Below are 45710 nucleotides of genomic sequence, written 5' to 3' on the forward strand. Positions count from 1 at the left end.
CAATGCGTGCGGGGCTCACGTATTAGGTACGGGGAAATCCCGTATCACATCGCCAGGCCACTTTGCCGCCGGCAGACGCAAGCCACGTAAAGGTGATCCCGGACATTCGCGGCGCCGGTGCTACGCTCTTTCGAAACACGGAGAACCACCATGACGGATACCAAACTGATAGCCCGCCTGTTCGACCGCCTCAATCAAAACCAGCTCGCCCTGGGCGCAGCGGTGGAGGAGCTTTCCAACTGGGTCGAACAGCGCGGATCGGCAGACATTGCAAACAACGTTCGCGGCGCGCTGGAAACGCTGGACGAAGACCTGGTGTTCATTCGCCGGGGCATTGCTGAGCTTACCGTCGCCGGCAGCCTGGGGCAGTCATGAGGAGGCAAATAATTCTGGACAGGCTCTGGACGGCTGGAGAGGCCACAACTCATCCGACTCGGCCCGCGGGCCAAAGCCAGCAAAGGCTGGCGGCAGATCGGGCATGCGGCCGGATTGCTACCTCGTCCAGAAACAGGGGCAAACCACGGCAGTCAATTGCGGGACAAGTAGCACACGATCGAACCCGGCAAACGCGGCCATAATCCTTGACGGAGCCTTGACGAAATTCTTGACAGGTCTTGACGGATTTATCCGGCGCCATCAAAGGCTGGATCGCTGAAAGCCAAGCAGCGCAAGGCTTTGCGAGCATTCGGGCAGCCTGACCAGAGCCAGCCTCGTCTAAAATCCGAGAGGTGGCCGTCAAGGTGACTGCTCGATCAATATCAAGGCCATGTGGGCGGGATGGGGCTAGTGAAATACCGGGCCATACAAATCCTTAGCGCGCCAGGCAATACTAGTAAGGCACTAGTCGAATGTATTACAGGAAGTACGTTCAAGTGGCCCGTAGGCAAGGCGGCGTGTTGCTTCCAGCGTGAAGATCCGCGGGTTAGCAATAATGCTCGTCAAAACTCTTCGAGGGCTAACATTGATCAGACAGATAAAGCGGCAGCTTGGGCTTGCCCTGTCCTTTATTCTGCGACGGCTCCTTAGCAAATCACTTTCGGAAACCCGATGACCGGGCAGCATTATTGAAACGCAAGAATAGCGAAAATTTGGGTTCATTGACGTTGACTGCCACGTCAAACGTAGGGGAAGCTAGGTTGCTTGAGAAAAAGTAATAACTGCCTCAGCGGCAAAAAGTGCCTAAGAAACCTAAGCCGTTCTAACATTCAACTTTCACGTATAAGGATATTGGGGAATTTATGTCTTTTTTAGGCGTTGATAAAAAAGTCTTCGACGAATTTCGAACAGATGTAGAAAAAGGTTTCGAAATCCTTCGACTGGAAATAATAACAAAAGCAACTGACTCGGAACAGGTCGCTAACACGGCTGCAAAAAATGCAAAGTCGATCGAAGAAAAAATTAACGCAACCAAATCAAATATCGACATAGCACTAACAGAGCTCATAGCTCTCAATGCTGATGCCAAAGCAGAGCTCATTAAAATACGAACGACCAAAGAGGCAGTAGAGCAAGATCAAGCGCTAATACAGTCTATTGTGATCAGCAACCAAGCAGCATACGCAGAGCTTTTAACTATTAAGGAAGCAGCTGAATCACAAGCCAGCGAGATCACGTCGAACTACGCAATAATAAAATCAGCACTGACCGAGAGTGAGCTACTTCCCGACCAGGTTGAACTCATAAGCAAGCTCGTAGAAAACTCCAAAAAAATCAGTGAAAACATCGACAGCCTACTTACTCACTCAATTAAAAGAAAATCAGAAATAGATGATTTGTACGCAGTAATTTTCGGTAAAGAAATAAAGTCCACTGACGGCTCGGTAGAGCGGGTAGATGGACTAATAGATGAGTTGAAGGTCAGCTACGATGGTGTGGCAAATCAGACAGTAGAATTACATGAAACGATCCAAAACCTAACAACAACCATTACTGAAAAACATGAAAAGCAATTAAAATCCGATAATGAAAGCTTTGAAAAATTGGTTTCAGATTCAAAGGATAGAGTTCTACAGATAGACAAGCAGCTCACAGGACTGCTACCTGGAGCAATGGCTGAAGGTTTAAGTGCTGCATATGAAAAGAAGAAAGAGGACGAGATAGTTTCTCAAGAAAAATATGAAAACAGCTTCGCAATTGCAATTGCATTAATGGTAACCGTTTCATTGATCCCTTTTTTCGTTGACATCTACCTTCTTGGGTGGAAAGGCTCCGACCTCGTACAGGTCATAAAGGATACTCCAAGCCTCATCATCTCCATTTTACCGCTATACTTTCCCGTACTATGGTTCGCATATTCGTCAAATAAAAAACTAAACCTGTCTAAACGACTAATCGAAGAATACACACACAAAGCCGTTCTTGGAAAAACCTTCTCCGGACTATCTAACCAGATTGAATCGCTGCCTCGTGAAAGTTTAGTTCGAGACGAGCTCAGAACTAGGCTTCTATTCAACCTTCTTCAAGTTAGCTCCGAGAACCCTGGAAAGCTCATCACCGACTACAATAAATCAGATCATCCCCTGATGGATGCCTTAGAGAATAGCGCAAAGCTTTCTGACTCGATGGACGCCCTATCTAAAATTCCAGGTTTCTCAGCGATATCAAAAAAGCTTGCTGAAACTTCAGAAAGGATTCTCAAGGCCGAAACTCAAAAAGTAGAAAATGGACTTGCTGTGCAAGCGGCGATAGAAACGCCACCTACAAAAACAGACTTATAAAATCCGAGTACAAGGGGCAGGCTTAAAGTCTGCCTCTTCAGTATTCAGTGGCTATCTACCCGTCGATATAGCAATTTTTCGCTGGATCTTGCGCTGCTGTTGCCAAGAAGGCCGGTGGAATAGCGGCAGTATTCGATGAGCAAGCACTCGACCAGCTCACCAAGGACGTCCGGCGCGCCATTTCACGGGAAGCTGAGCCAAGGAGAGTCATCAGGGAAATGCGTTTGTAAGGGGGGGAAGGAACTGGCTGGCCTTGGTAGTTTTTCCTGTACCTGCCATACCGGAATGGGAGCCCAGGACGAGGTTTCAAAGGCCGACGGTACCGCCCTCTATCCGCCCCAACAACTAAATAAGGCTTGCTCAGATGGTTAAAGGCACAAATACCCATGACTTGGTGAAGGCCATACTCAGCTCGAATCGCGAGGCAACCAGGGAGCTAATTTTTGAAATAGGCGACAGACAAGGTGAGTGGGCCTACTTCATCACTAGACTTTTGGACGGCGTGCCGGTGACCGATGAAGCAAAAAATCAATTCCACTCGGTGTGGATTGAGCTCGGTCGGCGAATTCGGGACCAGGTTGGTGATGACAAGGCTCTTGCTCTGATCCTGGGTTCGCTTCTACCCAAATATCGGGGCGAAACCATCCGGCTTTACAGAGGGGAAAACTCCGAACGATATGAAGCTGGCAGAATCGGTTTTTGTTGGACGCCTCGTATTGATAAAGCCGAAATGTTTGGAAGCGGCCTGAATGCGTATCATGGTAAAGGGGGAATGCTGCTCACGACTATTGCCGATCCATCCTCAATACTCGCAGGTCCAAATGATCACAGTATTCGTCTCGGAGAGCATGAGCATACGGTTGATCCGTTCTCGCTCCGTGACATTGAAATTTTGAGCACCTATCCGCTCCGACCATCCGATCGGTAATCACGGTATTTGCAAACCACACAATGAATGGCCACTACCCCGATCCGGGGTAGTGCTGGCGCCCAGGATGACAAGAACTCCTCAGTGTGGTTTACATGCCACACGGCACCAGTGCAATCACCGCAACAGTGTGGCGATTGCTCCTCAAAAGTGAGGAGCGAGATAATCGGGCCACTTTTGGACTGATCCATCAGAGGAATGGTGGTGACGGCCATACCTTTGCGCTTGTGACGGCTTTATCACGATGACGATACCGTTCGTCGGGGGAAGCAACGAACCTCGCCAGGTTTTTCAGCCAGCGAAAAACCGACCGAAAACACTCCAGCAGCCAGCGCCGTGTATCCCCTGGTGTATCCCTTTAAAAAAATAACACATAAATAACCTATAAAAGCAGCAACTTAGATATCCAGTTCAAATGTCTGTGTACACCAAGTACTAAAAACGGCTTACCGAAAGGTAGGCCGTTTTTTTATGCCTCCAGAAAAGCCCTGAGGCATACTCGCCCCCACCCCCAAGGAGGCGATACGTGAACCCTCAATTCCCCACCCGCGGCATCACCACCGAACGGCTGTTGCTGCAAGCGGCCCACCCCTCCCACGCGGGCACCCTGCGCGCGCACCTTGTGGCCAACCGCGCGTTCCTCCAACCCTGGGAACCCTCGCGCGACGACGAGTATTTCGAACTGGCTGCGATCAGCCAACGCCTGGCAACCATGGCCGAGAAAACCGCCAGCGGCGAAGCCTTGCACCTGCTGATGCTGCGCGACGGGCACATCATCGGCAGCTGTAACTTCACCACCATCGTGCGTGGCGCATTCGAAGCGTGCCATCTGGGTTATGCACTCGACGAGTCGGCTCAGGGCCAGGGGTTGATGCACGAAGCACTGAACGCCGCGATTGCCTATGTATTCGACGAGATGAAGCTTCATCGCATCATGGCCAACTACCGGCCGGAGAATGAACGCAGTGCGCGCTTGCTCAAACGGCTGGGGTTCGAGCGCGAGGGTGCAGCGCGGGCCTATCTCAAGATTAACGGCGAGTGGGCGGACCACGTGTTGACGTCGCTGATCAACAGCGCAAACCGCGACGCATGAGCCTCACCGTCTTCGCGATCATCCTGCTGGGTGCCGCACTTCATGCCACCTGGAACGCCGTGGTCAAAGGCGGCGTCGACACGCTGTTGACCACCTGCATGATCGCCGCCGTCGCCTCGTTGATCGCGTTGGCGGCCGTCCCTTTTCTGGTGCTGCCGGCGAAAGAGAGCTGGCCGTACCTCGGCGTATCGGTGCTGTTCCAGGTGCTGTATTTCGTGCTGGTCGCCTCAACGTACCGCATTGCCGATATGAGCCAGACCTATCCGATCATGCGCGGCAGCGCGCCGCTGCTGGTGGCGACGGTGAGTGTGTTTGCGCTGTCTGAACCGCTGTCGACGTTCGCCTGGTTTGGGATCGCAGTGATCTCACTCGGCATCTTGAGCATGGCCGCCGCGCCTTCGGCAGGGCACAGAAAAGGTTTGGTCCTGGCACTGATCAACGCCGGTGTGATTGCCGGTTACACCCTGATTGATGGTTTGGGCGTGCGCACGTCCGGCGCGCCGGCGGCTTACACCCTGTGGATTTTCCTGCTGACCGGCATCCCGCTTGCCACGTGGGCGTTAGTGACGCGGCGTGCGGTGTTTTGTGATTACGTCGCGCGTCATTGGCGGCTTGGCATCGTTGGGGGCGCAGGCACTGTGGCGTCATACGGCCTGGCCCTGTGGGCAATGACGCAGGCACCGATCGCCAGTGTTTCGGCACTTAGGGAAACGTCGATCCTGTTCGGCGTGGTGATTTCAGCGTGGGTGCTCAAAGAGCCTCTCACGCGAGTTCGCATCGTTGCCGCGTGCATCATTGCCGCCGGGGCGATGGTGTTGCGCCTGGGTTGAGCGCGGCTCGTCGCTGCGCAGCTCAGACTCATGCGCTGAAAAAAAGGCGCCATCTGTACTTTGACGCTCCCGCGACCCCACTGCTAGTGTCCAGCCTCCCCTCACATGGAGCGCCTGCGATGAAATTGGACATCTACCAAGTCGATGCTTTCAGCCAACAGGCCTTTGGCGGTAACCCGGCGGCAGTCTGCCCGCTCACCGAGTGGCTGCCCACCGAGCAATTGCACAACATCGCCGCGGAGAACAACCTCTCGGAAACCGCGTTTTTCGTGCCGCGTGGCGAGGTCTATGAGTTGCGCTGGTTTACACCGGAAGTTGAAGTCGACCTGTGCGGCCATGCCACGCTGGCAGCGGCGTGGGTGTTGATTCACCAGTTGCCGGGCGCACCTGAAGTGTTGCGCTTTGCCACCCGCAGCGGCGAGCTTCGCGTGACGCGCAATGGCGATGAGTTGGCAATGGACTTCCCGGCCAAACAACCCCAGCGCTGCGAACCGCCAGCCGGCATGTTGAGCGCATTGGGGCTTGAGCACGCTGAGGTATTTGCCACCGATGACTACATCGTTCTGGTCGACGACGAAGCCCAGGTCGCCGCCCTGACGCCGGACTTCGCACGCCTCAAGGGCCTGCCCAAACGCGGGATTGCGGTAACGGCCAAAAGCACGCGCTTTGATTTCATTTCCCGCTGGTTTGGCCCCAACGTGGGTGTCAACGAAGACCCGGTGACCGGGTCTGCCCACACCTCGTTGGCGCCGTTCTGGAGCGAACGTTTGGGCAAGTCGCGATTGACCGCCGAACAGGGTGGCAACCGCCGTGGGCAACTGCGTTGTGAGCTCAAAGGCGACCGGGTGATTATCTCCGGCCACGCAGCGCTCTACCTGCAAGGCACGATTTACCTGTAAAAAGCACTTTCCCAAGGACAACAGATCATTCTCAAAATGAACGGAGTTCAACGCGTGTTTTCGATTTCCCGCCGTCAACTGTCGATGATTGCCGCAGCCCTCGCCCTGGCTGGCTGTCACACCCCTGTCAATGAACAGCCGCCGGCACCGGAGTTGGGTTCGGGTTATCGCACCGACCTCACCACCCGCCACGCCGAGCGCCATATGGCCGCCGCCGCCAACCCACTGGCGGCCGAAGCCGGGCGCGAGATGTTGCGCCAGGGCGGGTCGGCGATTGATGCGGCGATTGCGATGCAGGCTGTGTTGACCCTGGTGGAACCGCAGTCATCCGGCATCGGCGGCGGCGCGTTCATCATGCTCTGGGACGGGAAAACCGTGCACGCGTATGACGGCCGCGAAACGGCACCGGCCGGTGCAACTGAGCGCTTGTTCCTGAAGGCCGACGGCACGCCGATGGCGTTTACCGATGCGCAGATTGGCGGGCGCTCGGTCGGTACACCCGGGGTCTTGCGTGCCCTGGAGATGGCACACAAGAAGACCGGGCACTTGCAATGGGCCAAGCTGTTTGAACCCGCGATTCGTCTGTCGGAGCAAGGCTTCGCGATTTCTCCACGCTTGCACGCGTTGATCGCCGCCGACCGTTTCATCCCGCAATCACCCGACATGGCGGCCTATTTTCTGAATGCCGATGGCACGCCTAAAGCCACCGGCACGCTGCTGAAGAACCCGGCGCTGGCCGCCGTGTTCAAACGCATTGCCAAGGAAGGACCGGACGCGCTGTACCACGGGCCAATCGCCGACGAGATTGCGCGCAAGGTTCAGGGCAACCGCAATGCGGGCAGCCTGTCGCAAGCGGACCTCAAGGCTTACACCGCCAAGGAACGCACGCCGCTGTGCACCGACTACAAGCAATACCAGGTGTGCGGCATGCCACCGCCGTCGTCAGGCGGAATTGCGGTGGCGCAGATCCTCGGCACGTTACAGGCCGTAGAAGCCCGCGACCCACGCTTGGCCATCGCACCAATGAAACCGGTCAAGAGTGCCTCGCCTGCCGGCCTTGAGCCCACCCCCGAAGCCGTGCACCTGATGGCAGAAGCCGGCCGCCTGGCCTTCGCCGACCGTGGGCTGTACGTGGCCGACGCCGACTTCGTACCGGTGCCGGTCGCCGGCCTCGTCGCTCCCGACTACCTGGCCAAACGCGCCGCGCTGATCGGCGCACGCAGCATGGGCATCGCCAAACCGGGCCAGCCTGCGGGCATCCAGGTGGCGTACGCGCCGGACCGCTCGCCGCTGCGCATCTCCACTTCGCAAGTAGTCGCGGTGGATGACCAGGGCGGCGCCGTGTCGATGACCACCACGGTGGAAGCGGCGTTCGGCTCCCACGTAATGGTCCAGGGCTTTTTGCTGAACAACCAGATGACCGACTTCTCGTTCATCCCCGAAGAAAACGGCCAACCGGTGGCCAACCGTGTCGAGCCCGGCAAGCGCCCACGCTCGGCCATGGCGCCAACGCTGGTGTTCGACCGCAAGAGCGGCGAGTTGCTGGCCACGGTGGGCTCACCGGGTGGTTCGCAGATCATCGAGTACGTGAGCAAATCCCTGGTGGCGATGCTCGACTGGAACCTCGACCCGCAAGCCGCCATCAGCCTGCCCAACTTCGGCAGCCGCAACGGCGCGACAGAACTGGAGCAAGGTCTGTTCAGCCCGGCGTTGAAACAGGCACTCAAGGACAAGGGCCATACGCTGAGCGAAATCGATATGACCAGCGGCATCCAGGCCATCGTTCGCACGCGGGATGCCCACGGCAAGGTGTCGCTGAGCGGCGGGGCAGACCCTCGGCGTGAAGGCGAAGCGGTCGGCGACTGAGTATTTATCCAAGGGAGCGCGCGCGGTGCAGCAGGCAGATAATCTCGACGCCATCCCCGGCGTCGAACACGGCTTTTGTTCGATCAATGATCCACTGCGCCCGGATGACGTGTTCATCTGCAAGCAGGTACACAGTGCGTCGGTGATTGAATGGCAGGCGGATCAGGTGGCCAATACGATCGAGGCGGATGGCGTGTTCACTCGCGAGCATCAGCCGATCGCAGTGATTACCGCTGATTGCCTGCCCATTCTGATCACTGCAAAAAGCGCTGCCATGGTGGCGGCGGTGCATGGCGGCTGGAAGGGGTTGCAGGGCGGGATCATCGCCAACGCCGTGCAGCAATTTGCCGCTCAAGGGATTGCGGTGGACCAGTTGCAGGTGGCTATCGGGCCATCGATCAAACCGTGCTGCTATGAAGTGAGCGAGGGGTTTATTGCGCAGTTTCAGGCGGACCAGGGTCACTTGTGGCATGCCGGTCAGGCACCGTGGCGCTTCGAGCAACCGGCGCCGTTGCTGGCACCGGAGATTGCACCGCCCTACGCGAGGCAAGCGGGAAGTGCCTGGTTTGACTTGAGCGGCTATGGGGTGATGCTGTTACACGCTGCGGGGGTGCAGCGTGAACAGATCGACGTCAGTGAGGTGTGCACTTATTGCACATCCCCCACCTTCGCCAGCTACCGCCGAAGAACTCATCACCCGCAAGAGGCGAAGACCTTGATCTATTCGTGGATCGTTCGTAGCCCCTGAAGAACACGCGACTCTTGTGGTGAGGCAAGCCCGCTCGCCACAAGGGACCGCGTCAGGCCTTGAACACTCAGCGGCTGATCTTCAAGCCCTTACGCCCCGCGTGCCGCTCCAGCGCCAGCTCAATCAACCGGCTCACCAAGTCGCTGTAACTCATCCCCGCCGCCTGCCACAGCTTGGGGTACATGCTGATCCGGGTGAAGCCGGGCAGCGAGTTGATTTCGTTGATCAGCACTTCACCGTCGCCAGTGAGAAACACATCGACCCGCGCCAACCCGGCGCAGCCCAATACCTCAAACGCTTCGATGGCCAGGTGGCGAATGCGCTCGCTGGCTTCAGGGCTGATATCGGCCGGCACCACCACTTGGGCGGCCTGGCCGTCGATGTATTTGCTGTCGTAGGAATAAAACCCGTTGCTCACCACGATCTCGCCGCAGCCGCTGGCGACAGGGCTGTCATTGCCCAGCACGGCGCATTCGATTTCGCGGCCCTGGACGGCGGACTCCACCAGCACTTTTTCATCAAAGCCCAAGGCCAGTTCGACGGCGGCGTGGTACTCAGCTTCGTTGCCGACTTTACTCACACCCACCGAGGAACCCTGATTGGCGGGTTTGACGAACATCGGCAAGCCGAGGGTGCTCACAGCCGTATCAAAGGACGTGCGCGCCGCGTTGCGACGGGTCAGGGTGATGAACGGGCTGACGGCAATCCCGGCGTCGCGCAGCAGGCGCTTGCTGATGTCCTTGTCCATGCACACCGCCGAACCGAGCACGTCGGAGCCCACAAACGGCAGGTCGGCCATGCGCAGCAGGCCTTGCAGGCAGCCGTCTTCGCCAAGGGTGCCGTGGACGATGGGGAAGATCACGTCGATGTGTTCCAGCAAACCCTGACCGGACGTCTCCACCACTTGCTGACTGGCCTTGCCTGGCACCACCGCCAGTTCACGATTGGATTGGTTCAGGGCGATCAAGGCCGGGTTTTCCTGGTTGATCAGGAAGTTTGAGGTGTCGTTGAGGTGCCAGTGGCCGGCCTTGTCGATACCGATCAGGATGGGCTCGAAACGCGAGCGGTCCAGTGCATCGACGATATTGCGCGCCGATTGCAGCGAGACCTCGTGCTCGGCCGAACGGCCACCAAAAATAATACCTACCCGCACCTTGCTCATGACTCGGCCTCACTGTTGAAAGTAAGGCTTCTTACCATGAGCCGTCAGCGATTCGCTACCAGATGTGCGCCGAACAGCACATAGCAACCACCGGCAAACCGGTCGAGCCACTTGCGCGAACGGCCATAGACGTTGGCCATCCGTTCACTGGAAAACACCAGGGCCACGCTTGTGTACCAGCTGAATGACAACGTGGCCATGGTGATTACCGCCAGGGCCAACAATGTGGGGGACGGTGAAGGCGGCATGGTCGAGGCGAAGGCCGTGGTGACGAACAACGCGGCCTTGGGGTTGGACAAGTTGCCCAGCAAGCCGAAGCGCCAGGCGGAAAACAGCGAGCGCCGGGGTTCGGCAGGCAATAGCGTCTGGCTCATCGAGGGCGCCGAACGCCTGAACAGTTTCAGCCCCAGGTAGATCAGGTAGCAGCCGCCGATGAGTTTGAACGCCAGATAGAGCATGGGCGCGGCGGTGAACAGCGACTTGATGCCCAAGCCGCCCGCCAGCCCCCATATCACCGTCCCCGTCGCCACCCCGGCCGACGCCACCACGCCATGCCGACGCGAGCAACTTGCGGCCAGTTGGGCGGTGTTGAAAAAGTTGGGCCCCGGCGTCACCACCGCGACCGTCCAAAGCAGCCCCAGCGCCAATAACGGCGCGGCATACGGCAAGTCGAAGAACTGCATTGGACGATCCCTCTTGGCAAGTGGTTAAGCCTGTTCGGCCGCCGGCTCCGGTGTGTGCACCAACAGGTCGCCGGGCTGACAGTCCAGATAGGCGCAGATCGCATCCAGCGTACCCAGCCGTATGCCCTTGACCTTGCCTTGTTTGAGCAACGACAGGTTCTGTTCGGTAATCCCGATAGCGGCTGCCAGGTCTTTGGATTTGACCTTGCGCCGGGCAAGCATAACGTCCAGTTCAATCACAATGGGCATGTCAATCTCAAACAAAAGTGCGGTTTTCAGAATCCACTTCACTGGCCTGCCACAGGATACGCGCGATTACCGCGATACAGGCAGCGAGAAACAAGGCGACGAAGCTCGGCGCGGTGACACTTAACGTGATAAACCGCTGGCCGACCGGCTCATTCATCGTGACCCAGACACTGAGCAACGGCTCGCATAAAAAGTCCAGCAGTACCCACACCGCAACCGCCCGCCCCACCTTGCCCAAGTGCTGCGCCGCCGCACGGGAGAAATACTCGCCACGGGCGTAGTTCTGGAACAATAGACGAAGATGGTTCAAGCCCCCGCCAAGGGCCAGCAACGGAATGCTGGAAAGCACAATAGCGCCCAGGATTTGCCACCAGGGCAGCAGCGCTACTTGCGCGCTGCGTGCCTGGATCAGGCGGTCACTCAAGGCAAAGCCAAACCCCAGGCCATCGGCAGAAGAACTCAGTACCGGGAACAGCCATACGCAGGTATTGAGCACCAGCATGACGACAATCAGCAAAAGGGTAAGCAGCGACATGCGCTGACTGAGCCGGGCCAGACGTTGGGTATTCATAAGCAACCTCAATGGGTGATGGAGGACGCAAAAATAATAGATAAATTATCGTAAAACAATCATTTTTTAATGCTATGCAGCGTATTAGCTGAAAAATACACTGTCCAGGCGCTACCGCCAGCACGCACAATCGTTCAAGACCCCGCCAGACAACCCACGCCAGACTGGGTTAACGTGTTTCCACCTCAATTTGTGACAAACCACCATGGGCCAACCCACCTCCGCACTCGACTGGCTGCACCGCGCCCCGCACGCCAGCGGCCTGGATCGTATCGAGGCGTACTTTGCCGGCTTCGCGTTCGACCCGCATCGCCATGACACCTACGCCATCGGGCGCACGTTGTTTGGCGTGCAAAGCTTTCATTACCGCGGCTGCATGACCCACAGCCTGCCCGGTACGACCATGGTGATTCACCCCGACGAAACCCATGACGGCCGCGCCAGCAGTGTAGAAGGCTTCAAGTACCGCATGATTTATGTGGAGCCGGCGCTGATACAGCAGATCCTGGGCGGCCGGCCGCTACCGTTTATCCACAACGGACTGTCGACTGACCCGAGACTGTTCCGCGCCAGCGAGGTATTGCTGCAAAGCCTGGACTGCCCGATTGACCCGATGCAGGAACAGGACGCGCTGTACGACCTGGCCCAGGCGCTGAGCGCTGCGTCGGGCGTGATCGTCAGCCGTAAATCCTTCGATTACGTGGCCGCCGAGCGTGCCCGGGAATTTATCCACAGCGCCTTGGGCCGCAGCATCACCCTGGATGAGATGGCCGACCATTGCGGCCGTGACCGCTGGGCATTGTCGCGCGATTTTCGGTTGTTGTTCGGCACCAGTCCCTACCGCTACCTGACCATGCGGCGTTTGGACTTGGTGCGTAGCCTGCTGGCCCAAGGCCAAGCGCTGGTCGATGCAGCACTGACCGCCGGGTTCACCGACCAGAGCCATATGACGCGGCAATTTCGCAGCACCTACGGCATGCCACCGTCGCGATGGGTGAAGATGCTCGGGCGCTGACTGGCTGAGGGGAAATGCAATAAAAAATGTGGGAGCGCGCAAGCTCCCTCCCACACTTGATCCAGGTTGTTTCCAATATCGGCCCCACCGTGCGCAATGTGCGCAGCCGCCGCAGAGAGGCCAGGCTTACAGCTGGCGCCCGACAACCGGCTCGCCGATGCTCAGGAAATTCCCGCCCGCGATATGGTGCAAGGTGCGCAACGCGTCATGCCCTTCGAAGTGCCAGTGCCCTTCGCTGAATACGCGTTCGTCGGCATACGCCGCGAGCACTTCGCCGAGGAATAAATCGTAGGTCTGCTGATTGTGAGGCTCGGGCAACAGGCGACATTCCAACCATGCCACGCAGCCCTCCAGCAACGGCGCGTCGGTGTGTTCACCGTGGAAGGTTTGCAGACCGTAAGCGGCGAATTTGTCCGTGTCGGCGCCCGTGGTGTTGCCGACCGTCTGCACCAGATCGGCCTGCGCCACGCAGGGCACCTGGAGCACGAAGGTGCCGGCGCCTTCCAGCAATTGCCGGGTCCAGGTGGCCTTGTCCAGCACCACCGCGACTTTCGGCGGTTCAAAATCCAAGGGCATGGCCCAGGCAGCGGCCATGATATTGCGTCGACCGTCGTGGGCTGCGCTCACCAATACGGTCGGCCCGTGATTGAGCAAGCGATAGGCCTTGGACAGTGGAACGGGGCGACAGTGAGTAGGGCTCATGGAGGGTCGGCTCTTCAAGCAAGAAAAAACCTACGATACCTCAAGCACAAGCCCGACGGGTCAGCTCGACAGCTGATTGGCGAACTGCCCGACTGCGCTCACCACTTTTTGCGCACCGTCCTGGATTTCCACAATCACGGTGCCGGCCTCAGCCGCCAGCGCCAAGCCTTGCTCGGCCTGCAGACGCCCCTCGGTCATCAGGGACACCGCATCGCGAGCCATGTCCTGGTTCTGACGCACCACACCGACGATTTCCTCGGTGGCCTTGCTGGTGCGCGACGCCAATTGACGCACCTCATCGGCAACCACCGCAAAACCACGGCCCTGCTCACCCGCGCGCGCCGCTTCGATGGCCGCATTGAGCGCCAGCAGGTTGGTCTGTTCGGCAATGCCGCTGATGGTCTTGACGATGCTGCCGATCACTTGCGACTGGGCATTGAGCGCCTCAATGCCGTCACCGGCCTGCTGCATGTGCTTGGCCAAATCACGCATCACGTCCACCGCCTGCGTCACCACAGTGGTGCCACGTTGGGCACTGTTGTCGGTTTGCAGCGAGGTGCTGTAGGCAATGTTGGCGGCCTCGGCCACCGCCTGTTCCTGGCTGACCTGGTCGGTAATTACCGTGGCGAATTTGACCACCTTGTACAGGCGATCATTGGCATCCAGCACCGGGTTATAAGTGGCTTCCAGCCAGACCACGCGGCCATGGCTGTCGACCCGCTTGAAACGCGCGGCGACAAACTCACCGGCATTCAAACGCTTCCAGAAGTTCTGGTACTCGGCGCTGTTGTATTCCTGCGGCTCACAGAACATCCGGTGATGTTTGCCCTGAATCTGCGCCAGGCTGTAACCCATGCCGCTGAGGAACCGGTCATTCGCCGTCAGCACATGCCCGCCGAGGTCGAACTCGATGACCGCCGTAGAACGCACCAGCGCGGTGATAAGGTTTTCATGCTCGCGCGAGGCCTCGATGGTGCGGGTGAGGTCGCTTGAGTAAATCGAAAAATGCTTGATGCGCCCATCCGAGCTGCGCACGGGTTGCAGGATCGAGCGCAACCACGCTTCCTTGCCATTGCCGCGCATCAGCCGCACGGTGCCCGCGAAGTGTTCGCCGCGCACCAGGGCATTCTTGAAACGCAGCTGGAATTCGTCCTGACGCACGTGTGCCGGCACCAGATCATCAATGTGGCGCCCCAGGATATTGGTAGCCTGGTACGCCAGTTCCTGCAGGAAGTTGGCATTTGCCCACTCCACCCGGCCTTCAGCATCCAGCGTCAGGCACAGCATTTCACTTTCCAGGCTCTCCTTGACCTGTTGCAAGCTCGACAACTCTTCGCGAAGAGCCGACAGCTCCTGCTTCAAACGGGTGTTGAACATGAGGCACCGATGATATTTGAGGAGATGAATCTGACCTGCATCGGCGCTGCCGGGATTTTCTGAAGCGCTTTTTAGCCCCTCGCCCAACTGTTTTTCTGGCTCGGTTAACCACCATTATTTCGGCAGACGCCCATCACTTGATATTCAAGGGTATTGAGCTTGCCGCTGGAGTCTTCATAGGTCATGCGCGACGGCACCGGGTTGCACGAACGGATCGGCGGCGTGACGTTGACCACCTTGGCAATGTCCAGCGCCATGCCATAGCGGTAGGCCTGTACCTCGGGTGCCGGCTGCCCCTTTTTTTCGGCGTAAGCCGCCATGGCTTTCTCATTGCGTTCCATCATCAGGGCAAAGGTGCGATCACCGCCGCCTTCGGCCAATGCACCCAATGACAGGATTGCAGTAAATACACCCAGGCCAATTTTATAAAAGTTCATGACAGGTTCCTCGTCTAAGAAGTTCAGTGACGAGCGTAATGAAGTAACCCTGACGGAATGTTCACCAAACCATTACTTATTTGTTAGGTGGCCGTGAGTTTCCAGAATTGTAATGTTCACGCCATGAAGTCGTTATCCGCTGTTTGCAACTATCAGCCCGGGCCAGATCAATAAAAATGCCCACTTCTATAAGAAGCTGAACACTGCCAACACCGAGGAGCAAACCATGAGCATTGCTTACTACACCCTTCCCTTTTCATTGCTGGCCGCACTGCCCCTGGCAGCCGTGGCCGTGGAGGACAAGCCCGAAGGTTTTATCGAAGGCAGCAGCGTGAACGTGCTGGCGCGCAATTTTTACTTCAACCGCGACGACCGCAAGGGACAGTCCAGCCCCACGGGCAACGGCTATTCCGAGGCCTGGGCGCAGGGTTTGATCGGCAAGTTCGAATCCGGCTTTACCCAAGGCACCGTGGGGTTTGGCCTGGATGCGTTTGCCATGTACGGCCTGAAACTCGACTCCGGCACCGGCCGCAGCGGCGGCAAGGGTTCGTTCGGCATGCTGCCGGTGGACAGCAATAACCACCCCGAAAGCGGCTACAGCAAATTCGGCGGCGCCGCAAAATTGCGCGTGCTGGACACGGTCTTCAAGGCCGGCGACGTATTCCCCGCCACGCCGGTGGTGGCCGCCGGCGACTCACGCCTGTTGCCGCAAAGCTTTCGCGGTGTCACCGCGCAGAACACCAGCCTTGAAGGCCTGAGCCTGCAAGGTGGGCGCCTGAGCGGCATGAGCCAGCCAAGCGAAAGCGGCATGGACAAAGGCTTTGCGACTTTCTATGCGGGCAAGGTCGACTCACCCTGGATCGGTTATTTCGGCGGCGACTACACCGTCAATAAACACCTGAGTGTCAGCCTCTACAGCAGCCGCTTGAAGGACGCCTGGGATCAGTATTACGTCGGCAGTGCCGCCACGTACCCGCTGACCGACGACGTCTCCTTGTTCGGCGACGTCAACTATTACAAGGCCGTGGACGAAGGCAAAAAACTGCTGGGTGAATTCGATAACAACATCTGGAGCGCCAGGCTCGGGGTCAAGGTCGGCGCCCACAGCCTGGCCGTGTCGCACCAGCGCAATAATGGCGACGACGACTTCGATTACCTGCGCCAATCGGACTCGATCTTCCTCAACAACTCTATCCAGTACAGCGACTTCAACTCGCCCAAGGAGCGCTCGTGGATGGTGCGTTACGACCTCGACATGCAGACGTTCGGCATTCCCGGCTTGTCGTTCATGACCCGCTACGGCAAAGGCACCGGCGCCGATTACAGCAACGCCAACGCGGTGTACATGCGCCGCGATGCGGCGGGTAATCCGCTGACGGATCAGCGTCGCTGGGAGCGGGACGTCGAGGTCAAGTACAGGGTGCAGAGTGGCAGCCTGAAGGATTTGTCATTGCGTTTGCGCCAGGCCACCGTGCGCTCCAGCGCTTTCGAATCAGACCTGGAGGAAATTCGCTTGATTGCCGAATACCCACTAGTGGCACTTTGACAACTGCTTACATTCGTTCGCCATTAACTAACATCTGCTCACAAATTGATAACTATCAAAACTGTAACATTGGGTTCAGCTTCCCGTTAAGTTGAACTTCCTATACTCGCTTCAACTTAATTGCACCGAGCACATTCATCTCTGAAGCTTTTGTGTAGCTCCTTTGGAAAGAGATGAATTTTTAACGCCCCTCTGGGGCGTTTTTTTTGCCCGCAAGCTAAGTCGCGACCAATGGTCGCAGTTGACCCTGAAGCTACTTCAGACTTCAGAATTTCCCTACTCTCAAAACACCTGATTCCATAGGGAAATGGACCTCTTCTCTTTCAGTAAAAGGTAAATTTCTATGCGTATCCTTGTGGTTGAGGACGAGCAAAAAACCGCTGACTATTTGCAGCAAGGCCTGAGTGAAAGTGGCTATGTGGTCGACTGCGCGTCCAATGGCATCGACGGCCTGCACCTGGCCGGGCAGCACGCGTATGAGTTGGTCATTCTTGACGTCAACCTGCCGGGCAAGGATGGCTGGGAAGTGCTGGAGCAATTGCGCCGCAACGGCACGCAACGGGTAATGATGCTGACCGCGCGTGGCCGGCTGGCCGACAAGATCAAGGGCCTGGACATGGGCGCCGATGATTACCTGGTCAAACCCTTCGAGTTTCCCGAATTGCTCGCACGGGTCCGCACCCTGCTGCGACGCAGCGAGCATATCCCACAACCGGAAGTATTCAGCGTGCAGGACCTGGAGCTGGACCCACGCCGCCATCGCGCGTATCGCGGCTCCCGACGGATCGACCTGACCACCAAAGAGTTCGCCCTGCTGCAGGTATTGATGCGCCAAACCGGCGAAGTGCTGACCCGCACGCAAATCATTTCCCTGGTGTGGGACATGAATTTCGACTGCGACACCAACGTCGTGGAAGTCTCCATCAGCCGCCTGCGGGCCAAGGTGGATGACCAGAGCGAGGTCAAGCTGATCCACACCATTCGCGGCGTGGGTTATGTGCTGGAGGCGCGCGGATGAAGACCGGCAGTTTGTCGATGCGCCTGGGCCTGACGGTCAGTGTGATGGGCGCAGGCCTGGTGCTGTTGCTGGCAACCCTGGCGTACCTGGCCCTGACCCACGAACTGGAAAAGCTGGCGCGCAAGGGCCTGGAAAGCAAGATGGAACAGATCCAGCACAGCGTGGCCCAGGGCATGGACGTGAACACCATCCGCGCCCGCCCGCATTCACTGATGGACCTGGTGATTGGCCATGACAACTTCTACCTGACCATCGTCGGCACCGCACCCGACGAAAGCGTGCTGCTGAGCACCGGGGCCAAGCCTCAGACACCTTTGCTCACAGACTTCACCCCACGGGAAACCCTCGGTTACCTCAACTGGACCGACAGTGTCGGCAACCAAGTGCTCAGCGCCTCCAGCCTGATGCGCCTGGCCAGCGGCGAACGTGTACGCGTGCTGCTGTCCCTGGACCGCACCGACGATCAAGCGCTGCTCAGTGCTTACCTGCGCGCTACGGTGATCGCCTTGCCCATGCTGCTGCTCTTGATCGGCATGGGCGCCTGGTGGCTGGTGCAGCGCGGGCTGGCGCCGTTGAAACAGTTCAGCCATGTGGCGGCCAAAGTCACCACTCAGGACCTCACGCATCGTCTTTCCGTCGACAACCTGCCCCAGGAGCTGGGCGAGTTGGCGCAAGGCTTTAATGTGATGCTCAATCGCCTGGACGCTGGGGTGCAGCAACTGTCGCAATTCTCCGATGACCTCGCCCACGAATTGCGCGCGCCCCTGACCAACCTGATGGGCAAAGCCCAGTTGACGCTGTCGCGCCAGCGGCCGCCTGACGAATACAAAGCCGTGCTGGAATCCAACACCGAAGAGCTGGAGCGCCTGGCGCGTATCGTCTCCGACATGCTGTTTCTGGCCCAGGTCAGCCACCCGGCGGCGCGGGCTTCCTTCGCGGCGGTGTCGCTGGCGGCTGAAACGGCTCGGGTGATGGACTTGTTCGCCCTCAGTGCCGAAGACAAACAACTGACCCTGACCCTCAGCGGCGATGCTCACGTGCACGGCGATCGCCTGATGATCCAGCGCGCCCTGTCGAACCTGCTGTCCAATGCCATCCGCCACAGCCCTGCGGGCTCGCATATTTCGCTGCTGGTGGAGGCCTACGGGAACACGGCGTCGGTGTCGGTCAGCAACCCCGGCCCCGGCATCGAGGCGCACCACCTGCCGCACCTGTTCGAACGCTTCTACCGTGTCGACAGCAGCCGCGCTCGCACCGAAGGTGGCACCGGCCTGGGCCTGGCCATCGTGCGGTCGATCATGACCCTGCACCAGGGGCAGGCTGACGTGCGCAGCCTGCCCGGTGGTTTCACACTGTTTCGCCTGGTGTTTCCTCTTCCTTGCGGTGCGCCCACTGATAAAGCGCCGGCAGCACCAGCAAGGTCAGCAGCGTAGAAGAAATAATCCCGCCAATCACCACCGTCGCCAACGGGCGCTGCACTTCGGCGCCGGTGCCGGTGGCCAGGGCCATCGGGATAAACCCCAGGGACGCCACCAGCGCGGTCATTAATACCGGGCGCAAACGGGTCAGCGCCCCTTCGTTGACCGCCACCGATAACGCGCGACCTTCCTCACGCAGGTTGCGGATGAAGGCAATCATCACCAGCCCGTTAAGCACCGCGACGCCGGACAAGGCGATAAAGCCCACGCCCGCCGAAATCGACAGCGGAATATCGCGCAGCCACAGCGCCATGATCCCACCCGTCAATGCGAAGGGAATCCCGGTAAACACCAACAGGCCGTCCTTGAGGTTGTTGAACATCATGAACAACAGCCCGAACACCAGCAGCAATGCCACCGGCACCACGATGCGCAAACGCTCGGACGCTTCCTTCAACTGTTCGAACTGGCCGCCCCAGGTGGTCCAGTAACCGGCGGGGACTTTCACCTGAGTGCTGATGGCCGCCTCGGCCTCTTCGACAAACGAGCCGATATCCCGCCCGCGCACGTTGGCGCTGACGATCACCAGGCGCTTGCCGTTCTCGCGGCTGATCTGGTTGGGGCCGAGCACCAGGTCCAGGCTCGCGACCTGGGACAAGGCAATAAAGCCCAACTGCCCAGCCGCACTGCCGGCCAGCGCCGGCACCGGAATCAGCAGCCGTGACAGCCCGTCGATATCGGTGCGTAACGCGTCGGACAAACGCACGACCATGTCAAAGCGGCGATCACCTTCGTACAACGTACCGGCCTGACGCCCGCCCACGGCAACCGCAATGGTGTCCTGCACATCGCCCACATTCAGGCCGAAACGCGCGGCCTTGTCGCGGTCGATATTGATGGTCAGCACCGGCAAGCCGGAAGTCTGTTCGACCTTGACTTCCGAGGCGCCTTCCAGCTTTTGCAGGGTCTCGGCGATTTCCCCGGCGGTCTTGTTGAGCACCGCCATGTCGTCACCAAACACCTTCACTGCCACATCACTGCGCACCCCGGAAATCAGCTCGTTGAAGCGCAGCTGGATCGGTTGCGACAGTTCATACGCACTGCCCGGCACAATCGCACTGGCGCGTTGGATGTCGGCAATCAGTGTCTCGCGGGACTTGTTTGGATCGGGCCACTGCGCCTTCGGTTTAAGCATCACGTAGCTGTCGGAAATATTCGGCGGCATCGGGTCAGAGGCGATTTCCGCGGTGCCGGTGCGCGCAAAGACCCGCTCGATTTCCGGCACCTGGGTCTTCAAGGTTTTCTCAAGCTGCTGCTGCATCTGCACCGATTGCGTCAGGCTGGTACCCGGCACGCGCAGGGCCTGTTGGGCGAAGTCGCCTTCACTGAGGCTGGGGATGAATTCACTGCCCATGCGGCTGGCCACCGCCCCAGAGGCGACAATGGTCAACACAGCCAAGCCAAATACCCACGGGCGGCGCGCCATCACCCAATCCAGCACCGGCGCATAGACGCGACGCGCCGTGCGCATCACCAGGTTTTCTTCTTCCTTGACCTTGCCGGTGACGAACAGCGCAATCGCGGCCGGGACGAACGTCACCGACAGAATCATCGCGCCCAGCAGCGCGATTACTACGGTGAAGGCCATAGGGTGGAACATCTTCCCGGCCACGCCAGTGAGGGCGAAGATCGGCAGGTAAACCACCATGATGATCAGCTGCCCGAAGATCAGCGCTCGCCGCGCCTCTTTGGCCGCCGCGAACACTTCATGCAGCCGCTCGCTACGGGTCAACAAACGGCCGTGGCGCTGTTGCGCATGCGCCAGGCGGCGGATGGCGTTCTCGACAATCACCACCGCGCCGTCGACGATAATGCCGAAGTCCAGTGCGCCAAGACTCATCAGGTTGGCGCTGACTTTGTTGGTAAACATCCCGGTAAAGGTGAACAACATCGCCAGGGGAATCACCATCGCGGTGATCAACGCTGCGCGGATATTGCCCAAGAACAGGAACAGCACCGCAACCACCAGCAGCGCACCTTCGAAGAGGTTTTTCTTCACGGTGGCGATGGCTTTTTCCACCAGGTTGGTGCGGTCGTAAACGGTGACGGCGACCACGCCGGCGGGCAGCGAGCGGTTGATCTCTTCGAGTTTTTTCGCCACCGCCTGGGACACAGTGCGGCTGTTTTCGCCGATCAACATGAATACCGTGCCCAGCACCACTTCACGGCCGTTTTCGGTGGCGGCGCCGGTACGCAGCTCACGGCCGATTTCGACCTGCGCCACATTGCGCACGCGGATCGGCGTGCCATCGGAAGTGGTGATCACGATATTGGCGATGTCATCAATCGACGCCACTTGCCCCGGCGCGCGGATCAGCAACTGTTCGCCGCTGCGCTCGATGTAACCGGCGCCGACGTTGGCGTTGTTGCGCTCAAGCGCCGTGACCAAATCGGTCAACGTCAGGTTGTAGGCCGCGAGGCGCTTGGGGTCCGGGGCAATCTGGTATTCCTTGGCAAAGCCGCCGATGGTGTTGATCTCGGCCACACCCGGCACGTTGCGCAGTTGCGGCTTGATGATCCAGTCCTGGATCACGCGCAGGTCGGTCGGCGTGTAGGGCGTGCCGTCCTCTTTGAGCGCGCCGTCCTCGGCCTCGACGGTCCACAGGAAAATTTCCCCGAGACCGGTGGAAATCGGCCCCATGGCGGTTTCGATGCCGGTGGGCAATTGTCCACGGGCGACCTGCAGGCGCTCATTGACCAATTGGCGGGCGAAGAACAGGTCGGTACCGTCTTTGAAAATCACCGTCACCTGGGACAAACCGGAGCGCGACAGCGACCGCGTCTGCTGCAGACCCGGCAACCCGGCCATGGCGGTTTCGATGGGAAAGGTAATGCGCTGTTCGGTTTCCAGCGGCGAAAACCCGGCCGCCGCCGAGTTGATCTGCACCTGCACATTGGTGATGTCGGGTACGGCGTCGATGGGCAATTTCTGATAGCTGGCGATGCCGACACCGGCCATCAACAACACGGCCAGCAGCACGATGATGCGCTGCTCGATGGCAAATTGGATAAGGCGCTCAAACATGGGGAATCACTCGCAGGATCAATGGGCGTGCTCGGCCGAGCCTTTACCCAGTTCGGACTTGAGGATGAAGCTGCCGACAGTCGCCACCTGCGCCCCGGCGTCGAGACCCTGGCGCACTTCGACGTAGCCGTTTTCACTCACGCCCAGCTCAAGGTGGCGGGTGATAAAACCGTCCGGCGTGCGCACGAACACCGAGGGTTTGTCCTCGATGGTCTGGATCGCGGTTTGAGGCACGGTGACCTTGGCCTGGTAGGTGTCAGTGGCCAATTGCACGGTGACAAACAGCCCGGGGCGCCAGGCGTCGTCGGGGTTGGGCACGTTCACGCGCACGGTGGCGGTACGTGTCTGCTCACCGAGCAAGTTGCCGACGTAGGCCACAGTGCCGAGCACCTCGGTGCCCATTTCCGTAGAGCTGACTTTCACCGGTTTACCGACGCGCACCTTGTTCAAGTCCTTGGGAAATACACCGAAGGTGACCCATACCTGGGACAGGTCCGAAAGGGTGAACGCGTTGCTGGTTTCGCTCACGACCTCGCCGACTCCCAGGTGCTTTTCCACCACCATGCCGGCGAAGGGCGCACGCAGTTCATAGCGATTACCGCCGACCAGGACTGCGCTGCCGCTGAGGGCGGTCATTTTCTGGCGGGCGTTGTTCAGGGCGATTTCCGCTTCCTGCAAGGCCTGGCGCGCCAGCAGGTAATCCTGCTCGGCGGAGATTTGGTCCTGCCACAATTGGCGCTCACGCTGGAAGGTGGTGCGCGCCAGTTCGACCCGACGCTCACTGGCTGCCAGCTCACTGCGCTGGTCGGAAATTTGCTGGCTGGCGATCACCGCCAACAGCTCGCCCTTCTTAACCGATTGGCCGAGGTTGACCTTCACAGCCTCCACCACACCGGCCGCGCGCGGGACGATGTGCGAGGTGCGATCCTCATCAAAACGCACTTCTCCCGGCAGTGTCAGCAGGGTGCTGATGGCGCGTGGCTGGGCCTGGGCGAGTTGAATACCGGCGGCCTGGATCTGCTGCTCAGTGAGTTCGAGTGTGCCCTCCTCTTCTTCGGCGTTTGCAAAACCAGACAGCATCAGGCCCAGGGCGACGGCCAGCGCCACACCGTGTTTATGCTTCATAAAAGACTCCAGAAAAAATCAAAACCGGGCGAGGTCGCCGTAAATCCGTTCGATGCGTACCCAGGCGTCGGTGGCCTGGGCGGTCGCCGTGAGGTACTGCGTGCGCGCGGCGATCAAGGTGCGCTGGGCGTCGAGCACGTCGAGGAAGTTGAACTTGCCCATCTCGAAACCCCGGGTGGCGCTGTCCACCGCGCTTTGGGCGGCGGGCAGGATCTGTTGGTTGAAGGCGCGCACTTCGGTATTCGCGGTTTGCCACAGGTCCAGGGCCTGGCGGGTTTCGGTGCGCAGGCGCAACTCAGTGGCATTGCGCAAGTCACGGGCCTGGTCGGCGCGGCGGCTGGCGGCGAGCACGTTGCCCTGGTTGCGGTTGAACAGCGGGATCGGCATCGACACGCCCACCAGGTTCACCCGCTCGCGCACGCTGGCGTCGTACTGGCTGCCGATCGACACGTCGAGGTCGGGAATCCGCTGGGCTTTTTCCAGGCCTACGCTGGCTTCGCTTTGCTGGATTTGCAGTTCAGCCAGGCGCAGCTCCGTGGTTTGCTCAAGACGCGCGAGCAACGGTGTGGAGGCCGGTAATGGCGGAGCGGATTGGCGTTGTGTGGCGACCGCCTGGAAATCAGGCGCGGCGCTGCCGGTAATGGCCGCAAGGCGGCGATAGGCGTCGCTCAGGCCGATCTGCGCCCGGTTCAGTTCCAGGCGGATCTCCGAGACCTGCACCTGCGCGCGAGTGGCTTCGACCGGCGACGACTTGCCGGCCGTGACGCGGCCGTTGGCGACCACCAGCCCGCGCTCGGCCAGGGCCATAGAGCGTTGCGCCAGGTCGAGGCGCTCCTGGGCACGCAGGGCGCCGTAATAGCTGTCGATCACATCGGCGCGCAGGCCATTGCGACGCTGCTCCAGGGTCAGTGCGGCAGCGTCCTGGGCCCGAGTGGCCAGGTCAATCCGCGCACCGCGTTTGCCGCCCAGTTCCAGGGTCTGGCTGAGTTTGACGGTGGTGGTGCGCGTACTGCGGCGGGTGTCTTCAGCATCCCAGGAGGCCACCGGGTTGGGGATCAAGCCTGCCTGCTGGCGACCGCCCTGGGCGATGTCGATTTCCCACTGCGCGGCAGCCAGGTCAGGGTTGTTGGCAAACGCGGTTTGCAGGGCTCTATCAAGCGTGAGGGTTTGCGCCTGGACAGCACTGGCCGCCACCCACAACGCAGTCGCCCCCAACAGTGTTTTAACGGAAATTGCCATAACGAAAGTTCCACGCCCATGAAGTCGCTGAGGTTTCCCAGCGGGGGCAATGTAGCTTTCGGTACTTATCAGGGCGGTGGGCAGAACATTACAAATCCGTTAGCGAGGATCAGGCGTGCACGTCGTCATGTTCGTCGTGATGAAACCCTTCGCCTTCAACCTGCAAGGTGACGTGGGAAATATCGAATTGTTCGTGCAGCAATTCCGTCACAAGCGCGAGGATCTGCTGCTCCGTGCCGAGCGACGAGTCCGCCACCAAGTGAGTGCTCAGCACATTCTTGCCGCTGGTCAGGGCCCAGATATGCAGGTCGTGCACGTCCTTGACCCCGGGCACCTTGCGAATGGCCTGCTCGACCTGATCGATATCAACCCCGTCCGGCACACCTTGCAGCAGCACGTTCATGCTTTCCTTGAGCAGCGTCCAGGTGCGCGGCAACACCCAGAAACCAATCGCCGCCGCCACCACGGAGTCGATCCAACCCCAGCCGGTGAACATGATCACCACCGCCGCGATGATCACGCCGATAGAGCCGAGCATGTCGCTCCAGACTTCCAGGTAAGCGCCCTTCACATTAAGGCTTTCGCCGCTGGCGGCACTGAGCAGGCGCATGGAAATCAGGTTGACGATCAGCCCCAGCACCGCAATGACCAGCATACCGGTGGACTGGATTTCAGCCGGTGCCTGGAGCCGTTGATAGGCCTCATACAGGATGTAAAACGCCACGGCGAACAGCAATAGCGCATTGAAGGCGGCCGCCAGAATCTCGAAACGCGCATAACCAAAGGTGCGCTTGCGGTCGGCTGCGCGTTTGGCAACCTGGATGGCTACCAGGGAAATCGCCAGGGCCAGGGCGTCGGTCATCATGTGCGCGGCGTCGGACAACAGCGCCAGGCTGCCGGTGATAAACGCGCCGATCACCTCGGCAATCATGAAGCTGCTGGTCAGCCCGAGGGCGATCCATAGAAGACGCTCGTGGCCGGCGCGTGCTTGGCCGTGGTTATGTCCTGCGCTCATGAAATATCCTCAAAGGGTGTGGTCCGTTGATCATAGAGCTATAGGCCAAATACTCGGGCACGGGTTGCAAATTTGTCATCCGCGCGACAGCCCGCCGTTACATGACGCGCACCAAAATCGCACATGGACGCTCTGGCACAGTTCTATCAGGTATGCTTTTCGAGCAGGAAACAAAAAGAAACATATTAGCCAACCTGTTCGATAAGGAGTCCCGTTTTGGAGTTATCGACTGCCGCGTGGATGGTTCACGACACCCGCCTCATGTTCTGCGTTCTGCTGGCGATCGCCAGCATCATTGTGTTGATCAGCGCGACCAAGCTACCGCCGTTCCTGTCAATTTTGATCGGTACGTTTATCGCGGGTGTCGGCGCCGGGTTGCCCCCGGAGGAAGTCGCCAAAGCCTTCAGCAAAGGCGCCGGGGCGATTCTCGGTGAAGCCGGGATTATCATCGCGCTGGGCTCTATGCTCGGTGCGCTGATGGCGGAATCCGGCGCGGCCGACCGTATCGCCACCACCCTGCTCGGGCTGGGCAAAGGCAAATCACTGCCCTGGGTAATGGCGCTGGTGGCCATGGTGATCGGCTTGCCGCTGTTCTTCGAAGTCGGCCTGGTGATGATGGTGCCGATCATCTTTGTGATGGCCAAACGTTCGAACCAGCCCTTGTTGAAAATCGCCATCCCCGCACTGGCGGGCATGACCACCCTGCACGCCCTGATGCCGCCGCATCCGGGACCGCTGATTGCGGTGAGCGCGCTGCACGCCGACCTCGGCCTGACCATGTTGCTGGGCTTCTGCCTGGCAGTGCCGGCAGTGATTCTGGCCGGCCCGCTCTATGGCAACTGGCTGTCCAAGCGCATGCACGTGGATGAACCGGCCGACATCGGCGCGCTGTTCAGCGCACCGCCAAAGGCGCCGCGCCAGCCGAGTTTCGGCGTGTCGTTGCTGATTATTTTACTGCCGGTGATTTTGATGCTCGGCAGCACCTTGGCCAAGGTCGCCATGTCGCCGGAAAACCCGCTGGCGCTGACCTTGAAATTCCTCGGTGAACCGCTGATCGCCCTCGGCCTGGCGGTAATCGCCGCGGTGGTTTGCCTGGGCTGGGCCGCCGGCATGCCGCGTGCCGAAGTCGGCAACACCCTGCGCAAAGCCCTCGCGCCCATCGCCGTGTTGTTGCTGACCATCGGCGCCGGCGGTGGCCTCAAGCAAACCCTGCTGGACGCCGGCGTCAGCCAGACCATCAGCAAGGTCGCCGAAGGCGCGCACATGCCGTATCTGCTGCTGGCCTGGCTGATTGCCGTGGCCCTGCGCCAGGCCACCGGCTCGGCGACGGTCGCCACCACCACGACGGCGGGCATCCTCGCGCCAATGATGGCCGGGCTGGCGGCTACGCAGAGTTCATTGGTGGCATTGGCAATTGGCGCCGGCTCGGTGTTCTTCTGCCACGTCAACGACGCCGGGTTCTGGATGGTGCGTGAGTACTTCGGCTTGCAGCTCAAACAGACGATCTGGGTGTGGTCGGTGTTGCAGACGATTGTTTCGGTGGTCGGGCTGGTCGGTACGCTATTGCTCTGGCACTTTCTGACCTGACCCTCAGGTCGCCAAGGTGTGGCGCTTGCCAAACAGCGCCACACTCGCCCCCCCCACCGCCCCCATCACCACGCAATAGCCCACGCAGATCCACGGGCTCGTCGGCATCAACGCAATCAACAACAGCGGTGTGGTACTCGCCCACAGCGCGTAGGCAATGTTGTAGGTGAAGGAAATCCCCGAGACCCGCACCGGCGCCGGAAACAGGCCGACCATCACCGACGGCACTGCGCCCACTACCCCGCAACTCAAGCCCGCCACCGCATACGCCGCCCCTAGCCACACACCGCCGCTGATCAGGCTGGCATACAGAACCGCAATGCCCACCGGCAGCAACAGGCTATAGACCAGCACCGTGCGCCAGGCACCGATGCGGTCCACCAGCAGGCCGGCCAGTACACAACCGATATTCAGAAAAACAATGCCCAGCGCGCTCAAGGCGAAGGTGTGGCTGGGGCTCATGCCGAAGGTTTTTTGCATCATGGTCGGGGTGATGACCACCAGCACTACCACGGCCGAGGTGAGCACGCAGGTGAGGATCATTGCCGGCAGCAACACGGCGCGATGGTCGCGCAGCACGGTGCGCAGAGGCAGTTCGGCGGCGGCCTGGCGGCGGGCCTGCATTTCGAGGAACACCGGGGTTTCGTTAAGCCAGCGGCGCAACCACACGCCGATCACACCGAAGACGCCGCCGAGCAGGAACGGGAAGCGCCAGGCGTAATCGAGGATTTCGGCGGGGGTGAAGAGTTGCGCCAGCAATGTCGCGGTGAGTGCGCCGAGCAGGTAGCCGAAGGTCAGGCCGGCTTGCAGGAAGCCCAAGGCATACCCACGGTGATGACGCGGCGCGTGTTCGGCGACGAAGGTCCAGGCGCTGGGCACTTCCCCGCCCACCGCAGCGCCTTGCAGCACGCGCAGCACCAGCAGGATCAGCGGCGCGAAATAACCGATTTGTGCGTAGGTGGGCATGATCCCGATCAGCAGGCAGGGCAACGCCATCATCAGGATGCTCAGGCTGAACACGCGCTTGCGCCCCAGGTGGTCGGCGAAGTGCGCCATCAGGATGCCGCCCAGCGGGCGCGCCAGGTAACCGGTGACGAAGATGCCGAAGCTTTGCAGCAGGCGCAGCCACTCGGGCATTTCCGGTGGGAAAAACAACTGGCTGAGGGTCAGCGCAAAGAATACGAAAATAATGAAGTCGTAGATTTCCAGGGCGCCGCCGAGGGCGGCCAGGCCCAGTGTTTTGTAGTCGGAGCGGGAAAAACGCTGCGCCTGTGGGGAAAAGGTGGCAGTCATGTGGAGGCTCGGCAGACAAACAAAATGGCGTGCAGGTTATGAGCTGAGCCCAATGATGGCAATCGCGACAGATATATTTGTTTTACTCATGGATCAATGAAGATAACTACATTCCCAAAACAATGGGCGTAGAGGAACATGCCGTAAAACTGCCAAAACCCATAATAAATACAAGAGGAAAGACTCGTGGCCGATGCTATCGAAGAAAGCCGCTATGCCCGATTTGCCCTGCGTTGCTCCAACTTCGCCGAACGCTGGTTTCCTGACTCCTGGGTATTTGCCGCCCTCGCCGTGATTATCGTCGCCGTGGCGACCCTGGGCATGGGCGCCGCGCCGACCGAGGCCGCCAAAGCCTTCGGTGATGGGTTCTGGAGCCTGATCCCGTTCACCATGCAGATGGCCTTTGTGGTGATCGGCGGTTATGTGGTGGCCAGTTCGCCACCTGCGGTAAAACTGATCGATCGCTTGGCGCGCATCCCGAAAAACGGCCGCTCGGCCGTGGCGTGGGTGGCGTTGATCTCGATGGTCGCCTCCCTGCTCAATTGGGGCTTGTCCCTGGTGTTTGGCGGTTTGCTGGTGCGCGCACTCGCCCGCCGTACGGATTTACGCATGGACTACCGCGCGGCCGGTGCCGCCGCTTACCTGGGCCTGGGCGCGGTGTGGGCATTGGGACTGTCGTCGTCGGCTGCGCAACTACAGGCCAACCCGGCCAGCTTGCCGCCGTCGATTCTGTCGATTACGGGGGTGATTCCGTTCACTGACACGATCTTTCTGTGGCAATCCGGGGTGATGTTGCTGGCGTTGATCGTGGTCTCGCTGATCATCGCTTACGCCACCGCACCAGGGCCGAACAGCGCCCGTGATGCGAAGGCCTGCGGCGTCGACCCGGCCTTCAACCTGCCCAAGATTCAAGCGCCAACCCGCCCGGGTGAATGGTTGGAACACAGCCCGCTGCTAACCATTCTGCTGGCATTGCTGGCGGCCGGTTGGTTGTTCCATGAGTTCTCGACCAAGCCGGCAATCAGCGCCATCTCGGGGCTGAACACCTATAACTTCCTGTTCATCATGGTTGGCGCGCTGCTGCACTGGCGCCCGCGCAGTTTCCTCGATGCGGTGGCCCGCGCCGTGCCGACCACCACCGGCGTGCTGATCCAGTTTCCGCTGTATGGCTCCATCGCGGCGCTGATGACCGTGGTCAAGGACGGCGACGGCCAGACCCTGGCGCACCATATCTCGACCTTCTTTACCTCCATCGCCTCTCACGACACCTATGCGTTGTTGATGGGCGTGTACTCGGCGGTGCTGGGTTTCTTTATTCCATCGGGCGGCGGCAAGTGGATCATCGAAGCGCCTTACGTGATGCAAGTGGCCAATGACCTGCAATACCACTTGGGCTGGGCGGTGCAGATCTACAACGCTGCCGAGGCGCTGCCGAACTTGATCAACCCGTTCTATATGCTGCCGTTGCTCGGCGTGTTGGGGCTGAAGGCGCGAGACCTGATTGGTTTCTCGTTTGTGCAACTGCTGGTGCACACGCCGTTGGTATTGTTCCTGCTATGGGCGCTGGGCACGACGCTCAAATACCTGCCTCCCGTGATGCCGTAAACGCTTCTGTCACATTGCCTGCTTAAGCTTCGCCCTCAGGCCCGGCAACGCCTCCTGCACCTTGATCGGCCTTCAACCGATCAAGGTGCACACGATGCGTTGCAGCGCGGCCCCGTTACGAAACCCGATAGTCATCATCAGAACCCTTATGCCCTAAGGCCTCGCCTTATAGACTGAAGCGTTTAAGCTTTGCCATATTTGATGCCCTTTCAACGAAACATCCAGCAACAAATAAACCAAAAACAGCAGTGAGAAGCCTCGGATGACCGAAGAAACCGAAGACCAGAAAGCAACCAAAAACGCCGCCGACACGCTCCCCGATTCAAGCCGTCGGCGCTTTTTAGGAGGGGTTGCCGTACTGGGCGCCGGGGCGACCTTGAGCGCCTGCGGTGGGCCCGCTGAACCGCCTGGCCCGGTGGTCACCCGCGAACTGTCGCCTGCCGAGCTGGACAAGGCCTTGCACGACAACGTGAAGAATGTGGTGGTGATCTACGGCGAAAACCGCAGTTTCAACAACCTGTTTGCCGACTTCCCCGGCGTGGAAAGCCCACTGTCCGCTCTCAAACCCGCCGACTACCAGCAACGCGACCGCGACGGCAGCCTGCTGGAGACGCTGCCGGAAGTCTGGGGCGGCGTGACTCAGCTAGGGCCGCAAACAATTGACGGGGTGCTTTACCCCAGCGCCACCCAATATCAGGAACACTTGCCCAACGCGCCCTATGCACTGAAGGGGCCGAACGGCGAAGACCTGCCCCTGGGCCTGGTCACCCGCGATCTGTGGCATGTGTTTTATCAGAACCAGATGCAGATCAATGGGGGCAAGAACGACCTGTTTGTCGCCTGGGCCGACTCCGGTGCGCTGACGCTTGGCCATTACCCGCAAACGCGTTATTCGCTGCGCCTGTGGGACGTCGCCAGGGAGTTCGTGCTGTGCGACAACTTCTTCCAGGGTGCCTTTGGCGGTTCGTACCTCAACCACCAATACTTGATCAGTGCTCAAGTGCCGTTTTACCCGGACGCCGCCAACTCGGTGGCTAAATCGCAGATCGCCACGCTGCAGAGCGACGACCCAACCGACACGCGCCTCAAGCCGTTGGACAAGTCACCGGCCAGCGCCATGACCGGCCCGCCGCAGTTCGGGCCCAGCGCGCTGACGCCGGACGGCTATTCGGTAAACACCATGGCGCCACCGTACTGGCCCACCTGGATCCGCGACCCGGAGCGCCCGGACTACGCCAAGCCCGACCTGCCCAGCGTGCTGGTGCCGCAGTCTCACGAACACATCGGCGACAAGCTGTCGAAGAAGAACGTCGATTGGGCCTGGTACGGCGGTGCCTGGCAGGCAACGATCGACGAGCACAAGGATTCGCTGGCGATTCCGAAGATCCCCAGCTTTCAGTATCACCACCAGCCGTTCAACTACTTCAAGCAGCAAGGTCCGGAAAACCCGGCGGAGCGCAAGAAACGCCTGCGCGACGGCGGCCTGGGCGATGAGCCAAGCACCAATCACTTCCTGGCTGATGCCCAGGCGGGAACACTGCCAGCGGTGAGTTTCTACAAACCCCAGGGCAACCTCAACATGCACGCCGGTTACGCCGACGTGGCCTCGGGCGACCGCCATATCACCCGCGCCCTGAAAGTGTTGCAGGAGAGCCCGCAGTGGAAAAACATGGTCGTGATCATCACCGTCGATGAGAACGGCGGCTGGTGGGACCACGTCGCACCGCCTAAAGGCGACCGCTGGGGCCCGGGCACGCGTATCCCGGCGTTGGTTATTTCGCCGTTTGCACGCAAAGGCACGGTGGACCATACGGTTTACGACACCGCGTCGATCCTGCGCTTGATCACCCGGGTGTTCCAGCTGGAGAAACTGGACGGCCTCAAGCTGCGCGACGACGCAATGATTGCGCGCGGCCAGAAGCCCATGGGCGATCTGAGCAACGCCTTGCAGTTCAAGGTGTAGGTTTTCTTATCCAATAGCGACATGCCCAGCGATTTAGCACGCGGTTTTCCTGGTCAACCGCTACTGTGTGGAAGTGGGCTTTCACCCCGAGCAGACGGGCTTTCGCTGACAAGGAAACAACTATGTTCAAACCGACCAGGCTGTCCTTCACCCTGGCCGCACTGCTGGCCAGTGCGGTCGTACAGGCCGACATCGAAGTACCATTGGGCAGCACGCAACGGGTCACCCAGTTGTTTGCGTTCCCCAATAACTGCAACGTGATCTGCTTTCGGCCATGGACGCTGGAGCAGACCGCCGAGCATTATCTGAACCAGAGCCTGCAGCGCGACGGGTACAGCCGCGCCAAGGTCAGTGTGAAAACCCATGACGGCCAGGTCTCAGCCACCTTCAGCGGCGTGCCCGACCACTACGGCCAGCCGCTGACCACGCTGCTCAATACCGCCGACCTGGCCTACCAAGGCGCCAGCAAACTCAACAGCGACGGCAAGTGGGCTTACAACTGGTACCTGTTCCTGCCGCTGGGCATGGCCCTGGAAAATCGCAAGAGCATCGAACTGCTGCACTTCCCGCCGGACTATTCGCTGACCCAGGCCCAGGATTACCTGGAATCGGCAACCACCGACCGCTGGGCCACGTTGCTCACCGACAATGGCATCCCTGCCACCGAAACGCCGGCCTACCAGACCATCATCGATATCGCACCGATCGCCGCGCCCTCCAATGCGGGCAAGGACCTCGAAAACGTTTACAGCTACTTCGCCGATTACCAGACCCGCATGGTCAAGGAGTTGAGCCTGCGCGCCAACGGCTCGTTGCCGATGGTGGCGTTCGGCGCACCGGTGCGGAATTGGATCAAGCAACAATACGGCCAGACCGTGGGCGTGCTGGGCCTGGCGCAGATCAGCCCGACAGCGGGCAAGACCGTGTCGGTATTGGGCGCCAACCACCCGAGTTACATCTGGTATGCGGCAGACCCTGCAACCTACGACGGTAATGAACAGAAAGCCGATGAGGCCGGCTTGAAGGTGATGGGGCAGGACCTGAGCGCCGCCTGCTGGCAAGCCGGCATGGGGCAGAAACCCGCCAGCGATGCGAATGTACTGCTCAAGGCTTGCATGAATACCTGGCAGGTCACGCGCAAGGAACAGACCTGTGAGTTGTTCTATACCTCGGTGCGCAATCTGACCCCGGAACAAGCCAACGCCAAATGCGCCACCCCCGTCATCAAGGCTCAGTTGAAACAACTGAAGGACGCTGCTCCAACCCCGGCGGTCATGGCCCCGGCGCTGTAAGCCGAACAGGCTATAACCGATTTCTACTGTCAGAGTTGACAGTAGAAATCGGATCCAATATCAGCGAGTCTTGAGTGGCACCCATCCGCTGCAAGACTGATAGTCAGCCCCCACTCGCAGGTCGATGCAGCCCAACCCAGGAGAGTCATGAAAACTCAAGCCATGGATAAGGCTAACACCGCTGTGAGTGACGGCCTTTACCCCTTCAAGACGGTGCTCGTTGAACAGGGTTACCCCTCGACCAAACACTTCCAGATCGCACAGGACGCAAATGGGCCAGGCGCCGTCATCAAGGCGTGCATTGCCTTTGACAGCCGCCTGCGCATTGCCAGAGTCTCCGGTTACGCCCTGAGCGAGCGACGCTTGCATACCCTGCAACTGTCATCACGCATCCACTTGTATGACCCGTGGTTCAGCGGCCTGCTGTCGCATTCCTGCAACCCGAACGTGTTTTTCGATGCCACTTACCTGGAAGTCTGGACGGTGCAAGCCATCGCTGCAGGCGACCTGCTGACGATGGATTACGCCAATACCGAGGACGCGGTGTTCCGGCAGTTCGCCTGCCAATGCGGCGAGCTCAACTGCCGGGGGTGGATCACCGGCAGTGCAGAGCCCTTGAACGCCGACGGTCAGGCCTTCATGGCCCAATGGCGGCTGCGCAAACGGCCTTAGACCTCGCCCAATGGCCGCAAGCGATATTGCGGTGGCAGTTGCTCGAAACCACTGATGGTGGTGTTCAAGCTCTTCCAGCGGCCATCCTTGATGCCATAGATACAGCCATGGATCGACAGGCTCTGCCCACGGTGCCAGGCGTTTTGCACAATGCTGGTGTGACCCACGTTGGCCACCTGTTGAATCACGTTCAGCTCGCAAAGGCGGTCGACACGTTCTTCTTCGGTCGGCAACTGGGCCAACAGTTCGCGGTTTTCGTAGTAGAGGTCACGAATGGTGCGCAGCCAGCCATCGATCAGGCCGAACTGGCGGTCCTGCATGGACGCGCGCACGCCGCCGCAGCCGTAGTGGCCGGTCACGAGGATATGTTTGACCTTGAGCACGTCGACCGCGTATTGGATCACCGACAGGCAATTAAGGTCGGTATGCAATACCACGTTGGCCACGTTGCGGTGCACAAACAGATCACCGGGCAACATGCCGACGATTTCGTTGGCCGGTACACGGGCGTCGGAGCAGCCGATCCACAGGTATTCCGGGGTTTGCTGGCGGGCGAGCTTGGCGAAGAATTCGGGATCTTCCTGTTTGATCGCATCCGCCCAGCGTTCGTTGTTATCAAGCAGGTCTTGTAGTTCGTTCATCAGGGAAAGCCTCAGGAATGATGCGCAGCTTTGACAGACGACCGCTCGTCCGGGTCACGCCCGGTTTAAAGAATAGACCGGCGTTAATTAGCTTGAATCTTTGGGGAGCCATGCCTGTCCACACACTATAAGCCCCACAGCATGAGGATTGGCCATGACAGATTCACGACGTCCCTACGGCGCTACGCAGCCGGAACCCATTGATGACAAGGAAGACCGCATGGGCTCGATACATGAGCTGGATTTTGACGAAGAAGCGCCGACGGCAGAAATCGGCGATGAAATCCCACCGGGTGAGCGTGAACACCTGATGCCCGACGAGCGGGTACGTGAAGCCGGGATGACCGGCGCTTCAACGGATGACCACGAACCCACCGATGATGACATGAGCCCGGAAACGCTGATTCATGAGGACGGCGCACGGGATGCTCGGGAAGAAGGTGAAGACAGCCCGGCGGATTACGATTTGAGCATCGTCGATGAAGATGAGATCGGCGGCGGGAATGGGCTGGATGAAGCCGAGTTGGCGGATATCGACCCGGTAGACGGTAACCGCTGACATACCACCGCCCCTGTTGGAGCCGGGCTTGCCCGCGATGCTGGTGCCTCGGTGTCTCAGTGAGACCGAGGGGATGCTATCGCAGGCAAGCCAGCTCCCACAGGGGTTTTGTGTCTTAGTCGACTAAGGTGCAAGCCATTACGACTGCATCTTCGCGCCCACCCACGGCGGGGTAGTAATCGCGTCGACGGCCGATCTCGTTGAAACCGTAGCGCTCATACAGGCGGAACGCGCCGGTATTGCTGTCGCGCACTTCCAGGAAGCATTCCCGGGCTTTGGCGGCATACGCGCGGGACATCAAGTGTTCCAGCAGCGCCAGGCCCAAACCACGGCCCTGGTTTTCCGGCTTGACGGTGATGTTCAGCAAATGCGCTTCATCAAGGATGATTTGCACCACACCGTGGCCCACCTGCTGCTCGCCCTCGAACATCAGCCAGATCTGGTACTTGCCCAGCCCATCGAGAAAAATCCCGCGGGTCCAGGGATGGCTGAACGCCGCGTATTCAATCTTCAGTACAGCGTCGAGGTCCGCCTCGGTCATCGGGCGAAAGGATAAAGCTTCACTCATCGGTACTTTTCCAGCGCGCCATCAGCCGGCGCATGGCTTGCCAGACATCAGCCTTACGCTGTGGCTCTTCCATTAATAATTCCAGGCCCGGCAGGGCCCAAACCGAGCCCAGACCTTCGACCTGCAGTTCGCGGTACCAGGCTTCGGCATTCGCTTCGCCGGCAAAACGCACAGCGGGCAGGCCGATCAACCACAGGCACACGCAGGGTTCGTCTTCCAGGCGCGCCGACACAAAACCTTGTACAAAATCCCGCGCGGCTTCCGGGCCCTGGTCCATGGTGCCGCGCACCAGCAGCGGCCAGCGCACCGGGTCGCCGACGATCTGCGGGCTGTCGGGCAGGCCGGCGGCGCGCAGCATGTCCTTGAGCAGCATGTAGGCCGGGTCGCGGGTCTGGAAGCGTTCGCCAGTGGGCAATTCCACCAACAGCAGGCAACGCCCGGCCCGCAGTAATTGCAGGGCAAAGCGTGGCGGCGGCACCACCGGGGCCTTGACCACCGGCGCGGCCTCTTCGGCCACCACGGGTTTGGCTACGGGTGAAGGGCGCGGTACTTCGATCTTCGCCCGCTCGACCACAGGACGCGCCTCGGGAACGGGCTTGACCACCGCCACCGGCGCCGCCGCCTCCTCCCCTGAAACCTCGAACGCCTCATAAGGCTCAGGCGCCTGCAGCAGCTCGGGCCGCGACGGGGCGGCAAACGGCAGTTCGGTGCGGGGCAGCCAGTTGACCACCTGCATGGCGGTCAAGTAAGCGCGACGTCGGGACTCGATAAGCACAGCTCGGCCACTTGTGGATAAGTAAAGAGCGGGGATTCTACCGCTGTTCGGTAACAATCGCCCACTGCGCACTGACCGGCTGTGGATAAATCCCGCGCCTGATGCAGTACAATCGCGACTTTTAATCGCCAACCAGCCGGCCATTCCCATGATCGAACCCAAGCGCGTCCTGCGCGCCCTCGCCGAACACTGGGCCTTACTTGAGCCACTGTGCGAACACTTCGACCAAGGCACCTTGAGCCTTGGCGAGCTGCGCGCACAACTGGCCGCCCAACAACTGGACAGCACGCCCCAGGACATCACCAGCCTGCTGGACGTGTGGATTCGCCTGGATATCCTGGTGCCTGTCGCCAAGAGCCCGAACCGTTTCGAGCTCAATGCACAGATCCACGACTTCCTGGCGTATCTTCGCAAGGAGCACCGGCTTGGCCTGTGCCTGGAAATCGAAGCCTACCTGCGCCACCTCGAGCGTCTGGCCGGCTATATCCAGGACGCCTTCGACATCCGTGACGGCCACGACCTGGCCCGTCAACTGCGCCTGCTGGATATGCGCGTCCGCGATGTGCTGAAAAAACTCGCCAACGACGAACAGGCCCTCGCTGCCGTGGCCGACCGCGCCAAGACCAGCGACCGCCAGATCCCGTTGCGCCAGCGTTATGCCGAGGTATTGGCAACCTGGGACGAATACGTCGAACCGATGATCCAACTGGTGAACGCCGACGGCGCCTTCGAACAAGGCGTGCGCAAGGTCGAAAACGTACTGTTGCGCATGCTGACCGAGCAACAGCGCCTCGGCCACCTGGTCGACGACGACATGCTGTTGCGCACCCACGCGCGCATCCTCGAAATGCAGACCAGTGCCCAGTTGACCTTGCGTCATGCCCGCGAACTGCTGTTGCCGTTGCGTGAAGAAGCGCGTCGGCACAATGCCGTGACCCGTGGCGCGGCGTTGGCGCTATCGGCCATCCGCCGTAAAGGCCTGGACGCGGTGCCACAGGCAGCAATGCCGATGTTCACCCGGCCACAAAGCACCTTCCTCGGCAGCGCCAGCCAGGTCGAAGCGTATGTGTATGCCCTGGCGAATTTCGAGCCGAAACCGGCGCGGTTCCCCAAGGCGCACAAATCCCACAAGGGCGAAGCCCAGCGTGCACCGCGCACGGTCAAGGAAATGCTCGAGCGCTGCGAAGACGCGTTGCCGATGCAGGACCTGATGACCTGGCTGCTGGAGCAGGAGCCGGACGGAGCCACCGACGAATTGCTGTACTGGTTCTCGCGACTCTCACGCGAGAAACGTTTCAAGCGCGAACGCCTGGAACGCCGCGACTACCACACACACGAGCACCAGGTCAGCCTGCGCTCATTCGCCCTGCTCCCGGCTGGCACTGACGCCGTCGAGAATTCTGCGAGCACCCCTTATGCATCTTGATCTATCCGAACTGTCCCAGCTGGCGCCGATCTTTCGCGAGCTGTTCAAGGGTTATCACGTCAGCCGCCGTGACCCGGAGCTGTATGCGCAACTGTCGAACTTCCAGGACCAGTACCGCACGCTGTTCAAGGCCCTGGGCTTCGAGCTGGTATGCGATACGCGCGGTTTCTACTACTTCGTGCCGGACTCCGCCATTGCCAGCGCGCAGGTGAACAAGACCGCCCAGCGCCTGGCGTTGTTCACCTTCATCATCGTCGAGCATTTGGCTGACCAGGGTCGCGACCCGATCGCTGTGCTCGACGGTGGCAGCCTGGGTCGCGATGAATTGCCGTCGTTGCTGGAGAAGTACCGCGACCTGTTTATCCAGGCCGAAGTGCAGACCCAGGAAGAGCTCGAAGAAAAAATCATGCGCCGCATGACCCAGCTGGGTTTTGCCAGCGAGGACAACGGCATCTATCGCTTCCTGCCGCCGATGCACCGATTCCTCGATGTGTGCCTATCGGTGCAGCAGGACCGCGACCTTGCCGCCAGCGTGCACAGCGTGTTGCCATTGCCGGCGCCGGTGATCATCGATGATGACAGCGATGAAAAACTGCTCAAGACCGATGACCCCCTCGACCTGAGTGACTTCTCGGAAGAAAGCGAAGAAAACGCCCTGGCCCGTGCCATTGCCGAAGAACAGGAGACCGACGCATGAGTAAGGAACGCTACGGCATCCGCCGCTTCGCCCTATTGAACACCGCCGGTTACAGTTTGGGTTTGTTCCCACTGGAAGAGCCGCTGTCGGTGTACGGTGCGAACAACCTGGGTAAATCCGCTTCGATCAACGCCCTGCAGTTCCCGATTCTGGCACGCATGTCGGACATGAGTTTTGGCAAGTACACCCTGGAGCAATCGCGGCGGTTCTACTTTGCGACTGACACCAGCTACATCCTGGTGGAAGTCTCGCTGCCCCACGGCCCGCACGTGATCGGCGTGGTCGGGCGCGGCCCGGGCGGTGGTTTCGGTCACCAGTTCTTTGCCTATGCGGGCAAGCTGGACCTGGCCCACTACCAGAAAAACGACACCTGCCTGCGCCAGAAAGAGTTGTTCACCAACCTTGAACGCGAAGGCCTGAAAGCCTACGAACTCAAGCCGGATGAACTGCGCCGCTTGCTGGTAGGCGGCCACACGTCGGTGCCGCTGGACCTGACCCTGATTCCGCTGCGCTCCACCAGCGAACAGAGCCTGAAGACCTTCCGCGCGCTGTTTATCAACCTGCTGCATATGCGCGAAATCACCGCGGCCAAGCTCAAGCAACTGTTCCTGGATGCTTTCGAACACAGCCTGCGTTCCGGCAGTGTTGATTACATCGCGGCGTGCGAAGAAGCCTTCCGCGACGTGCGACGCATGGAGCAGGATTACAACTCGCTGGTGGCTGCCGGGCCGTTGGTGGAAGCGCTCGCCAATGGCGTAAAACAGCGCGACATTTTACGCGGCAAATTGCATCGCCTGTCGCCGCTGCTGGACTCGCTGCTCGGCACTTGGTCGGACTACGCCAGTGCGCGCAAGGAAGAACTGACGATCCAGGCGGAGCACTACCGCAACGAGCAGGACGCGCTGCAAAACGATCAACGTGGCGGCACCCAGGAGCTGATGCGCCTGGAGCGGGAAATCAGCGGCATCCAGCGTTGGCTGGGCGAATTGTCCGTACTCAAGCATCGCTTTGCACTGGTGGATGACGTCAAGGTGCTGGAGCAGCAACTGCTGGCGGCCAAAGATGCCCACGATGAACTGGCGGGCGCCCTGGCGCAGTCGCGGCAGTTCAGCGCCGAGGATTTGGACGAGCGTTTGCGCGACCTGGAAAAACGCCTGAAGTCGGTCAAGCAGCAGCTCGACCACGCGGACAACAACAGCTACGCCAAACTGCGCGAAGAATTCTCACAGCAGGACGTCGAGCGCCTGATGCGTCTGTTCAACAGTTCGTTGTTCAGCCTGCCATTGGGCGAACACGGCATCACGCTGGATGAGGACGGCCAGTGGGTCAAATCCCTGGAGCAGATTCTCGACGGCTTCAAAGGCGAGCGTTTTGAAGTACCGGGGCTGTCCATCGACATCTCCCACATCGAACCACCTGCATTGCAGGCGCTGGCGGATCGCGCGGCGTTGCGCGACCAGAAAGAGCGCCTGGAAAAAGAACTCAAGCAGCTCAAGACCCAACAGGCCGTAGCCTCTGACCGGGCGGCGAGCAAGACGCAGACCGAAGCGCTTTACCAGCAAGTGCTGGATGCGCAGAAGGCTTTGGAAGATTTCCGCCGCGCGCAAACCCTGAGTGCCGAGGAAGGCGAGAAACTGGAAAACCTGGCGCAGATGGAAGCGGCGCAGGATGAACTCAAGCGCTCCAGCGATGCGTTTACCGAGCGCGTCCAACAGCTGTCGGCCAAGCTGCAATTGGTCGGGCGTCAGATCGGCGATATGGAAGCCAAACAGCGCACGCTGGATGACGCGCTGCGCCGCCGTCAGTTACTGCCGGCGGACTTGCCGTTCGGCACACCGTTCATGGACCCGGTCGACGACTCCATGGACAACTTGCTGCCATTGCTCAACGACTATCAGGACAGCTGGCAAGGTTTGCTGCGCGCCGATGGCCAGATCGAAGCGCTTTACGCCCAAGTGCGCCTCAAGGGTGTGGCCAAGTTTGACAGCGAGGATGACGTGGAGCGTCGCCTGCAACTGCTGATCAACGCCTATGCGCACCGCACCGATGAAGCCCTGACGCTGGGCAAGGCACGCCGCGCAGCGGTCACCGATATCGCGCGGACCCTGCGCAATATCCGCAGCGACTACGACAGCCTGGAACACCAACTGGCCTTGTTCAACCGCGAGATCAACAAGCGCCAGGTCTCCAACCTGCAGAGCTTCCGTATCGTGCTGGCGCCGAACAAGGAAGCCCTCAAGCATATCGACCAGATCATCCACAGTGCCGGTCAATATGAAGAAGGCGAAACCTTGTCGGTGTTCGACCTCAGCCAGAGCGCCGAGCAGGACAACAAGAACGAAGAGGCCAAGGAATACCTCGCGCGCCTGGTGGCTGCCAACCATAACCAGTTGGGCCTCAAGGACCTGTTTGAGCTCGCGTTCGAAATCACCAAGGTGAACGGTCAGCCCGTGATTCACACCGACATTGATGGCGCGGCGTCGAACGGCACTACCATGACCATCAAGGCACTGACCAACATGTATTTGTTGCTGCACTTGATGGACCGTGACCAGGCCGGTCGTGTGCGCTTGCCGTACTACCTCGATGAAGCGGCAGACATCGACGAGAAGAACCAGGCGGCGCTGCTGGAAACCAGTTTGCAGCTGGGCTTTGTGCCGATCCTGGCCAGTGTGAAGCCGCAGGTGTCCGCCCAGGTGGCGATCGACCTGGAAGGCGGCAGCGGGCCGAATGGCATCTACATCGACGAGGCGGACTGGAAGTACATCCGTCGTCACGATGCGGTGAAGGCAACGGTGAATGTGCAGGCGGATGAGCCGGAGTTGGATGCGGTTTAATCCACTGCGCTGAAATGCAAAAAGGCCGCGATCTTATGGATCGCGGCCTTTTTTTACGGTGTTTTTGAGGGCCTCTTCGCGAGCAAGCCCGCTCCCACTTTTGACCGCGTTTATCCTGTAGGAACGCGGTCGAATGTGGGAGCGGGCTTGCTCGCGAAGGCCACGCCTCGGTTTATTTGCCGAGCGGGATTTTAGGCGCCCAAGTCAGCCATTCATCTTCGAACTTGTCGAACAACGGGAAGGTTTGCTGCGGACGGGCGGCGTTGCCCATACGCTCGCCTTCTGGCGTTGCGAAGGCGATGCCGCCGGCAACGAGGGTTTCCAGGGATTCGGTGCGGACCGTCGCACCTTTGAACAGGCCGAAGTCGAGTCCAAAACCGCTGGTGTTCCAGAAGCGACTGCCACCACGCACCAGCGGCGCATACTTGGGTTCGATCAGGATGTGGATCAGCACGCGGTCGGCGGTCTGGCCCAGCTCGTAGCCAGTGACTTTGCCGACGGTGACTTCGCGGTAAGTGACCGGAACGCCCTCTTTCAGCGAGCCACGGCGTGCAGCGCTGAGTACCAGGCTGAGGCCTTCCTCCTGGTGAACAGCCTCCGGTGGCTTGTCCAATGCGACGAAGCTTTTTTGCGGCCCTAGGTTTTTCGCGGCGGGCAGCACTTCGATGTATTGGCCGGTTACCAGGGTTTCCAGGTTTGAGGTTTTCATCAAACCCAGCTCAGGCTTGACCACCCAGAACTGGCTGCCTGCGCGCGCGATCCGATCAGCCACTTGGGTAATACGGGCGCTGAGCAGGACTGACTGCATGTCGGCGCTGAGGTCGACGTGCTCGATCTTGCCCACATCCAGGCCTTTGAAGCGCACTGGCGTGCCCGCGCGCAAACCGTCGGCGCGATCAACCTTGATGGTCACGAGGGTGCCATGTTGATTGGCAGCTTCATGATCAGTGAACAGACGGAAACGCGGGATGCGTTTTTTCAGCGGCACATTCGGTTCCGGCGTTTCGAAGGCGATACCACCGGCCATCAGGCTGGCGAGGGATTCACTCTTAACTTGGATGCCGCCGGTGAGGCCGCCGGTCAGCGTGACGCCGCTGGCATTCCAGAAACGCGTCGAGCCGTTGACCAGGTTCTCGTATTCCTTCTCGATGTGAACACCGATGACCAGTTGTTTGTTCTTGCGCGAGAACTGGTAGCTCTGCACCGAACCTACTTTGACCTGCTTATAGAGGATCGGGCTGCCGACATCCAAGGAGCCAAGGTTGTCCGTGAACAGCACCATGTGCAAGCCTGGGGAACGCAGGTCCAACGGCGGCGCTTTGGCTCTGGCGACGAACTCACGTTGTGGTGCGCTGCCTTTGTCGCCGGGGCGGATGGCGATGTAGTTACCTTTGACCAGGGCTTCCAGGCCCGTGATGCCTGCCAGGGAGATGGACGGTTTGACCACCCAGAATTGGGTGTCCTGTACCAGGTAATCTTCGGCGAGCGGATCGAGGGTCAGCTCGGCGTTGGCACTGGACAGGTCCGGGTCAATCTTCAAGGTTTTCAGGCTACCGACCTGGATGCCTTTGTACATGACCGGAGTACGCCCGGCTTGCAGGCCCTCGAAATCGGTGAGCTTGACCTTGACCTTGATGCCGGCTGCGGCGGCGTCGAAGTCCTCGTAGAGGCGAAACGGCAGGCTCGGGTCGGTCGGCGGGCTGTCCTTGCGATTCTCGGGTGTGGCGAACGCGATACCACCGGCGACGATGCTGGAGAGGGATTCGCTGCGCACTTTTACGCCGGAGAGGTTGGCGTCGATGCTGATGCCGCTGGCGTTCCAGAAACGTGTGTGTTTGCGCACCAGATTGGCGTAGGTCGGCTCGATGTAGACCTTGATCTCGACAGTGCTCTGGTCTTCGGACAGCAGGTAGCTTTTGACCTGACCGACCTGGATCTGTTTGTAGAACACCGGACTGCCACGGTTGAGCGAGCCAAGGCGATCGGCCTTGATGGTCAGGTGGAGACCGGGCTTGGCATCAGATAAAGGCGGCTCTTCGGAGAGCGCTTTGAATTTGCGAGTGGGCTCACCATCGCCAGGGCTGGCGGCAATGTAGTTACCCGAGACCAGGGTTTCCAGACCCGTGATGCCAGCGAGGCTGACGCTGGGTTTGACCAGCCAGAAACGTGTGTTGGTCTTGAGGTATTGCTCGACATCCTTGTTCATCTCAATGGTCGCGATCACACCGCGATTGCTGCCCTCGTCGTCCAGGGCCAGCGTCTTGACCTTGCCCACGGTCATGCCTTTGTAGACCACTTCGGTCTTGTTGACCTGGATGCCTTCGCCGCTTTCAAAGCGGACCTGGATCTCAATACCTTGCTGGGAATAGGCGCGCCACCCTAACCAGCCGCCAATAATCAGGGCGACCAATGGCAACACCCAAATGGCCGACCAATTGGAAGCTGGGCGGGTTTTAGCTTTTGGCAAATCACTCATGGTCGTCGTCCGACTCCGTGTTATCCCAAATCAGTCGGGGATCAAAAGTTACTGCGGCAAGCATCGTCAAGATCACCACACTGGCGAACGCTGCAGCGCCAAGATTGGCCTCGACACTGGCAAGTCGCCCAAAGTTAACAACCGCCACCAGGATGGCGATCACGAAGATATCCAGCATGGACCAGCGGCCAATGAATTCGATAAAGCGGTACATAACGATGCGTTGCTGCGCGGACAGCGGTTGGTGGCGCTGCACCGAGAACAGCAACAGGCCAATGCCTACCAATTTGAACGTCGGCACCAGAATGCTGGCGATAAACACCACGGCAGCGATGGGAAACATACCGTGCTGTACCAGCTGAATCACCCCCGACATGATCGTACTGGGGTCGCCTTGGCCAAGGGAGCTGACGGTCATGATTGGCAACAGATTGGCGGGGATATACAAGATCGCCGCAGTGATCAGTAAGGCCCAGGTGCGCATGAGGCTATTGGGGCGACGGGCATGGATCAGCGCACCGCAGCGCGTGCAGAGCTGCTCATCGGTATCGGCCTCTTGCTTGTTCAACTCGTGGCATTCGGTACAAATCAGAATGCCTGCATCAATCGCCCGCATGATCATCCTCTCCTGCCAATGCCTGCCAGATCTGGTGGGGCGACATCACCACCTCAAGCAGAACCTGAACGATTAATAGACTGACGAAGCAGGTCAGACCCAGGCCAATTGTGATAGAGGCCATGTCGGCGAGTTTAACGATCGCGACAAGCACACCCATCAAGTAGACCTCCAACATCCCCCAATCCTTCAAGTGATGGTAAATGCGATAGAGCAACAGCCCATAACTGCGCCCGATCTTCCAGCGAATGCTTAGCAGCACCGCTAATTGGCAGAGCAACTTGAGCAGGGGAATTCCCATGCTGCACAGGAATACAACAGCCGCTACACCTTGCATACCGGTATCGAACAGGCCGACGACGCCACTCCACACGGTGTCCTCTGACGACTGCCCAAGTAGATTGAGCTGCATGATCGGTAAAAAGTTCGCAGGGATGTACAGCAACAGCGCGGCAATCACCAAGGCGAGGCTTCGCTCGACGACATTGTGGCGATGAGCATAGAGCTCGTAGCCGCAGCGCGGGCATTGAGCCTTTTCGCCCAGGGCGAGCGTTGGCTTGCGCATCAGCAAGTCGCACTCATGGCATGCCACCAGATCATCCAGTGGTAAATCCGACACCTCGGGGGTATCAACCGGATCGGGCATAGATAGGGCTCTAATTCTAAAAAAGGTTAGGTGCCTATTCTAATGGTCTGGTTCAGAAATAACTGTGCAAATTTGTCGGGAAGGATTGAGCGACTTATCGAAAAACATACGGGGCGATGCTGTATATGAGACAGCGTGCGTTCATGTTGAAGTGCATTGTGGATGCCGATAGCCGCTTAGCACTTTTCGACCGCCCAAAACAAAACCCCTGTCTGCGTTAGCAAACAGGGGTTCTGGAATTTAATCTTGACGATGACCTACTCTCACATGGGGAAACCCCACACTACCATCGGCGATGCATCGTTTCACTGCTGAGTTCGGGATGGGATCAGGT

Annotated in this window: 39 protein-coding genes, 1 rRNA gene and 1 pseudogene; 21 read left to right on the forward strand and 20 right to left on the reverse strand. The window is 59.7% G+C overall.

Annotation, left to right across the window (positions count from 1 at the left end):
* Window positions 1-150 precede the first annotated feature (150 nt).
* The 8 genes from ACLBW8_RS18705 to pgeF all read left to right on the forward strand — a co-directional run bounded on the left by ACLBW8_RS18705 (window position 151) and on the right by pgeF (window position 9081).
* Window positions 151-375, forward strand: coding sequence for a hypothetical protein (locus ACLBW8_RS18705; RefSeq protein WP_447806040.1), 225 nt, complete (start codon window positions 151-153; stop codon window positions 373-375).
* Between the two features lie 863 nt (window positions 376-1238).
* Window positions 1239-2717: a hypothetical protein gene (locus tag ACLBW8_RS18710; protein WP_447806041.1), complete on the forward strand. Its 1479-nt coding sequence runs from the start codon at window positions 1239-1241 to the stop codon at window positions 2715-2717.
* 364 nt (window positions 2718-3081) lie between these two features.
* Complete coding sequence (locus ACLBW8_RS18715; protein ID WP_447806042.1) at window positions 3082-3645, forward strand: hypothetical protein; 564 nt, start codon at window positions 3082-3084, stop codon at window positions 3643-3645.
* A gap of 526 nt (window positions 3646-4171) precedes the next feature.
* The gene (locus tag ACLBW8_RS18720) at window positions 4172-4738 is read left to right on the forward strand and encodes a GNAT family N-acetyltransferase (RefSeq protein WP_447806043.1); all 567 of its coding nucleotides are present in this window, start codon (window positions 4172-4174) and stop codon (window positions 4736-4738) included.
* Window positions 4735-5568, forward strand: coding sequence for a DMT family transporter (locus ACLBW8_RS18725; protein WP_064450567.1), 834 nt, complete (start codon window positions 4735-4737; stop codon window positions 5566-5568). The genes ACLBW8_RS18720 and ACLBW8_RS18725 overlap by 4 nt, the downstream gene beginning before the upstream one ends.
* A gap of 119 nt (window positions 5569-5687) precedes the next feature.
* The gene (locus ACLBW8_RS18730) at window positions 5688-6467 is read left to right on the forward strand and encodes a PhzF family phenazine biosynthesis protein (protein WP_447806044.1); all 780 of its coding nucleotides are present in this window, start codon (window positions 5688-5690) and stop codon (window positions 6465-6467) included.
* Window positions 6468-6503: 36 nt separating this feature from the next.
* Window positions 6504-8333 (forward strand): gamma-glutamyltransferase, encoded by a 1830-nt coding sequence (gene ggt / locus ACLBW8_RS18735; RefSeq protein WP_447806045.1) that lies wholly within the window; start codon window positions 6504-6506, stop codon window positions 8331-8333.
* A 25-nt stretch (window positions 8334-8358) separates the two neighbouring features.
* A complete protein-coding gene (pgeF, locus tag ACLBW8_RS18740; protein WP_221293838.1) occupies window positions 8359-9081 on the forward strand; it encodes a peptidoglycan editing factor PgeF in 723 nt (240 codons plus the stop codon).
* Window positions 9082-9148: 67 nt separating this feature from the next.
* On the opposite strand, the gene ddlA is transcribed toward pgeF, so the two are convergent.
* Genes ddlA through ACLBW8_RS18760 form a run of 4 tightly spaced genes read right to left on the reverse strand, consistent with a single transcriptional unit; the run spans window position 9149 to window position 11746 of the window.
* Window positions 9149-10243, reverse strand: a complete 1095-nt coding sequence (gene ddlA, locus ACLBW8_RS18745; protein WP_447806046.1) for a D-alanine--D-alanine ligase — start codon at window positions 10241-10243, stop codon at window positions 9149-9151.
* A 44-nt stretch (window positions 10244-10287) separates the two neighbouring features.
* Window positions 10288-10926 carry a LysE family transporter gene (locus tag ACLBW8_RS18750; RefSeq protein WP_447806047.1) on the reverse strand — a complete coding sequence of 213 codons (639 nt, stop codon included), beginning with the start codon at window positions 10924-10926 and terminating at the stop codon, window positions 10288-10290.
* A 24-nt stretch (window positions 10927-10950) separates the two neighbouring features.
* Complete coding sequence (locus ACLBW8_RS18755) at window positions 10951-11175, reverse strand: helix-turn-helix domain-containing protein (protein ID WP_064450561.1); 225 nt, start codon at window positions 11173-11175, stop codon at window positions 10951-10953.
* A 7-nt stretch (window positions 11176-11182) separates the two neighbouring features.
* A complete protein-coding gene (locus tag ACLBW8_RS18760; RefSeq protein ID WP_262666951.1) occupies window positions 11183-11746 on the reverse strand; it encodes a DUF2975 domain-containing protein in 564 nt (187 codons plus the stop codon).
* Window positions 11747-11951: 205 nt separating this feature from the next.
* Between ACLBW8_RS18760 and ACLBW8_RS18765 the strand changes: the two genes are divergently transcribed.
* The gene (locus ACLBW8_RS18765) at window positions 11952-12761 is read left to right on the forward strand and encodes an AraC family transcriptional regulator (protein WP_064450559.1); all 810 of its coding nucleotides are present in this window, start codon (window positions 11952-11954) and stop codon (window positions 12759-12761) included.
* A gap of 126 nt (window positions 12762-12887) precedes the next feature.
* On the opposite strand, the gene ACLBW8_RS18770 is transcribed toward ACLBW8_RS18765, so the two are convergent.
* The 4 genes and pseudogenes from ACLBW8_RS18770 to ACLBW8_RS18785 form a co-directional block, all read right to left on the reverse strand.
* Window positions 12888-13463 carry a flavin reductase family protein gene (locus tag ACLBW8_RS18770; protein WP_064450558.1) on the reverse strand — a complete coding sequence of 192 codons (576 nt, stop codon included), beginning with the start codon at window positions 13461-13463 and terminating at the stop codon, window positions 12888-12890.
* 60 nt (window positions 13464-13523) lie between these two features.
* Window positions 13524-13955 (reverse strand): methyl-accepting chemotaxis protein, encoded by a 432-nt coding sequence (locus ACLBW8_RS18775; protein ID WP_407016642.1) that lies wholly within the window; start codon window positions 13953-13955, stop codon window positions 13524-13526.
* 108 nt (window positions 13956-14063) lie between these two features.
* A pseudogene (locus ACLBW8_RS18780) lies at window positions 14064-14840 on the reverse strand (PAS domain-containing protein); the annotation flags it as partial.
* 104 nt (window positions 14841-14944) lie between these two features.
* Window positions 14945-15277: a DUF2790 domain-containing protein gene (locus ACLBW8_RS18785; RefSeq protein WP_064450556.1), complete on the reverse strand. Its 333-nt coding sequence runs from the start codon at window positions 15275-15277 to the stop codon at window positions 14945-14947.
* Window positions 15278-15503: 226 nt separating this feature from the next.
* On the opposite strand from ACLBW8_RS18785, the gene ACLBW8_RS18790 reads away from it, so the two are divergent.
* The 3 genes from ACLBW8_RS18790 (at window position 15504) to ACLBW8_RS18800 (ending at window position 19274) form a co-directional block, all read left to right on the forward strand.
* Window positions 15504-16823, forward strand: coding sequence for an OprD family porin (locus ACLBW8_RS18790; RefSeq protein WP_447806048.1), 1320 nt, complete (start codon window positions 15504-15506; stop codon window positions 16821-16823).
* A 343-nt stretch (window positions 16824-17166) separates the two neighbouring features.
* The gene (locus ACLBW8_RS18795) at window positions 17167-17841 is read left to right on the forward strand and encodes a response regulator transcription factor PcoR (RefSeq protein WP_053254221.1); all 675 of its coding nucleotides are present in this window, start codon (window positions 17167-17169) and stop codon (window positions 17839-17841) included.
* A complete protein-coding gene (locus ACLBW8_RS18800) occupies window positions 17838-19274 on the forward strand; it encodes a heavy metal sensor histidine kinase (protein WP_064450554.1) in 1437 nt (478 codons plus the stop codon). The genes ACLBW8_RS18795 and ACLBW8_RS18800 overlap by 4 nt, the downstream gene beginning before the upstream one ends.
* Here the strand turns inward: ACLBW8_RS18800 and ACLBW8_RS18805 are convergent.
* The 4 genes from ACLBW8_RS18805 to ACLBW8_RS18820 form a co-directional block, all read right to left on the reverse strand.
* Complete coding sequence (locus tag ACLBW8_RS18805) at window positions 19189-22344, reverse strand: CusA/CzcA family heavy metal efflux RND transporter (RefSeq protein ID WP_447806049.1); 3156 nt, start codon at window positions 22342-22344, stop codon at window positions 19189-19191. The two genes, ACLBW8_RS18800 and ACLBW8_RS18805, sit on opposite strands and share 86 nt — an antisense overlap.
* A gap of 18 nt (window positions 22345-22362) precedes the next feature.
* Window positions 22363-23469 (reverse strand): efflux RND transporter periplasmic adaptor subunit, encoded by a 1107-nt coding sequence (locus tag ACLBW8_RS18810; RefSeq protein WP_447806050.1) that lies wholly within the window; start codon window positions 23467-23469, stop codon window positions 22363-22365.
* 18 nt (window positions 23470-23487) lie between these two features.
* Complete coding sequence (locus ACLBW8_RS18815) at window positions 23488-24708, reverse strand: TolC family protein (RefSeq protein ID WP_221293833.1); 1221 nt, start codon at window positions 24706-24708, stop codon at window positions 23488-23490.
* Window positions 24709-24817: 109 nt separating this feature from the next.
* Window positions 24818-25723, reverse strand: a complete 906-nt coding sequence (locus ACLBW8_RS18820; RefSeq protein WP_064450550.1) for a cation diffusion facilitator family transporter — start codon at window positions 25721-25723, stop codon at window positions 24818-24820.
* 216 nt (window positions 25724-25939) lie between these two features.
* On the opposite strand from ACLBW8_RS18820, the gene ACLBW8_RS18825 reads away from it, so the two are divergent.
* A complete protein-coding gene (locus ACLBW8_RS18825; RefSeq protein ID WP_064450549.1) occupies window positions 25940-27310 on the forward strand; it encodes a GntT/GntP/DsdX family permease in 1371 nt (456 codons plus the stop codon).
* 3 nt (window positions 27311-27313) lie between these two features.
* Here ACLBW8_RS18825 and ACLBW8_RS18830 read toward each other — a convergent pair whose 3' ends face one another.
* The gene (locus tag ACLBW8_RS18830; RefSeq protein ID WP_447806051.1) at window positions 27314-28603 is read right to left on the reverse strand and encodes an MFS transporter; all 1290 of its coding nucleotides are present in this window, start codon (window positions 28601-28603) and stop codon (window positions 27314-27316) included.
* Window positions 28604-28789: 186 nt separating this feature from the next.
* Here ACLBW8_RS18830 and ACLBW8_RS18835 point away from each other — a divergent pair, with 186 nt between their 5' ends.
* The 4 genes from ACLBW8_RS18835 to ACLBW8_RS18850 all read left to right on the forward strand — a co-directional run bounded on the left by ACLBW8_RS18835 (window position 28790) and on the right by ACLBW8_RS18850 (window position 34135).
* Entirely contained in the window at window positions 28790-30208 is a 1419-nt protein-coding gene (locus tag ACLBW8_RS18835; protein ID WP_447806052.1) for a short-chain fatty acid transporter, read from the forward strand.
* A gap of 262 nt (window positions 30209-30470) precedes the next feature.
* Complete coding sequence (acpA, locus tag ACLBW8_RS18840; RefSeq protein ID WP_064450546.1) at window positions 30471-32171, forward strand: acid phosphatase; 1701 nt, start codon at window positions 30471-30473, stop codon at window positions 32169-32171.
* 122 nt (window positions 32172-32293) lie between these two features.
* Window positions 32294-33463 carry a hypothetical protein gene (locus ACLBW8_RS18845; RefSeq protein ID WP_447806053.1) on the forward strand — a complete coding sequence of 390 codons (1170 nt, stop codon included), beginning with the start codon at window positions 32294-32296 and terminating at the stop codon, window positions 33461-33463.
* Window positions 33464-33610: 147 nt separating this feature from the next.
* Window positions 33611-34135, forward strand: coding sequence for an SET domain-containing protein-lysine N-methyltransferase (locus ACLBW8_RS18850; protein ID WP_447806054.1), 525 nt, complete (start codon window positions 33611-33613; stop codon window positions 34133-34135).
* Here the strand turns inward: ACLBW8_RS18850 and can are convergent.
* Window positions 34132-34776 (reverse strand): carbonate dehydratase, encoded by a 645-nt coding sequence (gene can / locus ACLBW8_RS18855; RefSeq protein ID WP_064450543.1) that lies wholly within the window; start codon window positions 34774-34776, stop codon window positions 34132-34134. The genes ACLBW8_RS18850 and can overlap by 4 nt on opposite strands.
* 154 nt (window positions 34777-34930) lie before the next feature.
* Between can and ACLBW8_RS18860 the strand changes: the two genes are divergently transcribed.
* Window positions 34931-35335 (forward strand): serine kinase/phosphatase, encoded by a 405-nt coding sequence (locus tag ACLBW8_RS18860; RefSeq protein ID WP_447806055.1) that lies wholly within the window; start codon window positions 34931-34933, stop codon window positions 35333-35335.
* 115 nt (window positions 35336-35450) lie between these two features.
* Here the strand turns inward: ACLBW8_RS18860 and rimI are convergent, their stop codons facing one another.
* Both rimI and ACLBW8_RS18870 read right to left on the reverse strand, forming a co-directional pair.
* Complete coding sequence (rimI, locus tag ACLBW8_RS18865) at window positions 35451-35903, reverse strand: ribosomal protein S18-alanine N-acetyltransferase (protein ID WP_032886035.1); 453 nt, start codon at window positions 35901-35903, stop codon at window positions 35451-35453.
* Entirely contained in the window at window positions 35896-36639 is a 744-nt protein-coding gene (locus ACLBW8_RS18870) for an energy transducer TonB (protein ID WP_447806066.1), read from the reverse strand. Before ACLBW8_RS18870 ends, rimI begins: the two co-directional genes overlap by 8 nt.
* Window positions 36640-36826: 187 nt before the next feature.
* Here ACLBW8_RS18870 and mksB point away from each other — a divergent pair, with 187 nt between their 5' ends.
* Genes mksB through mksF form a run of 3 tightly spaced genes read left to right on the forward strand, consistent with a single transcriptional unit; the run spans window position 36827 to window position 41638 of the window.
* Entirely contained in the window at window positions 36827-38104 is a 1278-nt protein-coding gene (gene mksB, locus ACLBW8_RS18875) for an Mks condensin complex protein MksB (protein ID WP_447806056.1), read from the forward strand.
* On the forward strand, window positions 38094-38801 hold the full coding sequence (gene mksE, locus ACLBW8_RS18880) for an Mks condensin complex protein MksE (protein ID WP_447806057.1): 708 nt from the start codon (window positions 38094-38096) through the stop codon (window positions 38799-38801). Before mksB ends, mksE begins: the two co-directional genes overlap by 11 nt.
* Window positions 38798-41638 (forward strand): Mks condensin complex protein MksF, encoded by a 2841-nt coding sequence (mksF, locus tag ACLBW8_RS18885; protein ID WP_064450538.1) that lies wholly within the window; start codon window positions 38798-38800, stop codon window positions 41636-41638. The genes mksE and mksF overlap by 4 nt, the downstream gene beginning before the upstream one ends.
* A gap of 172 nt (window positions 41639-41810) precedes the next feature.
* Here mksF and ACLBW8_RS18890 read toward each other — a convergent pair whose 3' ends face one another.
* The 4 genes from ACLBW8_RS18890 to rrf form a co-directional block, all read right to left on the reverse strand.
* Window positions 41811-44114, reverse strand: a complete 2304-nt coding sequence (locus ACLBW8_RS18890; RefSeq protein ID WP_447806058.1) for an MlaD family protein — start codon at window positions 44112-44114, stop codon at window positions 41811-41813.
* Window positions 44107-44730, reverse strand: a complete 624-nt coding sequence (locus ACLBW8_RS18895) for a paraquat-inducible protein A (RefSeq protein WP_221293826.1) — start codon at window positions 44728-44730, stop codon at window positions 44107-44109. The genes ACLBW8_RS18890 and ACLBW8_RS18895 overlap by 8 nt, the downstream gene beginning before the upstream one ends.
* A complete protein-coding gene (locus ACLBW8_RS18900) occupies window positions 44717-45376 on the reverse strand; it encodes a paraquat-inducible protein A (protein WP_447806059.1) in 660 nt (219 codons plus the stop codon). Before ACLBW8_RS18900 ends, ACLBW8_RS18895 begins: the two co-directional genes overlap by 14 nt.
* A 244-nt stretch (window positions 45377-45620) precedes the next feature.
* Window positions 45621-45710, reverse strand: a 5S ribosomal RNA gene (gene rrf, locus ACLBW8_RS18905); the annotation flags it as partial.

The sequence above is a fragment of the Pseudomonas sp. M5A4_2d genome, from assembly GCF_053345295.1.

What these genes read in the sequence shown, in the direction of transcription:
- ACLBW8_RS18705 (WP_447806040.1), top strand. Translation starts at nt 151, where the DNA reads ATGACGGATACCAAACTGATAGCCCGCCTGTTCGACCGCCTCAATCAA.
- ACLBW8_RS18710 (WP_447806041.1), top strand. Translation starts at nt 1,239, where the DNA reads ATGTCTTTTTTAGGCGTTGATAAAAAAGTCTTCGACGAATTTCGAACA.
- ACLBW8_RS18715 (WP_447806042.1), top strand. Translation starts at nt 3,082, where the DNA reads ATGGTTAAAGGCACAAATACCCATGACTTGGTGAAGGCCATACTCAGC.
- ACLBW8_RS18725 (WP_064450567.1), top strand. Translation starts at nt 4,735, where the DNA reads ATGAGCCTCACCGTCTTCGCGATCATCCTGCTGGGTGCCGCACTTCAT.
- ACLBW8_RS18730 (WP_447806044.1), top strand. Translation starts at nt 5,688, where the DNA reads ATGAAATTGGACATCTACCAAGTCGATGCTTTCAGCCAACAGGCCTTT.
- ggt (WP_447806045.1), top strand. Translation starts at nt 6,504, where the DNA reads ATGAACGGAGTTCAACGCGTGTTTTCGATTTCCCGCCGTCAACTGTCG.
- ddlA (WP_447806046.1), bottom strand. Translation starts at nt 10,243, where the DNA reads ATGAGCAAGGTGCGGGTAGGTATTATTTTTGGTGGCCGTTCGGCCGAG.
- ACLBW8_RS18750 (WP_447806047.1), bottom strand. Translation starts at nt 10,926, where the DNA reads ATGCAGTTCTTCGACTTGCCGTATGCCGCGCCGTTATTGGCGCTGGGG.
- ACLBW8_RS18755 (WP_064450561.1), bottom strand. Translation starts at nt 11,175, where the DNA reads ATGCCCATTGTGATTGAACTGGACGTTATGCTTGCCCGGCGCAAGGTC.
- ACLBW8_RS18760 (WP_262666951.1), bottom strand. Translation starts at nt 11,746, where the DNA reads ATGAATACCCAACGTCTGGCCCGGCTCAGTCAGCGCATGTCGCTGCTT.
- ACLBW8_RS18765 (WP_064450559.1), top strand. Translation starts at nt 11,952, where the DNA reads ATGGGCCAACCCACCTCCGCACTCGACTGGCTGCACCGCGCCCCGCAC.
- ACLBW8_RS18770 (WP_064450558.1), bottom strand. Translation starts at nt 13,463, where the DNA reads ATGAGCCCTACTCACTGTCGCCCCGTTCCACTGTCCAAGGCCTATCGC.
- ACLBW8_RS18775 (WP_407016642.1), bottom strand. Translation starts at nt 13,955, where the DNA reads ATGCGTGATTTGGCCAAGCACATGCAGCAGGCCGGTGACGGCATTGAG.
- ACLBW8_RS18785 (WP_064450556.1), bottom strand. Translation starts at nt 15,277, where the DNA reads ATGAACTTTTATAAAATTGGCCTGGGTGTATTTACTGCAATCCTGTCA.
- ACLBW8_RS18790 (WP_447806048.1), top strand. Translation starts at nt 15,504, where the DNA reads ATGAGCATTGCTTACTACACCCTTCCCTTTTCATTGCTGGCCGCACTG.
- ACLBW8_RS18795 (WP_053254221.1), top strand. Translation starts at nt 17,167, where the DNA reads ATGCGTATCCTTGTGGTTGAGGACGAGCAAAAAACCGCTGACTATTTG.
- ACLBW8_RS18800 (WP_064450554.1), top strand. Translation starts at nt 17,838, where the DNA reads ATGAAGACCGGCAGTTTGTCGATGCGCCTGGGCCTGACGGTCAGTGTG.
- ACLBW8_RS18805 (WP_447806049.1), bottom strand. Translation starts at nt 22,344, where the DNA reads ATGTTTGAGCGCCTTATCCAATTTGCCATCGAGCAGCGCATCATCGTG.
- ACLBW8_RS18810 (WP_447806050.1), bottom strand. Translation starts at nt 23,469, where the DNA reads ATGAAGCATAAACACGGTGTGGCGCTGGCCGTCGCCCTGGGCCTGATG.
- ACLBW8_RS18815 (WP_221293833.1), bottom strand. Translation starts at nt 24,708, where the DNA reads ATGGCAATTTCCGTTAAAACACTGTTGGGGGCGACTGCGTTGTGGGTG.
- ACLBW8_RS18820 (WP_064450550.1), bottom strand. Translation starts at nt 25,723, where the DNA reads ATGAGCGCAGGACATAACCACGGCCAAGCACGCGCCGGCCACGAGCGT.
- ACLBW8_RS18830 (WP_447806051.1), bottom strand. Translation starts at nt 28,603, where the DNA reads ATGACTGCCACCTTTTCCCCACAGGCGCAGCGTTTTTCCCGCTCCGAC.
- acpA (WP_064450546.1), top strand. Translation starts at nt 30,471, where the DNA reads ATGACCGAAGAAACCGAAGACCAGAAAGCAACCAAAAACGCCGCCGAC.
- ACLBW8_RS18845 (WP_447806053.1), top strand. Translation starts at nt 32,294, where the DNA reads ATGTTCAAACCGACCAGGCTGTCCTTCACCCTGGCCGCACTGCTGGCC.
- ACLBW8_RS18850 (WP_447806054.1), top strand. Translation starts at nt 33,611, where the DNA reads ATGAAAACTCAAGCCATGGATAAGGCTAACACCGCTGTGAGTGACGGC.
- can (WP_064450543.1), bottom strand. Translation starts at nt 34,776, where the DNA reads ATGAACGAACTACAAGACCTGCTTGATAACAACGAACGCTGGGCGGAT.
- ACLBW8_RS18860 (WP_447806055.1), top strand. Translation starts at nt 34,931, where the DNA reads ATGACAGATTCACGACGTCCCTACGGCGCTACGCAGCCGGAACCCATT.
- rimI (WP_032886035.1), bottom strand. Translation starts at nt 35,903, where the DNA reads ATGAGTGAAGCTTTATCCTTTCGCCCGATGACCGAGGCGGACCTCGAC.
- ACLBW8_RS18870 (WP_447806066.1), bottom strand. Translation starts at nt 36,639, where the DNA reads ATGCAGGTGGTCAACTGGCTGCCCCGCACCGAACTGCCGTTTGCCGCC.
- mksB (WP_447806056.1), top strand. Translation starts at nt 36,827, where the DNA reads ATGATCGAACCCAAGCGCGTCCTGCGCGCCCTCGCCGAACACTGGGCC.
- mksE (WP_447806057.1), top strand. Translation starts at nt 38,094, where the DNA reads ATGCATCTTGATCTATCCGAACTGTCCCAGCTGGCGCCGATCTTTCGC.
- mksF (WP_064450538.1), top strand. Translation starts at nt 38,798, where the DNA reads ATGAGTAAGGAACGCTACGGCATCCGCCGCTTCGCCCTATTGAACACC.
- ACLBW8_RS18890 (WP_447806058.1), bottom strand. Translation starts at nt 44,114, where the DNA reads ATGAGTGATTTGCCAAAAGCTAAAACCCGCCCAGCTTCCAATTGGTCG.
- ACLBW8_RS18895 (WP_221293826.1), bottom strand. Translation starts at nt 44,730, where the DNA reads ATGCGGGCGATTGATGCAGGCATTCTGATTTGTACCGAATGCCACGAG.
- ACLBW8_RS18900 (WP_447806059.1), bottom strand. Translation starts at nt 45,376, where the DNA reads ATGCCCGATCCGGTTGATACCCCCGAGGTGTCGGATTTACCACTGGAT.